We start from the raw sequence: 57531 nt of genomic DNA, 5'->3' as shown, positions 1-57531 counted from the left end.
CCGATGATATTCTGCCGGGAGTGGCTACGTTCTTCTCGCAGGTTCGCAAGGCGGGTCTGAAAACCGCCCTTGGCTCCGTGAGTAAAAATGCACCCATGATTCTGGAGCGAATCGGCATGAGTGACGCCTTTGATGCCATCATTGACGGAACGAAAATAAGCAAAGGCAAGCCAGACCCGGAAGTATTTACCAAAGGAGCAGACGAACTTGGCGTTAATCCAGCGGAATGCGTTGTGTTTGAAGATGCTGTTGCGGGTGTAGAAGCGGGCAAACGGGGCGGTATGTTTGTGGTGGGCCTGGGTTCACCGGATGTGCTTACGCTGGCCGATCTGGTTGCTCCTTCACTCGAAGCCTTAACGGTGGACGAGGTTCTGGAAAAGGCGTCGGTGTAGGCTAACCCGTTTTTCTGTACGTGATTCAAAAGGAGCCTATCCAGCTCCTTTTTCTTTTTCATCTGATTCACGTAAGGCCTAACTTTAAGGCAATGAAGCAGTATAGTCAATCCTATGTCTATGTAAAGTCTCTAGGCTGTATGTTGGCCTTACTCATATACACGCCTATAGACCTGTTGGCACAGAAGCAGCCCTTGAGCACGGCTAGTACTACCCTATCCAACTCAATTTCAGCTGAGCTTTCGTTGAGTATTACCATTCTGTACTTTGATCAAAGTAGTCACGAACTACGGCCTGGAGTTAAAACGGCCCTGGATTCGATAGCCCGGTTATTGGTAAGACAACCCACGTTAATGGCAACGGTAACGGCTTATACCGATAATATAGGTAAGCGAGAGTTGAATATATCGTTATCGAAACACCGGGCGAGAACGGTTGAAAATTATCTTAAGCAGCATGGTGTATTGGCTGATCAGATTACAGCTTCCTGGGAAGGTCCTGACACAAAAGCATCGACGGATACCCCGGAAGCCGTGAAAACAATAAGCCGACGAGTCGTTGTTCAGCTTTTACCTAGATGAAGGCTTGGAAAGTAGGGCAGCTATGTATTATTTGCCGCTAAAGTCCAGATCATAGTTAACGTTCAGCCGGATTCCGCTATCGAAATCAAAAATGGACTTTTGGGTTAGTGGATCTGGCTCAGCGTGCTGTAAAATACGGCTGAAGTAGTTAAGCTCCAGTTTGAAATTATCCCGTATCTGGTATCCAAGTCCTCCCGAAATTCGGTTCTGGTTAAAAACGTTTCGCTCTACGTTCCGGCCAAAACTAATGAACAGTTCATCGAAGGCATTGAGGTAAAACTCGCCGTCGTCAATCGTTGGCCCAGTGAGTGGGAACGTTGCCGATACCTGATAGCGAATCCGGTTCTGATACTCCCAGCTAGCCATTTTACGCGGATTTGTATCGGAAGGTTGCCCAAGCCAACGCTGCTCAAGGCGCAATCGCTGTTCCAATTTTAACCGACCAAGCTGATCGTCAAGTTGAATATCTTCGTAGATACGGTGTTCAGGAACAGGTACGCCCGCATCGGCAGATGGGTAATTGCCATAGGGATACGTGACAAACAGCGTATAGCCACCCGACACCTTTACGCGATCCGTGAGTTTGTAATTCAATCCCAGTCTCGCCAACGACTGCTGCCATGCCCGAATAAGCTCAACCCGACGCCATTGGTATTCAGTATGCAGTTCCCATCGGTTTGCCAGTTTATGATCACCAGTATAGGTGTACCAACCAACCGTATTGTGATCAACGAGCCGGTTCTCCTGGCTAAATCCTCTGGTTATCAATAGGCTAAAAAAGACCAGCCCTATAACTTTCTTCATCCGTAGTGCGGCTCAACCGGTAAAGGGCGTAAGTACCTGAAGGAAGAAGCTTTGTTGGAATAAAATGTTTCGTAATCTTACTAAAACGCCAGCCAACCAGAGAATTTGATGGCAAAGGGGGTAACGGGCACACCGGTACGGCCGATAGTATCGCGGTAGGTTAACCGATGAATGGCATCTACGCGGAGCACCTTAAAGATATTGTCTATACCATAACCCACTTCGATGTAAGGCGTTTGGGTAAGCGAACTGAAACCCTCCACTGCCTGTCCTGCTGCATTGGTTGCGGGAATCATGGCTAAATTAGACGCAGAAACACTACCGACTAATACCTTCGCGGTGATCAATTCGCGCCATTTAAGCCGACGCAACAAAGGCAACCGATTGACTAACAAGCCATTGAAATTATGTTCAAACTGTACCGTAGCCCAGCGGTCGGAAACGAACTCGAAGTAGTTCATTAAGTTAAAAGCATTTCCTACATAGAACGACGACTCGTTACCCAAAGGCATATACAACAGTGGATAGGGAACCGTAGAGGGGATAATACCAACACCAAGTGTATAATAGGTTCTTCCCAAAACACCCATCCGAAAGGAATGCTTCATACCTAAGGCAATCCGGTGATACGTAAAATCACCATCGAGCACATTTCGTAACCCGAGCGTGTAACGCAGGGTAAAAATAGGCTTGCGAATTGCTCCGGTACTCACCCTTACATTGTCATTCTGGAGGATTACTTCATCTGGAGCAAAACGGGTTTCCGAAATCAACTCCGTTGTTTGATAGGTGCTCCGGATGGTTTGATCGTCATCGTGCATCTGGGGCTGGAAAGCAAATGGGAACAGCGGTTCAAAACTACGGTTTCTGAGGGCCAGCGTCTGCGTAAAACCCCGGCCCATTTCGCGCCGGAAGTAAACCAGATTTTCCTCCTGGAAATAGGGTCGCCGGATGGTGCCGAAGCGAGAGTAAGCCGCAAACAGGGAATTATTGCCAATATTATCGGTCGATACGCCAACCCGCTCCAAATCGTAACTGCGCTTCACGCCAATGACCGTCCAGGGTTTTCGACTCAGAATGTATTCGATATTGGCACTGTATTTTAGCTGTTCATCCGTCGTGCCATAGGCTACGTAGCCGCTCAGGAGCCATTTTTTGCTAAAGCCTGTATTGGTTCGTAAACCGAGTCTAAACCGGTGACCCTCTACCGTGTTACTGGCATAGGAATCCAAAATTGGCCCCAGATCAACGTTCCATTTACCCAATGGCTTATACCCAATTACGCCCAGCTTAATGATTTCGCCAGCTACTTTTATAAATGGCACATTGCGTACCGAATCCACAACATGCATGGCCCGTAATTCATCCGGAGAGAGTGAATTGGGTCGTACACTCTGCCAGAAAGCCGTGTCCGTTTCCTTATAATCATCGGCCAGTTCAATGGCTGGGTCGTAGAAATTGAGTTCTTTCGGTCTGTTCTCGATGATATTACTAGAGAAGGTAAAAAACCGAATTAAGGCACCGGGTGCGCGTGGAGCAGGCTCGTCGGTATCAATTGTCACCTGTGTCTGGATCGGAAACCGAAGACCTGATGCCGTTGTTTCCCAATCCTGCTCAATGTGCAGTTCATCCACGAAATTGATATTGGCGCGTTTATCAACCCGAGCATCAATATGAGCCAGCGCTCTATGAAGCGTATCAATTAGAACCGTTCCGGTGAATGCTAAATCAGAAGCCCGTTTCGGGGTAAATTCAATGGCAAAACAAATGGCATTATTGAGGGCAACGGTATCTTTTAACCGGAAGGTATAGACCGTTTCCCACTGGCTACCCAGGGGCGACGGAATGTCTTTCTGAAGAATGTAAAGAGAATTTCGGTAAAAATTGTACTGCTGAAATGATGCGCCCGTTAATTGGGCAATCAGCCCACCATCCGAAACCCCTACCCCCGTCACGTGCGATTTCAGAACGGCTTCTTTGGTTTTCTCGGGACTGGTGCGAGCGTAAAAATTAGAGAATGTTTCTGAAATAAATACGGGCACCGCGGGCTTTCCATTCTCATCAATAATTGCCGGAAGTTTGCCCAATAACCGCCCGATTGGACCAGGACCTTTATTGTTTTTACGTTTCTGGGCGAAATTGTTGATGTACGCTTCAATCTTCGTATAGCTATCGTATTGATAGGCTACGAGTTGTGCGGGGTTATACTGATCTCGCTTACGAACAACTTCACGCATGACCCGATAGGTTGGATCGCCCCCTTTTGCATACACCTTAACTTCCTGGAGTTTCGTGGCTGCAGCTATTAACTGTGCATCAATTGTTTGTGTTGCCTGGGACTGAATTGGGTATGAACCTGTTCGATAGCCTAAACTAAGTACCACTAACGAATCGGACAATTGCCTGACCTGGAGCGAGTAGTGTCCATCAACATCAGATGTTGTACCCGACGTTTTACCTTTCAGAGCTATACTAGCGAACGGAATACCTTCCCCAGTGGATTTATCGGTTACCCGACCACGAATGGTATAGACTTTTTGCTGGGCAGTTGCCAACAAAGACCACCCAGCCAGCAAAAAACTAAACAGAAAAACAGTTCGTAGTAATCGAGTCATTAAAGCAACGTATAAATTCCTGCCATACTAGTAGGTAAGCAAAAAATAGTCAATAGAGTTTACTATATAGGTAAAAATAGAAGCTCTTTTTACAAAAACTGACAAACGGGCTAATGTCTTGTAAAATAGAAAGATATAATAGTATTAAGGCAACCGAGAAGCCTGCCCTCTGATAATCAGTACGTAAGCTAAATCATTTCCGTTGCAGTATGTCTACTAATTTTAAAAAAAATAGGAACGTAGTATGTATACGTTCCTACCTCATTCCGAATGACAAATCCAGAATCCATCTATCGTATTATTGTACAGTTGGATAGGCTCCCTGAGCAGCTACAATTTGCCATTTCCTGTCTTGTTCTTTCAACACATGCATGTAAACAGTTGGCGAGGTTGCAGTGGTATTTGTTGAGGTACCTCGCACAATAATTAAATGATCATCAAGTGCTTCGGCTTTATCAACTTTAGTTTTAACTACTTCAGCCGCCGTCTTTTTAAGCAGATTCTGCTGAACATCCGACCCACTCAGGAGCGTACCCGCCTGCGTTAGTGTTGTTGTTTTGGTCGGCATAACAACCGCTAATGCCGCAGTGTCGCCTTTACTATAGGCGCTGGCAAAGGCTGTTTCAACGGCATTCGCTATCGAATCAACTTTAGCTTGTGGCATCGATTCTGGCCGGGGCTTGTTACCCCGAAACAGGCTTTTACCTGCATTAGCCAGTTTGTCAAAAACGGGGACATCAAACCCAATGCCGGCTGCAAAAACAACCGCTATAATGGCTGGCAAAAAGAACTCTTTCTGGATACTACCGGTCCGACGGTTTTTGGTATAACCTACCAGCGACGCCCAGTTATTAACAATATGAAATACAGCCGCGACAAAGAACAGTATACCAAACCAGGCATGGGTATGGTCAACGATGTGCGACCCCTGGCCGAAATAAATCAACAGACCAGTGGTAGCCAAAACAAGAAAAATTGCTGCAACAAAAAGGCTAACTAAATTTTTAGATTTCATAGGAGAAAAAGAGTGAGTGATTTAGCAAATGTAAAGAGCGGAAACGTCTGGTAAAAAGAAACTCTTACATCAAGCAAACAGGCCCAGCGAACGACAGTACTAATCACCAATTTGATCGTCTAAAAAAAGACGTTGGCTCACTTCTGGGCCAACGTCTTTTAAATACTGCATAAAATAATTCAGCAACAATTATGGACGTCCACGACCACCACCTGGACGGCCTCCACCCGCTGCAGGTGTCGTTGTCTGCTGCTGCGGACCAGCGTTGTCGCCACCATTGTCGCCACTTTTAACATCGTCGTTTTCAACTGATTTACGGCGCTTTTGTGGAGAATCGAAGCTCATTTTACCAAGTTTATAGCTAAACGTTAGGCGAACACCAGCGTTGTAGTAACTCGTTTGGGTTGTCTGAGTCAGGATAGGCGAAGCGAGCTCAGAATGCTGATTGAACGGATGATTAAAGATGTTCTCAGCAGCTAGTCCTAAACTGGCTTTCTTGTTATTAAATTCTTTGCGCATCCCCAGGCTGTAGAAATACATAGCACTCTGTTGACCCTGCAATTGTACCTGATTGCCCCGGCCACCGCCGAAGAGCTGGAATCCCCAACCGTTGCTTAGTGACAGGCTGCTCATAATCCGACCACCAAGAACCCAACCTGAGTTAGAGGCTGTATAAATTGGATTCGCATTGTTATTGGTCAGGTTAACATGGTAGATATCCAGACCACCACCAAGCTGTAGTTTCCCAAACAGGGTTCCGTTACCGAACAGGTTCAGACCATAAGCGTCCTGATGGCCAACGTTCAGGTAGTTGGTACGAATCACTTGCTGTAAAGCACCATTGATTAAAGATTGCTGTACATCGCGAACTGCCGTAATTTCATTGTTTGTTCGGCGAGCAAATACGGTTGCATTCAAATACAACCCTTTAACACTTGCACTGGTACCAAATTCGATGTTGTCCGTTAATTCGGGCGACAGATACGGGTTACCAATGGTAATGTTGGTTGGGTTAGCCGTGTTAACGTTCGGGTTCAGGAATTGAATACCAGGGCGTTGAATCCGACGGTTATAGGCAAGTTTGATAATTTTACCGCCTTTAAGGCTTTTCGAGATGTTAATGCTCGGTACCAGGTTGCCATAGTCAGGAATGGTGTTTGCCGCACCTGCTGATTCATTGCTGAATTTGGCGTTGATGAATGTGTATTCGTAACGCGCTCCTGCTTTAATCGTAAACTTACTTTTCGTTGTCAATGTGTAAGACAAGTAGGTTGCTGCGATGTTCTGATTGTAGTCAAGTCCATTTCCCAGGCGGGTGGTATCAATTACATAAGGGGCATCGCTACCATTGGCAACATAATATTGGTAATCGCTATTGACTTGCCGAAAAATACCCTTACCACCAAACTCAAGAAGCTGATTGGTTTTGATAGGTGTCTGGTAATCGACCTGGAGTGTTGACTCTTGGTTGTAGCTCGGGTTATCATTCTTTTGGCGCGAGGTGATCGTCTGAAAATCAGTACCACCCATGATATCAGCGACAAAGCTATTGGTCCGGTTATTTCGGCTATAGAGTGCCAGAATACTGAACTCCTGCTGAGGTTTATAAATTTTGGTGTATGTCACGTTAGCATCTACCGTACCCGACAGGTCTTTGGTATCTACATTACGATTACTCACAATAGGGAAGTAACTATTTGGGCTGGTTATCGTTGTCAGCAAATTATTCTGGGTGCTCAAGCCATTTCTGGCTCCATACCGGATATTGGCTGTCAGCGAAGTCCGTTTGTCGATATCGTAATCCCAGCCTAACTGGTAGTTACCAAAAATACGCTGATTCAGTGTGTTCGCCGTTTGCACCGTTCGTGTAGTGGCCGAATACGTATTAGAAGCTAGGTCATAGCTCCGGGTTGTCTGATCGTTCAGGAATGAACCTTTGACATTATATTCTGCACGTCCAAAGCCTCCGAGCGAAAAGCCCATTTTACCAGTGCGGTAGTTACCATTTATACCCAGATTGGCTCCCCGGTTGCCTGCGCCCCCGTTAATATCGAGCGTCATACCCTGTAAGGTCGTTTTCTTGGTCACGATATTGATGATACCGGCTGAACCTTCTGCATCATATTTAGCGGATGGTGAGGTAATTACCTCTACCGTCTTAATCATGTCTGCCGGAATCTGCTTTAAGGCATCAGCAACGCTACTAGCAACAATAGTAGAAGGTTTATTATTGATTAACACCCGAACGTTACTACTTCCACGCAGACTAACATTCCCATCCAGATCGACAGAGAGCATGGGGACTTTACGTAGAATATCACCAGCATCTCCTCCTTTTGCGGTAAGGTCCTTATCGGCATTGTAAACCATCCGGTCTACTTTTTCTTCAATCATGGCAGCCTGCCCAACCACATTTACTTCATTAAGCGTTCGAACATCGGCTGCGAGTTTAATTGTACCAAGGTTTACAACACTGCCTTTATCAATGGTAATCAGGTTGCTTCGCTTGTCTTTATAACCGATGAACGAATACAGAAGCCGGTACTTACCAGGAGCTAAACGGCCAATGGTAAATTGCCCTTTTGCATCGGCAGTGGTACCGTCAATGGGTTTGTTGGTAGCTATATTTAACAGGGCGATGGTCGCAAATTCAACGGGTTTGTTGGTTGTTGAGTCCATCAGTACGCCACTTACTTTACCATTACCACGGGCAATTGGATCTGCTTCCGACGGGGTAGCCCCTGCTTGAGGGGGTATACCCGTTGGTCCATTGATCATACTGGGTCTAGAGCCAGCCGGAGCGGTGAACGTATCGGGAGTCGTACTGGCAGGTTTAGTCGTTTCAAAGGGGTCTGGTACTGTTGTGGCAGGAACAGTTAAACTGCTGGGTGGAGTGCTCGGTTGTGTCGTTGCCGTTGTGCTGCCAGGAGGAGCAGTAGATGGCGTAGCCACTTGGGCAAACGAGGTTGTTGCACTAACGATGAGTAAAGAAAGTAACAGCGTTTTCATGTGATTCGTGATTGATGCGCCAAAGGTGCAGTTACCTGGTTGCTTCAGAAAATCAATCTGGCGGAATGCCCGTTTTTAGGTGTTGAATACAAAAATTAGACCTGCGAAGAAAAGCTCTGCTGGTTACCACTAGAACTCCTCACAGTCAAAAACGTTTATAGGACAGGCTACTAAGCCTACCTGCGCCAGAAGGTAAAGGCGCAAATGAAAGGCGCGTCATTTCAATCAACAACAGGAATTACCTAATTTCGGATAGTACTAACCACTCGTTTGACAGCTGATTTATATGTCTAATAACTGAGCAAACGGTCAATAAAAAGGCTTTCCTGAGCGTGGTGACTAGTTCGTAAACCAGTACATTTGTCGATTAATCCGTAACTTGATTTAAGTCGGTAAGGAGTTTTATGACACGATTTCGTTTATTCTTAGTTTTATTCTGCCCTATTTTTTTTCTTTTTGCCTACAATTCTGGCTATGGGTATGATGCCTATGAATACTTAATTCTTGCTCGTACTCTGAACGAAGGCTATAATTTATACGACTTTATTCCCTCCAAATCATACCTCCTCTATTCTTCCACAAACGTTTTGCTGAATCTGCTTGGTGGCTATAACCACGTTAGCGTTTCAGCGCTGATAACCTTATTGGCTACAGGTGTACTAGTCTCCTCCTGGCGGGCAGCCCGACTGTTTGGCGAACGAGCGGCTTTCCTGACCGTTGCCCTGACAGCCACCTGCTGTTTTTTCATGGAAATGAATTTCCTGGAGCCTGAAAGCTGGATTGCCATTTTTGGTTTGAATGCGTTTACACTAGCAGTTGGGAATAATGGCAAACCGAACTGGCGTTGGTTTGGCGCGGGCATTTTGCTGGGAATAGCCATGTGTTTCAAAAGCGTAGCCGCTTTCTATGTGGTAGGATTTGGCGCGTTCATCCTGCTTTTATGGCTGACGGGCCGATTAACCTTCTGGCCTATGGTTGGCCGTGGCATGCTGGTACTGGCAGGATTTGTAGCCCCATTGCTCTTGTCGATGTTCTATTTCTACACGACGAATCGGTTAGATGCTCACCTGGAGTGGACCTATATTTATCCCTTCGGCGGCTATCCGTCTCATACATTGTTTCTGACTAAGTTTTTAATCAAACTGAGTTGGTTGTTACTCCTGCTCTTGGTGTCGTTTTTTGTTGTGTTTCAACAGCCTTATCGAACCATCTATCAGCAGACACCGGCTTTATGGCTGGCGTTATTAGTAGCGAGCTTTTCCTGCGTCACTATGTTAAAAACACAGGCTAGCCATTACTTTTTTCAGGCTGCCGTTTTTTTTGTGATCCACCTTGGCTTCCTTGCCGATCAATGGCTGGCTCAATATGAGGCTCGTCATCAGAAGGTTTCTTACCGGATGGCGCTTTGGGGTGCAGGTGTAGTTGCTCTGCTTCTACTCGTCAGTATATTGTTGTATCGACCTGCTACTGTCCAGCGTTTTTTTACGATCAAGAACTATCAGGACGAAGAGCAAGCTGGTGCTTTTATTCGGGAGCAAGTTGGCCAAACGGGCCATGTTCTGTTTTTTGACAATGCATTGGCTTTATATTATCTATCTGATCGTGAGCCGAATGTGCCGTTTATTTTTACGGAAATGCAGACAACGCACTACATAAAATCACATCCCGATACATACGGCCGGGCGTTAGCGGATACTAGTCTTAAGCTTGTTATTTTCGGAAATCGGTCCAGCCTGATCGACGACAGTACCGCGCTTCAAGAACCCGCCAACGCATATGCCATCCAACAATTGCGTGCGGGCCTGGAAAAACACTTTGTTAAAGTTCAAAACCCCCACTTCCCATTGCCCTACTGGCGGAGAAAGTAAACCCGTCGTTTTCGCTTATATTTGCTTTATGCTGCTATCTGTTCTGATTCCTGCTTACAATGAGATTAACAATATTGATACCCTCATCGAGAAAGTTCAAGCTGTTCCGTTAACGAAAGAAATAATCATTGTTGACGATGGGTCAACGGATGGCACCCGCGAGCGATTGGCCACCTATAAATCCACGCCAAATATTCAGGTTATTTTACACGAGCACAATCAGGGGAAAGGAGCCGCCATTCGCACAGCCATTCAGCACATGAAGGGCGATATCGCCATTGTTCAGGATGCCGATTTAGAGTATGAACCACAGGATTATCTGGAGTTAGTCAAGCCTATTGTTGAAGGCAAGGAGAAAGTTGTGTACGGATCGCGCTTCCTGAGACCCGAAAATCGCCATTCGTATTATAGTTTCTACGTAGGTGGGCAGGTCGTTACCTTATTGACCAATATTCTTTTCAATCAACGGCTTACCGATGAGCCAACCTGCTATAAAGTATTTGATGCCCATTTTCTGCGGTCTATTCCCCTTGACTGTACCCGCTTTGAGTTTTGCCCCGAAGTAACGGCTAAAGTAGCTAAGCGGGGTATCCGGATTAAAGAACTCCCCATAAGTTATTATCCCCGATCCATTGCCGAAGGCAAAAAGATTTCCTGGATGGATGGCATAGAAGCAATTTGGGTATTGCTCAAATATCGTATTGTGAAGTAATGAATAAGGGTTAAAACACAGAGAAACGAAGGCTAGAACAGAGAAAACAAAGGACAAAATACGTGGAGATGCACCATTCGTTTTCTAAAATTAACGTTCTATTCTCTGTGGTTAAACCCTTTTTATTCCTCATTCCTTTCCTTCAATGCACTCAGAAATATTTTCGGCACGGGCGCATCGAATCGCATGGATTCTCCCGTGATTGGGTGTTCAAATGCAAGCACTTCGGCATGCAGACCTAGTCGCCCGATTGGGTTCGTTGTCGCTCCATACTTGGCGTCGCCAACAACTGGATGGCCAATGTCCTGCATGTGCACCCGAATCTGGTTCTTGCGGCCCGTTTCCAGCTCAAGCTCTACCAAGGCGAAACCATTATTCGCTTTAATCACGTTGTAATTTGTGATCGACAGTTGTCCGTTATCCGGGTTTTGGCTCGAATACACAATCAGGGCCTTGCTTTCGCGTAGAAAAGAGGTTATCGTTCCTGTTGGCGGTTCCGGTATCCCTTCAACCAGCGCGACATACGTCCGCTCCTTGGTGGTAGCATTCCAGGACTCCTGCATCAGGCGCTGAACCTTCTCACTCTTGGCGAACATCATTACACCCGATGTCTCACGGTCGAGTCGGTGAATGATAAATATTTTGTTAGTGGGATTCTCTTTCTTAAGGTAGTCGCTCAGAATACCATACGCTGTCCGATCCCGCTCTTTATTGGTAGCCATAGAAAGCAGACCAGCCTGCTTGTTAATGACAATAATACTTGGGTCTTCGTAGAGAATGGTCAGTCCCCGATATTGAGTTGTTTGGGGTGCCCGGTTGGCGGCAACCGTTACAACCTGCCCCTCCCGAAGCGGGTGATTAAACTGTGTATATACTTTACCGTCAATCAGAATCTGCTTGTTACTTAGTAGCGACTTGATATTATTCCGGTTTTTGTGGGGAAGTTGTTCAATCAAAAACGCCATCAGTTGGGCGGGCTCCGATACAGTGAATTTACTATCGGTACGTTGACCGCGTTGTCGGCGAGGCTTTTCGGTATTATCCATCTGACAAAGGTACGGCTTATGGGTCGAACTACTTTACTTCCCCAGCCACTTAACTTGTTGGGCCGTAAACTGTCCGTTGGGGCCTGCACCTTAACTAGTACATTTTCAGTATTCTTAACACGCTTGGAGTAAGATTTTGCGCTGGTGTGCAACCAATTCATCTCTCGTTGCATCTTCACGAAAAAAGACCATGAAGACTCTTTCAAACTTATCCCGGCTCATTTTTCTGGCTATTTTATTTTTGTCAGCTACAGGTCCAGATTTATGCGCTCAGAGTGGAATTAATGGCGGGAAGCCACTTATTACCTTTAATACCACAGGCCCTATCTCCATTAAAACGCAGTCTCCACCTTCTTTCCCAGGTGGGGAAGATAAATTAAATGCATTTGTCCTTACTCAGCTAGAAGAAGCCGAAAGCTCCATTAAAATAGGTCGGAAGACTTGGCTAACGGCTACCCTTGATGGAACGGGTAAAGTCATTGAGCTAATCCCAACCTATGACGCTGATCCAACGTTGAAAAAAGAAGTGGCACGGGTGGGCGCTTCAATGCCCCGGTGGACTCCAGGAACGATTAATGATCAAGGCGTAGAGACAAAATTTCAATTTCTACTTCGGCGCTGAATAATACGTTACAACCTGCAAGAGGTAAGTTCACGATGTTGACTTTCTGCTTGTAATCCCTAGCCAAAATCTGAGCTAGACAACACGTTGGAATTTTATCACTTATCCCACTAGAAATACATTAACTTGTTTTAATTTATTCAAATGGGTATTAAAAATCTATAGGTATGTCTGACAATAATGAACTAGAAGAAACAAGACGGGCAGAACAGAAAGATCTTGAACAGCAGCAGCAAGACCTTTTCCGTGAACTCTCACGAGAGCAAACCGAAGCAGAGAAAGCGCTTGACAGAGAGCAGGAACAGCCAACAAAAGGAAAGCCGCAAGATGAGAGTGACGATTAACAAGTACACGAAAGATAATGGCGATATGTTGTATCGCCATTATCTTTCGTCAAGCCCTGTATGGGGCCGCTTGCATCCGGCAGCGGCAGGTAAAGGTTCAGTAAGAGTATAGTTCCAGGGAAAGGGTTATTTTTTATAAAACACTGCCAAACAGCCACATAGCTCATTTCAGTCCGTATCTAAGCAGGCGTTTGATACATTAGAAATCGATTTGCTTATTTGCTGGCCGGGCTAGCTTCCTCAAAAAGACGCATCGCCAGCAGGCCAGTTCCCACCGCTCCGCCCGCCCGGAGCGCGGCTGCGATAAAGACCGTTTCGGCAATCTCTTCTCTCGTAGCACCCGCCTGTACGGCATTGTTGATGTGGGATTCAATACAATAGGCACACTGGGTCGTTAAGGCTACAGCCACCGACATTAACTCCCGATACTTAATGGGAATGACCCCATCGGTTCGTTCGGCGGTATGTTTAAGGTTCATGAAGGCAGCTGCCTCTTTGGGAGCCGCATTCAGTAAGGTGTTCGTATACGCACGATCTTTGGGTGTTTGATATTCGGTCATGAGGGTTGATAAAAACGGTTGAACAATAAGTAGCAAAAGAGATAAGAGCCCAAATCCAGCTAGGTGGAGCAGATAAATTTTGCAGTATTTAAGTTGTCGAATGACTGTCCGCCAAACTGAGTATGAAGAATATTATTCTGTCAAATGGCTACTGTATCTGCCGAATAACGAACCGTGTAACAGTCAGCTAATGATTTTGTACTAGTTGAGACACGCAGATCGAATCAACGAACGGTATCCCTACGACTTATTTCTGCTTGGATGCTCTTCAGGTTTTTTGAATATCTGGAGCCCATCAGAGTAGCAAAAATCAGTAAACCAATAGTCAGGAAAAATCCACCTTTATGTGTCGCCGACCAAACAGCAATACCAACTATAAGACCGATAAACACAGCAAATGGAATTTTTTGTGATTGCATTTTCTTCTCTTCTGACACTAATTCGTCATGTGTCATTTTAGAGTAGTTTTTACTTGAAAACATACTAATGATTACGGTAAGAAAAATCTAAAACTTTGGGTGCGTTTCTCGCACTCCAATTTGGCCTGTCGCCCGACAATCTACCTATCAAAGGTGAACTGCCTGCTGAAAATCCGGCCGCTTTCGTAATCGCTGCCAGCGAGTATCTGTCTGATACGCCTTCGCTGATACCGCTTCTGATTTTTGCGGGGATTTTAACGCCTTTACCAGACTTACAACGGCCAATGAATCTTTGCCCTGTATGCTGTATAATTCAGCCAGTGAGTCCCAATAGTCGCCAACATGGCCCGCCTGAGAAACGGCTTTGTGCAGGGCTTCTTCTGCTTTCTTATACTTCTTCTGACTCATGTAAGCATACGCCAGGGCGTTGTTCAGGGGTGCATTCAGCGTCTGTTCCATATGGGTTCGCTCTACGAGGCCGGAAAAAGATTTTAAATCATTTTCCCGGGCATAGAACCCAAGTAAATACTGATTGGCTGTCTGAGCCAGATTGTCAGTCTGGTCGGATAGGCCCGGCTCGCTGACTTTACGCATATTCTCGACGAATAACCGTTTGTAGGTTCGGGTGGTCGCGGAATCGGCTTTGGCGTTGTAAATCCGGGTCATATAGATTTCGGCCTGGATGTAATATGTTAATTTATCATTCGGAAACTTCTTTGCCGCACTATCCGACCAGGCCATTGCTTCCTCATAATCCAGGCTATTTAAGGCAACGGCAGCCGAGGTCATGTAGAAATAATAATCGTCCATCAACCCTCGGCGTTTTTTCAGATAACTGTATACCTTATTCACCATGTCGGTATCTTTCTTTACCATATAATAGTAAATCAAGGCTTTTGGCGATCGCACCTTCATAATTTCCATAGCAGCTTTATGAATTAGGTATTGGGCTGGTTCATTTCGTTTGATGGACAATTGCTGTGTAATCTCGTTTGTAACCTGGATCGCTACAGTTTGGGTAGAGTCACTGAGCGTGACGTAGCCACCGATGCTTTTATCTTTCTTGCCTAAGAGGGCCAGAATAGATTTGGTGACAGCTCTGAGATTAAACCCCTCAACGGTAAGCTCATTTAACAATTCGGTGTTGTCCTCATTACTGCCACTCATTGAGTTACCACTGGCATACACACCATTCATAATGGTGTCAATCTCATCCAGAATGGCTTGTTTAACAACCTCTCCGCTGTACCCCTGCTCTATCCAGGCGGGAGGCACTTTAAAATCCTGTACGTAGAAAATATTTCTCCTGTACTCTCTTTTGAGGTAAACGCTAAACGCGATAAAGAGGGTAATCCACAACAATTTTACACCAACACCAAACCACTTTTCGAATAATTCGAACCAGGCTAACTGCTGAAGGCGCTTTAAAAAGGCCCCAACTCGCCCGGAGGGCAATTTAATAGTCGTATTTCTCTCCACGGCTTAAATCAGAAAATAATCTTGTGATGAGAAGAATGCTTATAGGCTCAAGTAAACATGAGAGAGCAAGTTGTCGAAAATGACTAACAAAACCTTATTATCTCAAGTGATCTATCTGTAACTTTTATCCAAACCGGCTTTATTGAAGGGCTCTCAATGAACTGATTTTAGTAGAATTTCAAAGGAGTTCTTATTACCATGCACCTTTTGAATGTAAGGCCCAAAGCTGCCTAACCAGGAGGTTCAAACTGTCCCCTAAACGCTGACATGCAAGCACTGGCTATTGGTTGCACCCAACATCCACAAGGGATGATGGTGGGCACAGGAGCCTTTACACATATGGAAGGTTGGGCTGTCGAATCTTGACTTCGGGACGAGCGTCCTGTCTCCGGAGAGCTGATTTACGCAGATTCAGGGCCGTATTGATGTTTGTACTTAGGACGGTAAAAAGTGATGCCCTCCACAAAATCGAAATCTTTTTTGTTAAAGGTGAACAATTCAACCGGATAGGTTAACGCGGTTGCTGCGATAATCATGTCGGCTATGCCCGGTCGTTTAATGCTCCCAAGTCAGATTGAGTAGTCGACGCGAGATTTCAGCGTCCAAACCAATCACGTTAAACTTGTTGATAGTTTCGACCGTTTTACGTTTTTCGCTACGTTTCATACCCACATACATTTCCGCTTCTGAAATTACACTCAGAAACAGACGGTCAAAACCAAGCTCATCCAATTCCTGAACCATCAAGGGAACTCCTCGGAAATAGTCAAATAATACGTTAGAATCGCACAGGATTATCTTCTTTTTGGCTATGCTTTCGCCCGGATTGATGCCATAGTACGTTCATCACTAGCCCAAATACCACCGAAAGCGGCAGGAGTCTCGCCAGATTTAGCGTTACTCTTGCGCAGAAGTGGAATCATAACTTCGGGTTCTGGCTCAGTTTGAATGCCGTTTTCAATCAACAGCTTTAGAGCTTTGGCGTAGTCCTTATCGTTGACAGTCAGTGTTTTCATTCTATTGTAGCGTATAACACAATATTACAACAACCTTGGCATTAATTTAGCCCTCTATTGTAGCTTTTACCCAAGCTTAAATGCTGGGGCGGTTGGCCTGTCGACCGCAACCCACCTACGCTTGCCAAAGTTGACTAACTCAGGCTTTATGCTTGTCAACCGCAACCCGGCCAACGAGCCTAAAGCTCACATGTTGAGCCGTGAACCCTGTCGCCGATAACCCGCCTTTGACTCCCATCATGTTTGGTTCACCCAACATGCTATTATACGCAACATAGCGGAACTATAACTGGCAGGTTATCAGCCATTTTTAGTTTTGCATTATCGTTCACGCAATGAGTGATTTTCTCTAAGTGGCAAGAGCCAACAAGGTCTCTAGTTGGCCTGTCGGCAGTTAGCTCCAGAAGGTATTTTGCAGGAAATTGCTCACCTCAACTATTGTAAATATAAAATACGGGTTAAGATTTACAGTATTTGAGCGGGTCAAAAAATTCATCTACTTCCCCAGCCATTCTTTGAACTCGGTCATACGGTCGCCACTAACGAAGACTTCCTGGCGTGATTTGGGTTGCAAATCCAGCTTAAGTTTACCGGCCGAGAAGGTGTGAATGGTTTGGATGGCGGGCAGTGATATCAAAAACTGGCGGCTGATTCGGAAAAATTGACGGGGATTTAATAGTTGGGTTAGCTTATCTAAACTGTAATCAACAGGTAAGGTCAACCCGTCTTTGGTTACCAAAAAAACGACCTTTTCTTCCAGATAAAAGTAAGCGACATCAGTGGTTTCGATGCTACGAATTTTTGTGCCGACTGTAATCATAAATCGGTCTTTATAATCCGTCTGCTTCGATTTGCCAATCAGGTTAAGCAGGGTTTCAATGTCGTGCGATGAGGATGTATTCTGCCCGAACTGCTTCTTAAGCGCTTTGAATTTTTTGATAGCCGCCACTAACTCATCGTAATTGATAGGTTTCAGCAGATAGTCGATACTATTGACCTTAAACGCCTGAATCATGTACTCGTCATAGGCTGTAGTAAAGATTACTGGCGTAGTAACCTGCGTTTGCTCGAAAATGCGGAAGCCCAGATCATCTTCCAGGTGAATGTCCATAAAGATCAGATCAACAGGCTGGTCTGATTCACTAAACCACGTCACCGCTTCGGCTACTGATGGAATCCGGGCCAGTACTGTAATGGTCGGATCATATTTATGAAGTAAACTTTCGAGCCGTTTGGCCGTCAGGTTTTCGTCTTCGATAATGACTACGTTCATATTCTTAGTAAACTAAGTAAAGTGGGTGGAGTAAGTTAATTCGTGAAGTAAACCGGGTTATATAGCTGATCTTACTACACTTAGTTCACTCAGTCTACTCACGACACTAATAATGGAATCTTCACGACAAAAAGGCCATCGCTTTCGCCAACCCATACAGGCTGATCGGTAAGGAGCGCATACCGTGTAATGATATTTTCCAATCCCACGCCAGTTGAGTTCTCTGACTTAGGGCGAGTTTGCAGATTGTTCTCAACAACCAGACAGTCGGCATCGAGTTTAATATGAACCTTCAGGGGTTCTTTTGCCGACATTCGGTTGTGTTTCACCGCATTTTCCACCAAAAGTTGTAAGGTTAGTGGTGCAATACTGTACCGGGTCTGGTCGGCCTCAGGCACATTAATTAGTACGTCGAACTTATTTTCGAAGCGAATATTCAATAAAAAGCGATACGCCTGAATAAACTCAAGTTCGGTTTTAAGCAAGACTCGCTCATTATCTTTCTGCTCCAGAATATAGCGGTACGCCCTCGATAGCTGGTCGATGAATTTTTCGGATAAGTCAGCATCAGCATGAACCAGTGACGACAATATACTCAGGCTATTAAACAGAAAATGCGGGTTTACCTGGCTTTTGAGGGCCGCAAACTGGGCCTGCACGTTCTCTTTTTCCAATCGTTCAGCGCGTACCTGTACATCCTCCAGCCTTCGGTTGGCCCGTCGGTTGGCAGCCAGATAAAAGGCCGATATCATGGACATCACTGTCAGACCGTTGTTGACCCGTCTGCGCTGTTCGCGACTTCTACGCCGATCTTCGGCTGAGCGGGGTGGTCCCTGAGGCCGTGGTTGCCGGGTTTCCTGTTCCTGATAAAATCCTAATCGTTGGGCCAGCACATCGTCTAAACCATGCCATAGCATGGTAAATCCCATGTTAAACACGAGCGCTAGTGCACTGGCAATCAATAAGGTAGCAATTTGAGCAGGAATCTTGAATTCAATAAAAAAACCATCTCCGAATCGGCTAACGAACCGCTGTTGCAGCCATTCCGTTACGATAATCCAGACGTATAAAAACAGGATTATCAGGATAATTTCGAAGACCCAGAACGGGACGTTACGCCCTGAAAACAGCCATTCAAAGGTCGCACCGTTGACGTACAATCGGATGGGCCAGTAAATAACGAACACGCTCAGGGCGAGTTGCCATTTTTGCGAAGTCGTTAGGTTATAGGACATAGCACGGTACATTAGGTTTACAAACAAAACTACTGATTCCCACTAAGCGACAAAAAAGAAACCGGCGGAATGCCGGTTTAGAGAGCGCGAGTGACGCAATTCGATTTATGAATAGAAGGCTACAATTTTTTAATACGTAGCTCGCCCACCCGATAAATCGAAGATAAAGCCAGTGGTAAAACTAGCCTCTTCCGATACAATCCAGGCAGCCATGGCGGCTACTTCCTCTACGGTACCCAACCGTTTCATGGGTATCTTGGCCGTCATATAGGCTAACTGTTCGGGTGCAGTATTCTCGTTCATAGCCGTTTTAATTACCGCGGGTGCCAAACCGTTCACGGTGATTCCTGTTTCGGCATACTCTTTTCCAATGCCTTTCACAAGTCCAATGACGCCCGCTTTCATTGATGAATAGCCTGTCATAAATGGATTCCCTTCTTTCCCGGCAATAGAGGCTAAATGCAGAATACGGCCATAATTGCTCTTTTCCATAACCTTAATCCCATACTTTGACATCAAGAAAGCGCCCCGCAAATTAGTATGGTATACCCGGTCATAATCGGCCACCGAATAGTCTGTGATTTTAGTACTGGTTGGCCCCACAATACCCGCCGAATTGACAATAACGTCTAACCGTCCCAAGGTGTCAACTACGGTTTGAATAGCTTGTTCAACCGAACTTTCATGCGAAATATCGACAACGTGGCCCGTTACCGCGAATCCCTGTTTGGTGAAATCAGCCACAGTCCGCTCGAGTTGAACATGGTTTATATCGAATAAAGCAACTGTAGCTCCTTCAGATGCAATTCGTTTCGCAATTGCTCTACCAATACCTTCAGCACCGCCTGTTACTATAGCTACCTGATTCGCAAATCGATTTAACATGGTCCCAACCTATTTTACGTTAATACAAACTACTGATTATCAACCCATCATACGTACCGAAGCCAGCCTATTTCGGGGTGTTCGGCTTTATAACGGCCATACCACTTACACGCTGGGTATAACAGAAGCACCAGACCAAACCAAACAGCATACACGCCACCCAGTGAGATGCCTGCTCCCTCGGGACGGCCAAAATTCAGTGGTCCAGAGGGTATATCGGCAAATGAATAGCCTTGCAGGAAACTCATGACGAGCATGGATATATGCACCAGGTACCAGTGCAAAATATAGTAGAACATAGGCACTTTGCCATATACCGTCATCCATCGGGTGAAGGTGTTGCTTACTCCATCTATTACTGAAAAAAATACCAGCATCAACCCAAGCGTCGCCAAGTCATACAGCAGTGATGGTGGGTATTTGGTCACGTTCATGAAGGACAGAAAGGTAAACAAGCCATCTTTCTGGGCAGCCCAAGGGGCCGGGTCACCGTAGAGGTTCAGGAAGCGCAGGAGCACAAACAAAACCAATGCCCCCAAACCGATGCGGAATAAGAGTGGTTTTCGATCGTCAATAGGTTGCTCCATCAATGACCCGCAGGCAAAGCCAACGAGCATAATACCCAGCCAGGGAATCAATGGATAGCCCACCAAAAGGGCAAACGAAGGGCCAACTGAAAAAAAATCAGTTCGGAAAAATAACGCCCAACCCAAACGAGTGGCTGGGTCGGCAAATGTTGGCACGAGTTGCAGAATATTATGCCCAAACACAATGACCAATCCGATAATCGCGATCCATTTAACAGGCAATTTGGCTACCCACGAGAGGATGATCAACCCGCCCCCAATGGCGTAGATAACCTGTAGCATGAGGGAATGAAAATGAATATCGAACCAAAAAGCGAAATTGATAATCGTAAGTTCGAGTAGCAGTAACACCAGTCCTCGCTTCCGTAAAAACTGCCGGGCCGATCCATCATTCCGTTTTCTGAGTGACAGATAGGCTGAGGTACCCGACAAAAACACAAAGGTCGGTGCGCACAAATGCGTAATCCATCGGGTCAGAAAAATAGCTGGCGTCGTGGTTGCTAGATCAGTAGGGTTTTGGGTTAGTGCGGACGTATGGAGCAGATCTCGAACATGGTCCAGGGCCATGATCACCATCACCAAACCGCGTGTTACGTCAATGGCGGTTACTCGCTTCATTCAAGGTTGTCGTTTAATTTTTTCGTAGATAGACACCATATTTTTTTTCATTTACTGCTTCTTATACCTACACTGTGTATTATCTGATTTTACAAAGTACGACTTATAATTCAGCGCCTTAGGATCAGTGCAACCTTTTAAATCAAGCACTTCTACCTTCTTAAAATCAATAGCATGGCTCTCGGCCTGCAAGGCAATATAACCCTCGCCAAGGGGTGTATTGGCCCGACTAATCCAATAGTCGGCGTTATCGATGTGGGCTATTTTCCAATCGTGTCCTTCATTTACGAAGCCCCCTCCTACTTCAGGTCGCTCGTAAGTGAGTACGGTATCTCCCTCCACGATATGATGAACAATAGAATCGCCTAATACAATGGCTTCGGCGGTTACCCATTGGTCACCATCGTAGGTTTTAGAGTCTGAATCAATGCAATGTTCGGGCTTGAGTTTACCACTCATGTATACCTGAGTACCGGGCGTGCACAGGTTCCCCGTATGACGCGGCCCTTTGCCTAGCCCACCCAGCAATTGCAGTTCAAGCGAAACAGGAAATGTCTGCCCAATTGAACAACTTGCCGCCGATTGCGAGTGCACCATTACGCCACTATTTCGCACATTCCAGGTATCTCCACCGGGCGTTTGGTTGCCCACAAATCGATACGTAAACCGCACCCGATAATATGAATAGGGCTTGTTGTAGTACATGTGCCCGTATTTACCATCGAAGGTTTTGTACTGATCATAGGCAATGCGCAGAATCCCGTTCTCAACCCGAAAGGTGTTTTTGTAATTATCATTCAGGGGTAGACCGGCAATTTTAATGTCCCAATTCTTGAGATCTTTTCCATTGAAAAGCTGCACCCACTCCTGGTGGACTGCTGATTTTTGAGTCTGGGCTGTTGCAGCCGATTGTACGCTCAGGCAAATTAATAGTACACGTAGTAATTGTTTCATTAGGAAGTGAAATTTAAAAATTGGCACGCAGATACAGCGGCTATCGCAGTTTCAGTATCAATTATAACTGCGGCAATCCGCTGTATCTGCGTCATCGGCGTGCAATTAGCTATTTCATCACTTCAACCGTGTTCAACTCAGGGCCTCCGCCATGATTAGCTGACCCAGCCACGATATAAATTTGTCCTTTGTAGACTACTGCCTGGGTACCATGCCGCCCTTGTTTCAATGTTGGCCCTTTTGTCCACTGATTTGTTTTGGGATCAAGTGCTTCGGCTTCGTTATGTGCCAGAAGTTGTACGGTTTCTCCCCCGATAACCCAAACTTTACCCCCTTGGGTTACGGCTGTACTACCAGCCCGTTGGGTTGGAATATTGGAAGTGGCGGGCAACGTACTCCATTTCCCGGTTTTGAAATCGTAGACGTCCACTTCGGCAATGGTTGTTTCCAGCACTTTGTTGATCCGCGCCGTTGAGTTACGACCACCCGCCAGATACAATTTATCATCGACAACAGCTGCACTAATATGGTCTCGGGTGCGGGGGGCATCGGGTAATCGTTTCCAGGTATTCGTTTTCGGATCATATTCATCCAGCCAGGCCACATGCCCATCGTAATGACCGTCGATAATTCCGCAGGCCATATATATTTTGTTTTTATACACCACTACCCCTGCCGAACCTCGTAGCCGCTCTTTCGGGATTTCTGGCCCCATTCGCCAGGCCCCCTGTTTCGGGCTGTAAATGTATATGTTCGGAATTGGCGTTTCGTGCGGGTATTGCCCCCGAAATGCGCCCATCACATAAAGTTCACCATTGTAGTTGATGGCCTGAAAGTGATTCATTTCCAGCGGGGGCGTAGGTAATGTCTGCCAAAGCAGCGTTTTTAGATTAAGTGCTTCTAAGGGTTTAATACCCCGGCCGCCCACCGCATAGAGACTGTCGCCAATGAGGGCAGCCGCATTTTCATGACGGGTAGAACAGGTATTTTGAGTGGTTACGGGTTGCCAGCTTTGAGCGTGAGCAGCCAGCGTGGTACTAATCAGAATCAAACAAAACGACGATGACAAGTTCATAAAACACAGGAAGGAATAGATTGTACGTAACTGGTTAGTAAACCGCAATTTCAGCCGATACTACTCTATGGCGCAGGGAAGCGACCTAAGGCCACCGGCTTCAGCAATGGCCAGATCGGATGCACCCGCCCCGGCCATTGGCGCCAGTAAAATTGGCAACTCAATACTGAGTAACTGCTGGATACACGTATCAGGCCAGGTGTGCATTGGTTTCATTGGCTAAACATCCAATATTGAAAGTCAAAAATGGGCCATTTTTAACATAGTAGCTACACTTGTTTAGCCTTTAGGGAGCCAAACACAAGTGTTTCATGATGTTATAAAATCAATACCAGTGTACCGGCAATAATCAGAGCTGCCCCTATAGCTGCTTTCCAGGTCAGTACTTCTCCCAGTATAAGGACGGACAGAAGTATCGCGATCGCCACGCTCAGTTTATCGACCGGGGCTACCTGCGATACCTTGCCAAGTTGTAGCGCCTTAAAGTAAAAGATCCAGGACAAGCCGGTTGCTACACCCGATAGAATCAGAAAAATCCAGTTTTGTCGAGTCAAGGCTGGCAGTGATTCAATCCCTCCGCGAAAAAACACAATTCCCCAGGCCACAAACAGGATCACAACGGTACGAATGGCAGTTGCCAAATCCGTATTTACGCCTTTTATGCCAATTTTAGCCAGTATCGCTGTTAGAGCGGCAAAAAGCGCGGAAAGCAATGCATACATCCACCACATAAAATCGTGTTTTACCGCCTGATCAACCTTAGTTACGTCGTGTCAATTTCACCCAGCCTCTGCCCACGTTTGACTTACATCGGCACCACCGTCGAATTTTTTATTTCAGACATGACGAAGAAGCTACTGATATGTAAGGTACCAGGAATAACCGAAAGCTGTTCCTGATAGAAATGATTGTAGGTGTCCATATCCCGACTAACGATTTTCAGCAGATAGTCGAACGTGCCCGATACGCGATTACACTCCAGCACTTCCGGCAGTTCACGAACATCTACTTCAAAGGCGGTGAATGAATCCCGGGTTTGACGGTCGAGCGTAACCTGGCAGTATACCATCAGCAGATTGCCGAGTTTTTTCTTGTCAACTATGGTTACGTACCGATCAATGACGCCGTCTCGTTCAAGTCGTTTTATACGCTCATGAACGGGCGTTTTCGAGAGATTAATTTTCTTACCAATCTCCTGAATGGTCAGACGGGCGTTCTGCTGTAATAAGTCCAGAATTTTTCGATCTGTTGTATCAACACTCTCCATAAACGGAATTTTTACGGTATAGCCTCCTAAAAAGGGCTGTCTGTAGAACTATTTCCTACAAATAGACAAATTATGCACTTAGTTTCCTAAAAAAATAAGTAGTACTAGAAAAGAATTACACTGAATTTAACTTTGTACCACTCAAGTAACAACTCCCAAACCACGTTAAGCTTTATGGTTATTGGCGTTCCCAAAGAAATCAAAAACAACGAAAACCGCGTTGCGCTGACACCTGCCGGTGTAACCGAACTCCGCAAACATGGTCATGTTGTTTATATACAGGTTAATGCGGGTGAGGGTAGCGGTTTTGAGGACGAAGAATACATTGCAGCCGGCGCTATTATGCTCCCGACCATCGAAGAGGTGTATGGTATCGCTGAGATGATTATGAAGGTCAAGGAGCCTATCGCTTCGGAGTACGACCTGATCAAAGAAAACCAATTACTGTTTACTTATTTCCACTTTGCCTCGTCGGAAGAATTGACCCGGGCAATGCTGGCCAAAGGTGCCGTTTGCTTAGCCTACGAGACCGTTGAACGCCCCGACCGTAGTTTGCCATTGCTGGTGCCCATGTCGGAAGTTGCCGGACGGATGGCCATTCAGGAAGGCGCTAAATATCTTGAAAAACCACTGAAAGGCCGGGGCATTTTGCTCGGCGGTGTACCAGGCGTAAAACCAGCCAATGTACTCATTTTGGGTGGTGGCATTGTTGGAACACAAGCCGCTAAAATGGCTGCTGGCCTGGGTGCTCACGTAACCATTATGGATGTTAGTCTGGCCCGGCTGCGTTATTTGTCGGACATTATGCCGCCTAACGTACAGACCATGATGTCAAACGAGTATAATATTCGGGAGATGATCAAGGTTTGTGACCTGATTGTTGGTGCCGTGTTGATTCCGGGTGCCAAGGCTCCTCACCTGATCACCCGCGAAATGCTGAAGCAAATGCGGGCTGGTACTGTATTGGTTGATGTGGCTGTTGACCAGGGGGGATGTATTGAAACCTGCCATCCAACTACCCACGAAAATCCAACGTTTATCATTGATGGTGTTGTTCACTATTGTGTGGCCAACATGCCAGGTGCAGTGCCTTATACCAGCACGCTTGCCCTGACCAATGCAACCCTTCCCTACGCCTTGCAATTAGCCAACAAAGGATGGCAGCAGGCTTGCCGCGACAATACAGACCTTAAACTAGGCCTGAATGTAGTAGAAGGGAAAGTTGTTTATAAAGGTGTTGCCGATGCATTCGGTTTCGACTTAACCGATGTAAACACGATCCTGACAGAAGAAGAACTAGCTCAATAAGCGAGTAACGATATTACCAATTCATCGACAGACGCAGGTCGCACTTTTCGGAGTGCGGCCTTTTTTTTGTTCATTTTGCGTTATCTTACAATTGATTTAACTGATTCAAGAATGGAAGCTCAACCCAGAGGAACCGTGCCAACTTTGTATGAATGGGCCGGTGGTATGGAAAACTTTGAAGCCTGGACGGACTTATTTTACCAGCGCGTTCATCAGGATCCAATCCTGGAACCCGTCTTTCGGGGTATGTCCAGCGATCATGCCCGGCACGTGGCTCATTTTATCGCCGAAGTATTTCGTGGACCAACCCAATATAGCAGCGAGGAGGGTAGCCATTATGAAATGATTCACAAACACCTGGGAAAGCACTTGACTGAGGTTCAGCGCAAACGCTGGATTGAGTTAATTCTGGATACCGCGGATACTGTTGGCCTGCCCGACGATCCGGAGTTTCGCTCGGCTCTGGTTGGCTATCTGGAATGGGGTTCCCGATTGGCGGTCATTAATTCAAAAGAAGAATCGGTTAGTGAGCCAGTAGACGCGCCAATGCCAACCTGGGGTTGGGGAGAAACAGGTGGGCCTTATATTCCATAAGTAGTCCTTTTTTAAGGCATACACTGCTTTACGGTTTCTTCATACGCAGGCGATACATACAAATTGTACCCTTTTAGCTTGAGTACCCGGTAAGGCTGATGCATAGGCAAAGACTTACGAAGTCCCTGCATGTCATCTATAGGGATTAAAGCTATATCGGCAGGGCGATAGTGTTTACCCGTTGGCCAAATTTCATACTGGCGATGAAAGTAGGGTACCAGAAAATCGAAGACGAACACGTTAGCGTCGTGGGGCAGTTTATCAGCCAGACACTGAACAACCGTTATATCGCTGGGCTGAAGGTAAATCGGATTTTTATCACTTGAATAGTACCCTCGGAAGGTACGCACCCAGTCTGTTACCGATGGAAAGTCAGGGCGAGTTAGGTACAGTATAGGGACCTGAACGATAAATAAACCCGCTCCTATCAGCCAACTCGTTGCTGGTTGAATTGGCAAAATCTGATCGGCAAACAAACTGGTGAGTATGGTAAGAAAGGCTACCGAAAATGCCCACAGCAACACAAATCGGGGTGGCCATGTAAGGGATACCAGATAAAATAGGGGCTGATCGTAATAGTGAACACTTTGCACGAAATTAAGCATCGTAAGAACTAGTACCCCAATGCCCCACAACAAAAATAAGCGACCCGTAAAACGATCTCTCAATCGGCTCACCAGCAGCCCCAGCAGTCCAACAATCGGCGATACCAATAGTACAGACTGTCCAAGTAGTACTAGCATCTGACGCCAGAACGCCCTCTCTCCGATATTCCTGCTCAGCAAACTAAGGGCAATTTGCAAACGGGGTTCAGCAAAATTGTTTTTATAGCCTACCCAAATCATACCGACTAAAAAGATAACTACCCAACCGACAGCAATCAACCAAAATCGTCCCTGTAGCAACCAATTCCATAAAGATGCGCCAGGTCGTTTCCGTATCAATTGCAGGCCTTCGTAGGCCAGATGAATCAAAGCCGCTAGTACCGCTCCATCTTCTTTCACCAGTACAATGGCTAGTCCGGCAATAACAGCCCAAAGCTTCCTTTTGCCCAGTAACGCCAGCGCAAACAGTAAGGCAAATGGCAAATAAGTCAATTCGGTATGCCAGCCAATAGTAGGGTGATCATTAAGCCAGAATGAGACTGGGCCTAACAAGATCACTAGGACAACTACATAACGTATCCAGGGAGTTACCTGACGTCGATAAAGATGTTCAGTGACCCCTATATAGCTGATCAGTAACAGACTTACCTGAACAGCAAATAAACCGTATGCACCAAATGCCCGGCATAGCGGCCCCCAAAGTAATACCGTATAATAATTATGGATTTTGTGATGGTAGCCCCAAATATTCTCGTACATGAACGGTCGGCCATCCATCCAGCTACGCGACATCTGCACAAAGGCATACATATCATTAAATGTGTAGCCAAGCGTCTGAAAACGTACTACTTTAAGAAAGAAAAATCCAATTAGGATAGCCCCAACTATATACGTTAAACGATACATATACTCCTACAAGACAACTTAAAATATATGCTACTCCTATTCACACCATAAGTAGCAGCAAAATCCCAATTAAACATACATTAAAATAACTGGTTTTAAATAAATTTACGATTCAGTGCCTCTAACAGGAATCGTCCTCAGCCAACTATTACTGCATAGTAACTTATGAATGGCCCTCAACGCGTACGATGGATTCAACGAAACCAATATTATTATACATGTCTGCTCGATTTTCTACATCACACAATTCCACAGCAAAGCTCAGTACTGGAGATTGGTTGTGGCACGGGCTATGTCCTTGATAAGCTATTACCCTCTCGGGGTGTTGGAATTGATATTAATCCAGAATTGATTGACTACGCCCAACAAGCCTATCCACAGTATACATTTCATACCCTGGATGCCAAACAGCTCGACACACTCGAGGATACATTCGATTATATCGTCCTTAGCGATACGATTGGCTCATTCGACGATGTACAACATGTATTTGGCAAATTACATACGGTTTGTCATCCAGGCACACGAATCGTTATTACCTATAAGAATTTCCTCTGGACACCGGCCTTAAATCTAGCTGAAAAGGTAGGACTCAAAATGCCTGAACAGCGCCAGAACTGGCTGGATAAAAGCGACATTACTAATCTATTAGACATAGCTTCTTTAGACGTTGTACGAACGGGTCGAAAAGTACTTATGCCCCGCTATGTTCCACTCTTCTCCTGGTTGATGAACCGCTATGTGGTAAATTTGCCTTTATTTAATCAACTAGGCCTATTTACGTTTATAGTTGCCCGGAGCATGCACAATTTAAAACCTGCGTCAGAGTATAGTGTAAGCGTGATTGTACCAGCCCGGAACGAAAAAGGGAATATTGAGGATATCGTTCGTCGAACACCATACATGGGACGACATACCGAACTTATTTTTGTAGAAGGCAACTCAACCGACGATACTTGGTCTGAAATCCAGAGAATTACCCAAAAATACGCTCAGGAACGAAATATAAAATGTGTACAACAGGAAGGGAAGGGCAAAGGGGATGCCGTCAGAAAGGGATTTGGCATAGCCACCGGAGACATACTTATGATCCTGGATGCGGATATGACCGTACCCCCAGAAGACCTGCCTAAATTCTTTGAGGCCGTTGCTAACGGGAAGGGCGAATATATTAATGGCACGCGACTGGTGTACCCCATGGAGAAAGAAGCCATGCGAACCCTTAATCTGATTGGCAATAAGTTTTTTTCGATTGCCTTTTCCTGGATACTAAACCAACGTATCAAAGATACACTTTGTGGTACCAAAGTGTTAACAAAAGAGAATTATGAGCGACTTATTGCTAACCGGTCATATTTCGGTGATTTTGATCCCTTCGGCGACTTCGACCTTATTTTTGGGTCCGCAAAGCTTAATCTTAAGTTCGTTGAAATTCCGATTCGTTATCGCGCCCGCACCTACGGAGAAACCAATATTTCCCGTTTTAAACACGGATGGTTACTCATAAAAATGACGTTTTTTGCGCTGAATAAAATCAAATTTATTTGAGCGTATACACAGTGACGGAAGCTACATATTCTGCTCCACTAATGTGGTCCACTCGTCGGCCAGGGACCCATCGAAAAACGGACTACCTGCCCGACGATACCAGTAGTTGGCATTGAAACGATCACCTTCTTTACGATGGAGGTACGCATGAAGCCGATCATAGGCCTGTGTACCTTCCCGGCTTTGAGCAATGGTGTGAGCAGCCTCCCAATCATCCTTGGCATCATACCAAAGTCCCTGTAAAACCGGGTGTAAATTGGCCGGTGGCTGTGGCTGCGAGAGCGAAGCCATAAACTGATCGACAGTCATTTTTAGTAGGATTTATCGACTAGTGAATCGGGTAATCAGAATTCAATGAGCGGGGAAACAGTTGCTCTCCCCTACTTGGCCACCTGCTTCAGAGCCAATCATCGCGAAGTATACCATTGAGTTTTTCGTACGGAACAGTTACCTGAATTGGTCCAACGGCATAAGCCGCAATTTCGTAGGGATTATAATAGAAAACCAAGCCATCGCGGCTTGTTCCAACATTGGCAGGCAAAAAGAAATGGCCATCGCGCAAAAAATAGCCCTGTTCTTCTAAATTAGCCTTTGGTAATAAATTTTGCTGCTGCCGAAATTCCTTTTCGAGTACCCCTAGCAAAGCCGTCGTATCGGCAATCATATCATTTAGGGTTAACATCCGGCCTGTTTCCCGGTCGAATGTATAAAAGGACAAGCTGGAATTTGGGTGAGCACCGCCGGTATAGGCATAGGTCTCGATTTTAACCGTGAGTGCTTTGGGACTCGCATGAACCGTATCAGCTTTGGTTTCAAGTTCCCAGCAACCACCCAAACTCCCCATCTCTTTCCGCACAGCTTCATAATCAGTAGCAAACAAAGAAGCCGCTGTAGCCAGATCTGTACGGGCACCCGGATGGCTACCCACTGTAGCACTATCAAGCCAGCCAACTACGCTGTTAACAGCCAATAGACGCAGACTATCGTTAATTTTCCGAGCGCCTTCTGTATCATCTTTCAGCAATACGTAGGATACGTCTACATCAACGCCGGTATTACTCGTCGTATCACAACGGGTTGAACCAGCAAAGGTGTAATGCTGCCATTCTAAAGCCGGTGGTTCCGAATTCGTTGAGTTACAGGCAGAAAAAAAACCAATTATTCCGAAAAGTAATGTTGCAACAAGGTACTTCATGAAGAGTAAATATGGCAATTACAGGAAATGGGTAGTTAACCAGTTAATGGACAGATTAATAACCATTTACATCGAATTACCGCTACTACAAACTTAGCAAATCTTTAAACCGAATTGCCTGTCGGCGGCTAATTTCAATTTTATCTCCTCCGCGTAAGGTTACGAGCAAGCCCCCGCTAAACCAGGGTTCAATTTTCTCGATCCATTGCAGGTTGATGATGTGTTTTCGGTTAGCCCGGAAAAATGTAGCTGGGTTGAGCCGATCCTCAAGCGCGTTTAGCGACTTAAGTACCAACGGTTTCTGATCATCGAAATAGAGCCGGACATAGTTTCCCATCGACTCAAACAGTCGCACTTTCCCTAATTTCACAAACCAGCATTTTTCACCGTCTTTCACGAACACCTGATCGTTTTCGCCCAGAATTTTTGACGATAGTCCTCCCGATGTACCCGACGCTTCAGGTACGTGCTGTTCTTCTTCTACCCGATGAATAGCCTCTGATAATCGAGCGAGTTCAACCGGTTTGAGTAGATAATCGAGCGCATTGAATTCGAATGCCTTAATAGCATACTCATCAAAAGCTGTTGTAAAGATAACCTCAGGCGTTTTGCCTTCGATAGACTGCAGTAACTCAAATCCATTTTTGCCCGGCATCTGAATATCCAGAAACAGAAGCTCCGGTTCCAGCTCTTCAATCATGGGTAAAGCCTCATCCGCATTGGCGGCTTCACCTATAATCTGAATTTTTGGAAAGTTTTCGAGCAGCCTACGCAGTTCATTACGGGCTAAACGTTCATCGTCAATAATCAGGGTTTTCATATAAGCTTGAAAAGTAAGTACAGTGCAAGGGAGTAAACTAAAGAGGCTTTTTACTAGTCAATAGTACCCTTCATCGCTCCGGCGACTCGGTCTTAACTTTTTCCCGTCGGAACATACCCTCCGATTGAGCAGGAATGGTTATTTCGGCACACACAGTGGGGCCGTCGTCAGGCGATCCCAGGCTATGGTTTTCATCTTCCTGAAAAATATGAAACTGAGCCTCGGCTCCGTAAAGCAATTCGAGTCGTTGGGCTGTGTTGGCCAGTCCAAACCCGCCCGATGCTTTTTTATCGCCTAGTACACCCGTATTCCGAATAATGATATGCAATTTATCCGGTCCATCGTCACGACTTAGAATACTGGAGCGAACCTCAACAAATCCACCTCCTACAGCGGTTGAAACCCCATGCTTAATCGCATTTTCAACCAGCGTTTGCAGCATCATGGGCGGCACCTGCCAGAAAAGAGTTCGACCATCAAGGTCAATATGCGACCGGAGCCGGTCTTCGTAGCGTACTTTTTCAAGGGCTAAATAATCTTCTACCGTTTTGATTTCTTCGCGTAATTCAACCGTTTTTCGTCGATCGGCGAGTAATGAATTCCGAAGCAGGTTCGAGAGCTGGGTGATGCCCTGCTGCGCTTTTGTCGGATTTTCATACACCAATGCCCGGATACTATTCAGAGCATTGAATACAAAGTGTGGGTTCAACTGCGAGCGTAATACTTTAGCCTCTGTTTCGCGGATATTCGTTTTGAGCAGGATCTTCTCTATTTCGGCATTCCGGTTTTCCTCAAAGTAATGATAGGCCGTATAACTCAGCACCCAGGTAAGCATAATTTTACCAAAGTTCATGATGTAGCCGATCACTAACCAGGGTTCATCGACCATATGCTCCGGAACCAGGATTCTATCAACTGGCAGGTTTAACATGGTCATAATCACGGCCATGACAAAAACTGAAAGCAACACCCGAGGGGCCAGACGAAAAAATGGTAAACGCACCCAATTCCAGCGTCGAATCATGAGCCGATACAGGTGCGTTAGGGTTATACCCAGAAATATATTCGTAATGGCTAAGTACAGCGTATCCGGGTCAAAGCCATCCTCCAACAAATAAGCCGTATACTCTACGGCAATGAAGAGCGACCAGCCAAATAGCTGACAAATCCAATATACTTTCTGCTTCGACATTCCCATTTCATTACTCACCTATTACAAGGCAATTAGCGAATATACGATCTTGGGGTCGCAGTTATCGAGTCGCAGTTATCAGTGGATATATACATGGATTATCGGCCGATGTCGGCTGTTAACTGGTAACTGATAAAATCAATGTTCACTGCATAAGCGCCAACGTTAGTAGGTGCGCCGTATCATTAGCCAGCTCAATTGTGAATTGAGCCGACGAGTAGTCATACGAAAGCTTATAAAGGCATAGATTACTGTGTTCAAACTGGTCCATTTTTGCAAGCGGCAAATTCGTGATCCAGCAGAGAAGAATCCGCATAGCCCGTCCATGCATAGCCACCAACACAAGTTCTTCCTCTGGATGTGAGAGAATGGTATCCATAGCCAGTTTCTGCCGATCAGCAACCTGCTCAGGGCTTTCGCCTTTATCGGTGGCCTGATCCGTATGGCCTGACTCCCAGGATTCAATTAAGGCCCGGTAATATTCATTATCTAAATTACCAGGTGCTTTCCCTTCCATAGTGCCCCAGCTAATTTCGTTCAGGCCAGTAAGCTTTTCATAAGGCAAGCCCAGTTCGATAAATGGTTCAACGGTTTGGTAGGTGCGTTTTAGCCCTGAAATATATATTTTAGTGAACGGCACGTGTTGATAGGCCTGGAAAAATGCCTGTGCTTGCGCCTGTCCCATCTCGTTGAGGTCCGAATCGACCCCACTACCTTGTACTATTCCCCGCCGGTTATAGTCGGTTTCGCCGTGGCGAATCAGATAAATTGTTTTTTGTGCCAAGCCTATTCCCCTTGCCAAACGGCATTTTTTCCCAAATTTGAGCCACAAAATTACATAAAACACGGCATTTAGTTAGTTCAAGTTTTAAGTTTCAGGCATACTATTTCATATTGTCGATGATAAATTTGAACCTTTGACCGTTAACCCCAACAGACATGAAAACTGGCTTTGACCTGAATGCGCTTGACTTTATTCATACAGATTCGCTTGGCAAGCATCTAGGCATTGAGTTTACAGAAGCAGGGGAAGGCTATTTGATGGCCCGGATGCCGGTCGACAAACGCACCCAACAGCCCTTTGGCATTTTGCATGGGGGGGCGTCAGTCGTATTGGCAGAAACTCTGGGCAGCGTTGCCTCCTGGATGCTGTTAGATGACCCGAACACCCAGCGGGCCGTCGGCCTTGAAATTAATGCGAATCATTTACGCGCCGTACGGGAAGGCTGGGTGTATGGCCGGTGTACGCCGATCCACACAGGCCGCACCACCCACGTATGGGATATCCGCATCACCGACGAGCAGGGCAAGCTTGTATGCGTAAGCCGACTCACGGTTGCTGTGATTAAGGGGTAGCTAACCAGCCACTTTTAGTAATTGCTACTAAAAAAAGAGTGATAAATACACCGAGTTCATGATCCAATCTGGATAGGGGCATGCTCTGGCCTTTTTGGCGTACAAAATGAATGAACTAGCTTTTGAAATCAGGTGAAGTAAATCCTGAAAAATCCGTTTCTTATTTAGTACACCTTGCAAAGACGGCTTAATTTAAACCGTTTTCCCGGCCCTTTCCGTACCTTCGCGCTCCCAACGAACTGTCCTCAATAACGTAACCAGTATGCAACAGAAAATCCGGCGCGAAGATGCCCTTGATTACCATTCCAAAGGTCGTCCGGGAAAACTCGAAGTTATTCCTACCAAAGAATACAGCACTCAACGCGATCTTTCTTTAGCCTATTCACCGGGCGTAGCGGAGCCTTGTCTGGCCATCGAAGCCAACCCCGACGATGCGTTTAAGTACACCGCCAAAGGAAATCTCGTGGCGGTTATCAGCAACGGAACTGCTGTACTGGGGCTAGGTAATATTGGCCCCGCAGCCAGTAAGCCCGTTATGGAAGGCAAAGGGCTCCTGTTTAAAATTTATTCCGATATCGATGTATTTGACCTTGAGTTAAACACGACCAATATCGACGAGTTTGTTCGTACGGTCAAGATTCTGGAACCCACTTTTGGCGGAGTTAATCTGGAAGACATTAAAGCCCCGGAATGTTTCGAAATTGAGGAACGGCTCAAGCGGGAAATGAACATTCCGGTCATGCACGACGACCAGCACGGTACAGCTATCGTCAGTGGAGCCGCCTTACTGAATGCCCTCGAACTGGTCAGTAAGTCGATCGAGACCGCTAAGTTCGTCATTCTGGGTGCCGGAGCAGCGGCCATTTCGTGTGCCCGGCAATATGTTGCATTAGGCGCCAAGCACGAGAACATGGTAATGTTTGATGTGAATGGCCCCCTGCGCGCCGACCGAACAGACCTGAGCGATCTGATGCGTCCCTTTGCCACTACCCGCGATATCAATTCACTGGACGATGCCTTTGTCGACGCCGATGTATTCGTCGGCTTATCGAAGGGAAACATTGTGAGCCAGGACATGATTCGGCTGATGGCCCCGCATGCCATTGTGTTTGCCATGGCCAATCCGACACCCGAAATCAGCTACGATGACGCTATGGCCGCCCGGCCGGACATTATCATGGCCACTGGACGCTCTGATTACCCGAATCAGGTTAATAACGTACTCGGCTTCCCCTACATTTTCCGGGGCGCATTGGATGTGCGGGCTACCGAAATCAACGAAGCGATGAAGTTGGCTGCCACCTATGCACTAGCCGACTTAGCGAAAAAACCCGTACCAGATCTGGTCAATCTGGCGTATGGCGAATCGAATATGATTTTTGGACGAACGTACATTCTTCCAAAACCCGTTGACCCACGGTTGCTATCAACAGTAGCTCCAGCAGTTGCCAAAGCAGCTATGGAATCCGGTGTAGCCCGGCAGCCAATTTCCGACTGGGATGCCTACGAACAGCAACTTGCCCGGCGACTGGGGCAGGACAATCAGATTTCACGGGTTATTCTGACAAAAGCCAAGGCTAATCCAAAACGGGTAGTATTTGCCGATGCGGAGAACCTGAAAGTATTAAAAGCGGCACAACAGGTTCGGGATGAGGGTATAGCGTTCCCAATTCTACTGGGCGAACGAGCAAAAATCGAACAGCTTATTGAAGAAAACAGTCTTGATCTAGCCAATACCCCCATTATTGATCCACGCTCACCCGAGCAGGAGGCATTGGTTCAACGCTTTGGCGACCAGTATTTCGAGAAGCGGAAACGCAAAGGTGTCAATGCGACCGAAGCCCGGAAAATGATGTTTATCCGCAACTACTTCGGTGCGATGATGGTGGAGACCGGTGAAGCCGATGCCTTAATTTCGGGCTTAACCCGCTCCTATCCTGACACAATTCGTCCCGCTCTGCAGATTATTGGCAAAGAACCCGGCGTAAAAAAAGTAGCAGGGATGTATATTCTGCTCACCAAACGTGGCCCCCTATTTTTCTCGGACACCACGGTTAACTTCAACCCGACTGCCGAAGAGATTGTCGAGATAACTGAGTTGACAGCGCAGACCGTTGAGCGATTCAACATTAAGCCACGCATTGCCCTTGTCACCTACTCGAACTTCGGGAGCGCCAAAGGCGATGATGCGGAGAAAATGAACCGCGCCGTTGAAATTCTGCAAAAACGAAATCCAGATCTGATTGTGGACGGCGAAATTCAAGCCCACTTAGCGTTTAATACGGAACTGTTGCAACAAAACCACCCCTTTAGCAAATTAGTTGGTGAAGGGGCAAATACACTCATTTTCCCGAATTTATCTGCCGCTAATATAGCCTATAACCTGATGACAGAAGCCGCTGGGTTCGATGCTATTGGCCCCATTCTGCTTGGCATTCGCAAGCCAGTGTATGTATTGCAGTTAGGTTCATCAGAACGTGAAATCGTTAATATGGTAGCCATCGCAGTGGTGGAAGCACAGGGAAAATAACTACAAAAAGGAGGAAAGGGAGAAGGGGGAGAAAAGGGACGAGAAGAATAATACCTTTTCTCCTTCCTCCCTTTCCTTCCCTCCTCCCCCAATATTATGTCACGAATCTTAACAGGTATCCAATCCAGCGGGCGACCGCATTTAGGCAACATCCTGGGGGCTATTAAACCCGCCATTGAGTTATCAAAACATCCTGATAACGAATCGTTTCTGTTCATTGCCGACCTCCATTCGCTCACCACTATTAAAGACGGCCCCATGCGCCGTGAGTTCACAAAGGCCGTGGCCGCTACCTGGCTGGCGTTTGGACTAGATACCCAGAAAAATACGTTCTGGCGGCAATCACGTGTGGCTGAGCACACGGAACTCGCCTGGCATCTGAGTTGCTTCACGCCCTTTCCGATGCTGAACAACGCCACCTCGTTTAAAGAGAAATCGGATCGGTCCTCTTCGGTTGTCAATGCAGGCTTATTTGTCTATCCCGTGTTGCAGGCGGCTGATATTCTGCTCTACGATGCGGAGATCATCCCGGTTGGGAAAGACCAGCGTCAACATATTGAAATGACCCGCGACATCGCCAGCACCTTCAATCACCAATACAACGACGAGGTGTTTGTACTGCCCGAAGCCCGCATTGATGACCGTCTGATGACCATTCCGGGTATTGATGGCGCGAAAATGAGCAAGTCGTATAATAACTACATCGACATTTTCCTGCCTGAAAATGAGCTATGGAAAGTCATTAAGAAAATCAAATCGGATTCAACCCCCCTCGAAGAGCCTAAGAATCCTGATACAGACATTACGTTTCAGTTGTATTCATTACTAGCATCTGACGAGCAAACGGCTGAGATGCGCCAGTTATACGAAGCCGGTAATTACGGCTATGGTATGGCTAAAAAAGCGTTCTACGAACTCATTCTCCAGCAGTTTGCTACCGAGCGCGAACGCTTCAACTATTATACCATCGAAAACCCGGACGCCCTCGAAGCTGAACTTCGGGCTGGCGAGGAAAAAGCGCGGGCTATAGCAGGCAAAACCATTGCGCGAGTACGGGAGAAATTAGGTTTTAACTAACTGGTAGCCAGAAAACTACCGTTAACTCATTTGATTTGGAATGTGCGCGTGATTTTATTTACTTTCAAAAAGTTAGCTAACTAACCCGTTAACTTTCATCACGCCATAGAATGAACAATCTGCCCCCTATCCGTAACCTGAATTCCGTTCAGTTGAAACCTCGTGAACGCCATTTTCTTGAATTAGCCTGTTCTGATCTTACCTACGTCCAAATCGCCGATCAGATGTGCGTCAGTCCCCGCACTGTAGATGGTTACCGGGAAGCTTTATTTGAACGCTTCCATGTAAAAAGCCGCGTTGGGCTGGCCATTTATGCCATACGGGGTGGACTTGTGGCTTTATAGGGGAAAATTGTTGTTGGCAATGAGCTTCTTCACTGCCAACAACAGGCTTAATTTTTATAATAAAAGCTGCTTGGAAAGCCCTTTTGTAGTTGTAAATCTAATTCTAATCTAGTGCCTAAATTATCGCAGAGAGCAGCCACAGTAAAGGCCTCATAAGCAACAACCGTGACAGTGGCTTTATTATTTATAGGTATAAGATAGATTTCAGGTTCAGGATATGTTTTGTCAAGTAACACAATCACCGTTTGGATTAGTGGAGAATCTGAGGAAGTAGAAGCAACCTCAATCGTTACGTCAAAATACCCTGAGTATTTTGCTGATGGCAGAACGCTAGCACGAAGTGCGCGATTATTTAAACTCGCTAATCCACCCCACCGACCTTTCTGGGTATCATCATCGTGTATAACAGGAGTGTCAACTAGTACTGCAGCGACTTTTTTCTTCAAGTCATTTAATGACGATTCGCCGAATAACAATTCCGATTTATTTTCAGTTGTCGTAGATTGCCCTTGGTTTGCAGTCGCTACTGACCGATTTAGATACCTATCTAAATTTTCAGTAGCACTAGATTGTCCACTATTTGCGGCAACAACTTGTTTCTGTATTTTATTTCGTTCTTCTATACGCCCATCTATTAAAATTAATACAAATTGTGTTCGTGTCCAAAAATAACCAGCAAAAAAGCCCAAACCAAGATAAAAAATAAGTAAGGCATAAGAGAAGACGACCATCGAAGGAAATAATGGCATTTCAGGAAATGATCCTGAAATATTTTTTATTACGGGGATGTATCTCCATTCAGAAAATACACCAGAAATATTGATTGCAGCAATATCTAACAAGCGCTGAATCTCACGAAACTCAACTAACGTTAAGCCAATTATTATTTTTGTTAGCCAATCCGATATTTCTTCTAAATTAGTGTTATCATCGAACAATCTTTTTTCCTCTTTTGGATCGTCACCCGACGAGTTAGGCTTATTAAACTTTACGCTACGTGGGATACCAAATAAAAAACCTAAGAGGTAGCCAAATATATAAGCCGCTCCTGCTATAATCAGTAATATACCTAATATATATCCTAATTTTTCAATAGAGTAAAATGCAGAAAATATAATCAGGAATAATATAGAGATAAAAAGTACCAAGCGAATAGTACGAGTTACACGTTTAGTATCGTCGGAGGTCTTTGAGTCTGAATCAGCTATTCTCAATCCAAGCAATTCATAAATAAAGCTCATAATTTTCAGATTATCGCAGTAATTTTTAACTCCACAAATACAAGGTTTTCAATACAACTGAAAAATATTTAAAAGTAAAAATCAGTGAATCATGGCTTAATCAGAAGCTCCCGATGCTGGGTCATGTTCTCCTGCAAATATTTCAATGAGTCGATTTTGCACCCGTTGAATAAAATCATTCTTTTGCACATTTTTACCAGGGCAATTGTGTGTGGTTAGCTTGTCTTCTTTATGTAATCTTAGGTTTTGAGGATCAAGGCCTAATCGAGCATGAAGCGTGGCAACCGCTTCGACAGCATTATCACGTACTTTCTCTCCCATACCTGTTGTAAAAGACTCTGTACTGTAATCTCCCACCATTTCGACACCCCAGGAAATTTTGTTCCACGAGGGCGAGTGTACTCCTGATGTTGTTAGGGGAGTAAAAACCCAAATCAAATCATCAGCGACAAATAGATGCGGCCCAGCAGACCATCCTTTTTTATCTCGGTAAAAAACTTCCAGGTTTCTCATTCGTTGCTTGCCAGGCGTAGTATGCCATTGAGCAATACGTGGGATTTCCGTATTATGAAGTACTACAAACTGAGGCCTCCAGGCACCAAATGTGAGTTTATCTACGTAATGCTCAAATTCTTCTACAGTGAAACCCTCACCCACTATACCTTTCCACGCCATAGTACATTATATTTAAATTCTATGACCCAACTTTACTCACAAATTTCTTCGCTAAATAAGCCCCTTGGCCCAGCCCAAAAGTTGCCAGAATAGTCGTATCTACATCTGGAAGCGTTATGGTTTTGTGAAGCTCAATTGAGCCTAAAAATCCAAAAACTTGAACTATGTAGGTAATTACTGCTAGCAGAGTAATAATTATCATTTGAAAATCTGCCATATCGATATTACCTGCATCATCGGTAAAGAGATCTAAGGGAAATTTTGGACCTGTAGATGAGATGGGCTTCGGATCCTCAATACCAGCTTTTTTAGCTTCCTCTACTTTATTTTCAGTAATACCTTTTGCAGTTGCAAATGTTAAAGCGCTTAGTCCAGATAATAATAGTAGATTTGATGGAATATTAACTCCGCCCACAAAATCAATACTTATCCAACTTCTGAATAAAGTTGTAGTAATATAAGCGACCATTAATGTAAAAAACCATAGCACAATTTGAAACTTAGAATTACTATACCGGTTATCAAGGCCTAAAATAAGATTAGAGAGATTTCTTCTAAGTAACAACCAGAATAAAAATAAAAACCCTGCCGCAACGCTTATAAGTGTCCATATACGCGACGAGGCTGAGCTAGCCTGAGTTTGTACGGAAATAGTCTTCAACTCTTTTGCATCTTTATTCTGGGTATAAGTTATATCTACCCTATCATCTTCAACATATTTCCTTAAAACCGACTTAAGTTCAGGAGTTTTTACAGAAAATGTCCATGTAGTTCCATTCTGAACAACTTCCAAAGACGAAGCATCTGCATTTATGCTTTTAATTTTAGCATTTACTAGGGTATCTACTTTAAGAGAATTCCGAATATCTGTACTACTGCTATTTAAAGTAGAACTGCTCCCTTTACCGACAAATGCTGAATCTTCGGTATTTTGGGCTTTGGCCTGCGTAAGAGACCAAAAAATAAATGCAAGAAAATACACTTTTAAATAGCGCATAAAATATAAGGGTTACAACATTAATTACAGCCACTGATTAATATTTGACTTTTAATAAATTTATGCCAATTTATATATCGGGATCGGCCCACAGTAGAAGTAATATCACCTTTCGAAGCTTCTTTTTCTTGGGTAGACAAATGCTTTTCAATTAATTCTATGCTATTTTTATATTTACTGCATTTATCATCTTTACTTTCATTTATGTTTAATGAAATTTCCCACAAATAAAAAATAGAAGCTGTAATTGCTAGATAAATAGCACCTTCATCTATATCAGAAGAGGTTACATTGTTGAATTCTTTGGAATTTAAACGATTAACAATATTATCAGCAGCAGTTTTTAATTTATCACGATCTGCCCCAGATGCGTTATCCCCAGAACTCTCTGCATTTAATTGTGTCTCAATTTCTTTCCAACCGGCTAGTAAATCTTTAAACGATTTAGCAAAAAGCTGATCACGGATAAAACCATCTTTTTTTGACTTGAGTGCATCAATATTACTAGGGTCAGTTACACTATTCATTACAGATTTGGCCATTCCTATTTCGCCAGACTGTAAGTATATCATACCCTGTAATACATTTAAGTGAGCATTTAAGTCTGTCTTGCTTGGGTATTTTGCCTGGAAATCACGTATGCTTTTTAATGTTTTTGTAAATATAAACTGACCTTGAATTGCTTTCGGAAGGCTTGCTTGATTTTGTGGCTGACCAATAGATAGTTGAATAGCAGATTGAAATTCATCTCGATATGTTTCATGAACCTGCTTCAGTGCAGTTGTTTTAGGATTAATGACACGACAACCATTTAGCCCAATAAAAAGCAGCAATAGTAAAAAAACAGGTTTTATTGCTTTTTTACTTGTAGAAAAAATTTGAATTGACCCCTTCATAATCAATAGTTAGTTTAATTGTCCAATTCAGCTAAAACACTAGCCACTAAAGTTTTAAAATTTGCGGCTGTGACCGTAGTGAGATTAAACGGGGCCTTTATAAAAGCAATAACAACTCTCTCCAGGAAAGCGGGGAGGTTTTCACCATCAATACTTTTGCCAATTTCCTGATTAGCTTGAGTCAAAGCTAACGTCAGAAGTTTCTCAATATCTCCTACTTGAACTGTTTGACTAACCAATTGCTGCCCACGACGCACGGCTGCCAGTAAAATTCGGCTGAAGGACTCAGTCAGCAATGAACCTGAAAGTAGCTTAGCCGGATCAGTGGCAAGTCCTTTAAGTATGGCCTGCACTAACGGTTGAACTAAAGTACTTGCTTGCAATTGTCCCCAAACGACTGGATTAGCTGCTACAGCTTGTAGTGTATTCAACAAAATTGTCTTCCTTCCTTGTGTATTGGTCAATTTTTGCAAACCACTTGCAGCAATGGCATCGCCAATAGAAGTAATTGCACCTGCCAATTGCGTATTTAGATTAAGGAGTGCAACATTATCGGCTGTTGCTTTAATAGCTACTGTAGCAATATCAATAAGGTCATCTTTGGACACGCCGTCTGCTATTGCAGTACTGCCCGCTTTAAAAACAGCTTCAAGGATTTTAGTAGCGAATTGATTATTATTGGTTAGAAACTGGGCGTCAGTTGATAAAACAGTAAGACTTTCTGATGCAATTAATTTAAGGGTATCAGGAGTAAACAAATCAGTAACTGCCTTCTGCGAAAGAGCATTGGCTAACCCTTTAATCAAATCAGAAATAAACTGTTGTGTAGCTACCTGTTGCGTAAATTTGGGTGGATTAGCGGCAACTGCCTGGAGTGTCAGTTTATATATATCCGAAACAACTTGACCATTAGCAATACTGGCAAACAGATTATTTTGCAGACCGAGCGTTGAGACTTCCTGAACTACTCCTGAAAGAACAGCTGCCAATAGCGGTTCGCCATTTACTTTACCTTCTAATATCTTCGGAACATTGGCGGCAGCAGCCCCAATACCTACTTCAAGTACGCCCAGTAATGCTTTTGGATCATCAACGATTTGTGGAAAGGACTTCCCAATCTTGGTAAGTACTGCTTTCAGAACATCCTGAGCTACATCACCTTTTGACAGGAATGATGGATCTTTAGCTGCTTCCGTAGCATAGGCGGCAATGAGTTGTTCGAAACCATCAACCGAAATTATTTTAGCGACAAAGTCATTTCCCAAGTCATCGCGAACATCCCCTAATGCAGCAAAAAGAGCTTTGAGTGCGGGTTTATTTGCTAACTCTCCTGGATTATTTGCAAAAGCAAGTATTGTTGACCCAAGTAATGATTTGAATATGTCTTCAATACCATCGTCATCGAAATTCCGCTTTCCTGCAAACTCCTCAATAAGGCTTTCAACTAAGCTGCTTGTCTGAGGATTACTGATAAAGGTGTGTGCATTTTCCCCAAAAAATTCAAGTAGCGTATCAGCACTCACTAACAATACTCGAGTCAGCACTGGATTTTTTGATAATCGTTGCGACTCAACCGTATAATAAGCCAGTCGCATTTCGGGAGTACTAATGCCTAAAATTCCTTTGTCTATCGGGTCAGCAGGAGAAGGACCAAGAAATGTTGGTTGGACACCAGCGGCTTCGTAATAATTAACAAAAAGCCGACCTCTAGCACCATTGGCAGCAGGTGTAGTAGAAGTTGGGTTTGGCAATATCAAAGCCAAATCAATTTGTAAGCCAGGTTTTAATTGAAGAATTAGGCTTCCTTGGTCTGACTTATAAAATGCTAGCATATCGTTCAAATGAGGAGCATCATTTCTAGGTATAGGAGGTAGAGCAAATGGCAGTCCAGCAGTTGCTTCATTGACTGACAAAACTGTATCGATTTGTCCCCTAAACCGGAGCAGTGCTTTTACACCAGAAATTATTAGAGGAATAGCTACCAGAAGTGGCATAGTTGTTTGAGTTTGGAGTATTACTAAAGATGTCTCCTTAGTTTATAAGGAATTGAATTCACTTAAATGCTTGGCCTTTATAGAGAGATGCCAAGTTCGGTTGCTGTTTGAGGCCCAACTTCTCCATCCACAACTAGCCCTTCAACTTGTTGAAAGGCAGCAACCGCAGCAGCTGTTTTATCGCCATAGATTCCATCAACAGGGCCAGGATCAAACCCTTGTTCAAATAAGGCTTGCTGAATATTTATGACAATAGTTGGATCCAGATTGCTCCCACCGATAAAGTATATTGTGGAAGGCTGTTTTATAGCCAATGGAGCAACAGTACTATCATAGAAAATACCCGGAATTAAGACACCCGTATCCCATCGTCTATTATGCACTGTATCCGCTACAACACCAAACTTTACTCCTTTTGCTTCAACCGTTCCTCCTTTTCCATCACAGATAACGATATGTCCCATTGCTCCCGGATTCGGAGGAAATCGAAGTAAAATACCGCCAACGGTTGCTGCTGCTTGCTCAACAGGAATACGAATACCTTTTCTCAAAGAGTCTTGTTGCCAGGCACCAGTGTAAGCATCAGCAAAAGCTGGGTTATCATGATCGTTAAGACAGCCATATAAAATTCCAGCATCTTGAAATACAAGCCATGACATGAATTCAGCACAATCCCAGGGCCCATGCCAATTTGGATTGTTCTTAGGGACAACCACATTAATATACTGTTCCCCTATATGTTTTTTAGCTAGCTTAAGCATTCCATTTCCCGTTGACATGGTGCAGGTTTTCTAATGGTTTTGGTTTGTTATAATTAGAGATACAAGTGACTTATTTATTAAAAATCTGCTTCTCAACAACTACAATCTTTCTCATTGCACGGCGTATCAAACAAATATCTCCTTGATTAAGGCACTACACAACGGGAAAAACACCCTTTTCCCATCAGAAAAATACCCTCACCTTTGCGCCCCGAAATACAAATCATTAGCTCCATCATCGTCTCTTCTTCAATACCTAAACCCCTCAACCCAACCTTTTTCCCTCTTCCAAACTGATCTATACAAATACAACTCCCTACCTTTGGCGCATTATTACCAATACTCGCCTATAACCCTAACCATGAACGCAACCCTAATCCACGAGATCGCCAAGCTAATTGACCACGCGCTGCTTCACCCAACCTTAACCGACGCCGAACTGCGCGAAGGATGTGAACTGGCCTTACATTACGACGTAGCATCAGTTTGCATAAAGCCCTATGCCGTTCGTATGGCTACCGAATTGCTGGCGGGTTCCGATGTGCTGGTTGGTACAGTGATTGGGTTTCCGCATGGTGCGAGTACCACGAGCCTCAAAGTTGCTGAAACAGAGCAGGCTTGCCAGGATGGAGCGGTTGAAATTGATATGGTTGTTAATATCGGCAAAGTGCTGGGCGAAGACTGGGACTATGTTGCCGACGAAATCGGTGTGGTTCATAAAACCTGCCAGGTGCACGGCGCTATTCTGAAAGTGATCTTCGAGAATGATTTCCTGCCCGATGATGCGCATAAAATAAAACTCTGCCAGATCTGTACCGAAGTCGGTGCTGAGTTTGTCAAGACATCTACTGGCTTTGGTTTCGTAAAAGGCAGCGATGGCAACTACAACTACGAAGGGGCTACAGAACACGATCTTCAGCTGATGCTCGATCATGTTGGCCCGAATGTTCGGGTAAAAGCATCCGGCGGTATTCGTACGCTTGATGGACTTCTACACGTCAAAGAAATGGGCGTTTCGCGACTGGGCACTTCGGCTACGGCAGCCATTATGGAAGAGGCTTACCGGCGGTTTGGCGCAGTTAATGCCAATTCGCCTATAACCCCAATTGCCGAAACTAAAGGGTATTGATCAACGTCAGGGATTGTTGGGCAGTTGTCAGTATCTGTCCTGATTTTGTTTATTTTGCAGACTCGAATCAACCCTAAACGTATGCTCAACCTCGGCTTTGTTTCGGCTATTTTGGCTGATTATGACCTGAATGGCGTGTTAAAATTTGCGTCAGAACACAATTTCAAATGCGTCGAATTGATGTGCTGGCCATCCGGCAATGCCGATGTCCGCAGGTATGCAGGCGTCACCCACGTGGATGTCGACAACCTGAATGTAGATCAAATTCATACGCTGACCAAGCTCTATCATATTTCCATTTCGGGCCTAGGCTATTACCCAAATCCACTTGACCCTAACCCGGAGCAGGCCGAATTCTATCGGGAGCATATCAAGAAAATCATACGAGCCGCAGCCAAACTGGGGGTGCCTGTAGTCAATACGTTCATTGGTCGGAATCCATCACTGAGCATTACGGATAACCTGAAATTGTATGCCGATCATTGGCCGGCCATTGTGAAAGTAGCTGAGGAATGTAATGTAAAAATCGGCATCGAAAACTGCCCGATGTGGTTTACAGACGATGAATGGCCAGGGGGCAAAAACCTGGCAACCACGCCCGCCATCTGGGATCGGATGTTCGAGATTATTCCCTCCAGGGCGCTGGGACTCAATTACGATCCCAGTCACCTGATTTGGCAAATGATGGACGAAGTAAAGCCTATTTACAACTATCGCGACCGGCTTCATCATATTCACCTGAAAGATGTGAAACTCTACCCTGATAAACTAAATCGGGTGGGGATCATGGCCAATCCGCTGGAATATCACTCCCCTAAACTACCTGGCCTGGGCAATGTACGTTGGCGTGATTTCTTCGCGGCCCTGACCGATGTTCGCTATCGCGGGCCTGTCTGCATCGAAGTTGAAGATAAAGCTTATGAGGCCCACCCAGATGATGTTCAGACGGCTATTCTGACCGCCCGGAATTACCTGAGTCAGTTTCTGGTGCTATAACATGATTGATACACTTAATCAGCTCGACATCGAGCTCTTCCTTTGGCTCAATGGTCGTTACATGCCCTGGCTGGACCCGATCATGATTTGGATAACGGAGCGGAACAGCTGGTTTCCGCTCTATGCTCTACTCATTGGCTGGCTGATTTATAAGTACCGAAAACAAGCAATCGGATTCTTACTTACAATTATCGCAGCCGTTGCCATTGGTGATCAGATAGCGTCATCGGTGCTTAAGCCCCTCACCCATCGGTTGCGGCCCTGCCATGAACTTGCAGTGCAAAAACTAATGCATCCAGTAATGGAATGTGGTGGTTTATATGGATTTGTGTCTTCACACGCGGCAACCACATTCGCGTTGGCAACTACACTCTGGCTGTTACTGGGCAAGCGGCACCCCTGGTTGTTATGGGGCTTTTTATGGGCCGCCATCGTTTCGTATAGTCGAATTTATGTGGCCGCCCACTATCCACTCGATGTACTGGCAGGCACCGGTGTCGGCGTTTTGTCAGCCCAGTTAGCTGTCTTTATTTTCCGTTGGTGGCTACAGCGTTCTGAGCGCTCTGCTGTTGAGAAAAAGTCATTTGTCGACTAATAATCGCAATGAGTTGCATAAAATAATTTAACAGTTTAGTTTGCGTAAGTTACATACCCATCCGCAACTATCTGTTAGTCATGTTCAAACGGCTACAATCTCTCATTCGTGATTATTTTGGATTTTCCCATAAGGAGGCTAGAGGCTTCAGCGTTTTGATCTTTCTGACGCTCCTTTGCCTACTAATTCCATTCGTTTATCGATTCGTTGCTGACCGAAAACCAATTGATACCTCCCTTGCCGATGCGCGTAAACTCGACAGTCTGGTAGTACTCATGCAGGCCGAAGAGGCTAACCAGCCACAGTTCGGTAGTCGGACGGATAAAGACAAAACCACTGCCGAGCACTTCAGCGAGCCCAAACTCTTCCAATTCGACCCTAACACGATCAGTGTAGCTGGATGGCAGCAATTAGGACTACCGCGCTGGTTAGCTGATCGCATCGATAAGTACCGCGCTAAAGGCGGGCAGTTTCGTAAGAAAGAAGATTTGCTCCGCATATACGACTTCCCACCCGACCTCTATGATCAACTAGAGCCTTATATCACATTAAAAGAAGCAACACATTCAGAACGGCCGAGTAACGAGCCCAGTAAATCTTATAGCAATGAGCCTTACAAACCGGCCGAACGGCCAGCTTATACAGAGCGGCCGACCTTTGCAGAACGGCCTGCCAAGCCCATTCCACAACCTTTCGACATTAACACAGCCGATACCTCCCAGTTAATTGCGCTGAAAGGCATTGGCGCTACCCTGGCCGGGCGCATCGTCAAGTTTCGGGATGCACTCGGCGGCTTCGTTTCGACGGAGCAGTTTCGGGATATCTATGGCCTTGACTCCCTTGCACTCGACGAACTGGTGAAATTCGGCAAAATCCGGTCGACGGTTCACAAACTACCAATTAACACCGCTACGGCTGAGGAGCTGGATCGGCATCCGTTTTTGTCGCGTCGCCAGGCGCAAATCATTGTCAATTATCGTGAGCAACACGGTGCCTATACCTCGGCAGAGTCGCTTAAACCCATTCGGATACTAGATGCTAAAACCATCGAGAAGATTGCCCCGTATCTGGAATTTTGATGTTAGTGAAGTGAGTGGAGTAAGTATAGTAGGTAAAGTAAGGCCACTCGTTTCTCCCTACTACACTTATTCCACTTACTTCACTTACTCCACCCTCTTTTCCTCAAGAGTACTACATTCTCTACGTGATGCGTATGCGGAAACATATCGACCGGTTGTACATTGGCTACCGAATAGCCTTCGTCCAGAATACCCAGATCACGGGCCTGAGTAGCCGTGTTGCAACTTACATACACGATTCGATCGGGAGCGGCTTTCAGCAATTGGCGGGTTACGGCCTCGTCCATTCCGGCACGAGGTGGATCCGTAATGACCACCTCTGGTCGACCATGCTGGTCAAAGAAGCTATCGGTCAGAATGTCGCGCATATCGCCTGCTACGAAAGTTGCATTTGTAATTCCGTTTACCTGGGCATTGACACGCGCATCTGCCACTGAAGCTTCCACATATTCAACTCCAATTACCTGCCGCGCCCGACGCGCCACAAACAGGGCAATTGTACCCGTACCGGTATACAAGTCATACACTCGTTCGTGGCCCGTTAGTCCGGCCCATTCACGGGTGATTTTATACAGGTTGTGGGCCTGCTGCGCATTGGTTTGGTAAAACGATTTGGGGCCAATACGGAACGTGAGTGGCGGCCCATCGGCCTCCCCCATCTGCTCCTCGATGTAGGGTTTTCCAGACCAGTTCATGACTTCCTGATCCTGGTAGCTATCGTTTTTCTTGGTATTCAGAATATAGTTTAGCGACGTAATCTGCGGAAAGTTAGCTTGTAAGTGACCGAGCAAGCCGTTTAACCACTCCGGGTTGTCCTGAGCAACCTGCAACGTTACCATAACCTGCTGCGTAGTATCGGCAGTGCGGATGATGAGCGTTCGTAAATAGCCCGTATGCGTTTTCAGATTATACAACGTCATATCATGCTGAAAAACATAGTCCGAAACCGCCTGCCGGATAGCGTTAGACGGATCGGGCTGGAGGTAGCAATGATGAATAGGCAGCACTTTATCGAACCGACCAGGCACGTGGAAACCCACGGCTCGCTGATCAATCGACTCGCGGGTGCTTACCTCGCGCTGGGTCAGCCATCGGCCTTCGGCGCACGTAAACTCAAGCTTATTGCGATAGTATTGCGTAGGATGAGCAGGCAAAATTGGCCGTATTTCAGGCAACTCTACTTTACCAATGCGCGTCAGATGATCAACCACTTGCTGATGCTTGAAACCCAGTTGCTCACTGTACTGAATATGCTGCCACTTGCAGCCGCCACAGGTACCAAAATGTTCGCAAAATGGCTCAACCCGCACCGGCGACCACTCGTGAACACGTTCGGCAACAGCTTCGCGATACTGCTTTTTGGTATTGGTGATGCGCAGGTCCACAACATCGCCGGGAGCCACACCCGGACCACCGGTCGGGTTTTCAACGAAAATAACGCCCTCGTCGGTACGCACAATGCACTTTCCCTCGGCTGCCACGGCATCAATTCGGACGCTTGCCAACCGTTCGGGGGTTTTATGAGTCTTCCTACGCATAAATTAGTCCTAAAAAACTGCTAATTTAAGCAGCCGTTTTGGGACGGTCTCAATACCGAATCGATTCTACGTATGTTGAAACTGTACCGCACGTTATGGATACCCTTATTTTTAACCAGTTTACTCCTGGTTATGAGCCACTTTGCCCAGGCAACCCATATTGTTGGGGGCGAGTTAGAGCTGCGTTATTTGGGTACGCAGGGATTTTATACCCATCGCATTAACCTGAACTTGTATTTCGATGCCATCAACGGAAATCCCGGTGCCAATGATGCAGTCGTTACCGTTGGCGTTTTTGCGAAACGAACGAACCGATTTATTGGCTATGTTCCACTTACTCGTATCAGTAGCGAGCCCGTAGCTTATACAAGACTTACCTGTGCAGTTGCTAACCTGAGTACGTTGCTGATCCGGTATAGTACAGACCTAACCCTTGATCCCAACATTTTTAATGACCCAGGCGGCTATTATATGTCCTGGGAACGCTGTTGCCGAAACGGGACTATCGTTAATATTACAAACCCGGGCGCAGCCGGCTCCGTATTTTACCTGGAATTCCCGGCCATTTCCAGTGGGCAAACAAACTCATCACCGGTATTTACCGTCCCTAAAGGTGATTACGCCTGTATTGGACAGCCTTTTACACTTGATTTCAGTGCCAAGGATGCCGATGGTGATAGCCTGACTTACACGCTGGTCACGCCCTATAATGGCTTTAGTACAGCAGCTGTGCCTGATCCGGGCGCGTTAAATCAGGCACAACAGCCTGTTTTCTACTCGGGTCCTTATACGTCGATCCAATGGTCTAATGGCATCTCTACCGCGAATGAAATTCCGGGAACCGCCCCTCTGCGTGTCGATTCGCGCTCAGGACTGCTCAGTGTAACCCCTGATCGGGCCGGGCTATTTGTCTTCTCGGTCGAAGTGGGTGAGTATCGGAATAAAAAATTAATTGGCGTTGTTCGGCGTGATTTTCAGGTGCTGGTAGTGGATTGCCCGAAAAATAATCCACCCAAACTGTTGTTCCGCCCCGATGGCCAAAAAACCTTTTATACACAGGGAAGTGTAATTACCATTGCGGAAAAAGACACGAACTGCCTGAGCTTATACATAACTGATATTGACCCTAACCAGCGGATTAGCATTACCAACATGAGCGGATCGCTACCTGGGCTTTTCCTTACCCCAAGCGTTCTGTTTACCCGCTCAACCCGCGATACGTTACAAGCTAACTTTTGTTTCGGGCGATGCGTTGGGGCCGATGGCAAGCCTTTTACGCTGATTATCCGGGCAACAGATGACGGCTGTCCGCAAGGTCTGAGTGATACCATTAGTATTCGCCTGAACATAATTCCCTCCCTGAATCACAAACCTGTTGCCGGCACTGATCTGCTGAATAATCAAGGAAAAGTTACGGTTGGCTCATCGCTTACGTTCAATGCCTTTGGCAACGACATCGACAATGACAACGTCACTATTCAGGCCGTTGGCCGCGGATTCACGCTGGCCCAGGCAGGTATGAGTTTTGGTTCAGCATCGGGTTTGGGCAAAGTATCCCAGCCTTTTTCGTGGAAGCCCACCTGTGCTCAGGCTACCCAGACCGATTATGTGGTCGACTTTATTGTGACAGACACCCGATGCAACCAGAATTTACGTGATACGGTTACGGTTAGGCTGGCGGCAATAGGCATCCCAAGCCAGCCACCGAGTGTACGAACCACACTGGCTCAACCCGTAGTTGAGTTGACCGTTAGTACCGCCGACTCGATTGGCCGAACAATTTTCGATGTGTTGGGAAATGATCCCGACCGGGATACCATCCGACTAACCGGTACAGGACGGGGTTTCGACGTAAAAGCAGCGGGTATGAATTTTACGGATAAGTCAGGTCTGCCAACCCTTCAATCAGCCTTTACCTGGAAGCCAACCTGCGAGTTGATGGCTGGGAAATCGGAAGCTACGTTTATTGTTGATTTTGTCGTTGATGACCGCTCCTGCCAGCCAAACCATACGGATGTAACTACGGTTACGTTTCATGTCAAAAACCCATCGGTGAACGCCGACGTAAAAGTTCCGAATATATTTACTCCAAACGGCGACGGGTATAATGATTATTTTGCCGTGAAAGATCTGCCTGAAAACTCCTGTGAAGAACAATTCAAACGAATAGACATTACGAACCGCTGGGGGGCAACGATCTTCTCATCAACCGATCCAAAATTCCGATGGTACGGCAACGACTCCCCAGTTGGTACTTACTACTACCTTCTCCTAACAACCAAACGAACCTTTAAGGGAACAGTAACGCTGGTGAGGTAGTGGAGTAGGTGGAGTGAGTGAAGTAGTCATGTAAAATGCGAAAATCCTATAACTACCGCCTTTACTTACTGCACTTACTCAAACTACTTCTCTACTTCACCTACTCCACCAATCTCCGAATCACGTACCTTTGTTCTTCCATATGAAAGATAAAATTGTACTCATTACCGGTGCCTCATCGGGCATTGGCCGAGCATTAGCGTTTGCATTCGGGCGCGAAGGAGCCAACATAGTGATCTGTGGCCGTACGGCACAAGCCCTTCAAACCGTTAGCGATGAACTTCGCCAGGCAGGAATTAATCTACTTTCGGTAACAGCTGATGTAAGCAGTGAAGCTGATGTCAAGCAACTCATCGAACAGACTATTTCGCACTTCGGTCGGTTAGATATACTCATCAATAATGCGGGTATTAGTATGCGTTCCATGCTGATTGACACCGATCCGGCTGTTATTCAGAAAGTGATGGATATCAACTTTATGGGAACGGTATATGCCACCCGCTACGCCCTACCTTACATTCAGGCAACCAAGGGCTCTATTGTTGGCATTTCATCAATTGCCGGGTACCGGGGTTTACCCGTTCGGAGTGGTTATTCAGCCTCCAAGTTTGCTATGAACGGGTTTCTGGAAGCAGTTCGGACTGAATTGCTGCATACTGGTGTTCATGTACTGACTGCCTGCCCTGGTTTTACGGCCTCCAACATTCGTGTATCGGCCCTTGATGCACATGGTCAGGCAAAAGGTGAAACCATGCGTGATGAAACAAGTATGATGAGTGCCGAGGAATGCGCCGACCACATACTCAGAGCCGTAAAAAATCGAAAGCGAGAACTCGTCCTGACAACACAGGGAAAATTTACCGTCTTCATGAATAAATGGCTGCCTGGCCTGATGGACAAACTGGTTTACAATACATTGGCCAAGGAGAAGGACTCACCATTAAAAAAATAGTGAATAAGTACAGTAGTGGGTGTGGTGGTTACAGGGTTTTCACATTTACACTACTCACTTCACCCATTCCACCTACTCCACTTACTAAATTATCCACACGTTATCCCGACGAATAAAGTACAGTTCGTTGTGCCAGAGGACGCGTAAATAGATATCTTTTGTACCCAGAATATTGACTTTGTGCCCTCTTCCTATCACGTCAACAATGGGGGCTGCTGCGGATGGATCGGTGCGTAACAAGACACGGTCGTGACTAGTAATACCCGATTGCACTCCTTCGGGTAGGTTCGTGAAGATCAATAGTAACAGCAGATAGACGAATATAATCCATTTTTGCCGTCCTGGAATTGCCTCTTTCTGAAGTACTTTAAGCATTAGTACGCTAAAAACATAACCCGCAGGAATCAGGAGGAAAAGCAGGAAATAGATACCGTATTTGCGATAGAAGAGGTAAAAATAATTTAGATCATCCGTTTCATAACCGCTCAGATTATTCGCCCGGGCAATGTCGCTCATTCGACGCAATACGGCATCGTCAGGATGTCTGTCAAAATAAACATCCAGGTAATAAAGTAGCCGGGGCACATCATTTTGCTGTTCGTAGGCGCTGGCTAACTTCAATAACATAGGATCTGTAGCCGAATGTCCTTCGGCTAAGGCCATCTCATATAAATGCGCTGCATTTGCCTGATCGCCAGAGGCAAACAGGGAATCGGCTCGTCGGAGCGAGTCAGATGAGATCGTCTGCGCCAGCGCGCCCACCGAACAAAAACAAAAAAATAGGCTTATTTTAAGGGGAATGGCTTGCAATGAACGAAATAAGGCCATAATTTTGCACCACAATTAAGAACAGCCCCTCTCATGAGGGTTCACAGTTCAACCGATTTGGTAGCTCAGCTGGTAGAGCAATACACTTTTAATGTATGGGTCCTGGGTTCGAATCCCAGCCGAATCACAAAGAAGGTGTAACAAGTAAAATGAGTGTAGCGGGTTTACCTACTACACTCATTTTACTTGTTACACCTTCTTTTCATTAGAAGGGCAAATCATTACTTTCTTCATCAAAGGCTGCATTAAACGACATAGCAGCCGGTTGACTCTGCGGAGCTGGCCGTGACTGCGGTTGTTGAGTCGCAGCAGGGCGAGCGGGTGCCGAGCCAGCATCTCCTTCAGCTAGTTCAATACGGAAGGCTCGCAATTCAGTATACCAACGATCATTATATTCGCGGGACTCAGCACTAAATGTAGCTTTTAATGTGTCGCCAGTAGCATACTGTTTTAGGTCTGCTACTTTATCACCCCAAGCCGTCAGGCATACTTTTTTTGGGTATGATGCATCAAGTGTTTCGATAACGAATTCCTGCTTACTCCAAGGGCCTTTCTGGCTTTGCCCCGATACTTCAGGCAGAACTTTTATGAGTTTTCCGACTAATTCCAGTGCCATAAAAATTGGACTTTTAAACGTGATTTAGAAGGATAAAAGTACGAAATTTTGGCCACTTATGAGCCACTTTCCGCTAAAAAAGGAAAAGTTTCATAGTTCTGTTTGGCAAAAGAAAACAAGAATCTTATCTTTGCACCCGCATCGCAGAAATGGCCACGTGGTGAAACTGGTAGACACGCCATCTTGAGGGGGTGGTGCTGCAAGGCATGGGAGTTCGAGTCTCCCCGTGGTCACAAGGTAAAAACAACAATGCACTGAACTTCAATAAGTTACAGTGCATTTTTTGTTCCTCCACTGAAACATGACTGAAACCCACCTGCCTCACTCATGCAAAATCCCGAATCTCAAGCCATTAACAAACGATTTTTCCAGGCGATCGACGAACTGGTCAGTCGGCGTGTGCTTCGCGGAAAAATCAGCTTTGCCACCCGGTACGAGCTAAACCCCGGCAATTTCTACCAGCTGCGCAAGAAACCGGTGAACGAGTTTCAGTTGTGCTATCTGACGTGGCTCGTTCGGGACTTTGGGGTTAGCTCCCAGTGGCTGCTGACGGGGGAAGGGGAAATGTTCTCGAAGCGGTTTAGATAAAAAAACAGCAACCTCATCCGGGCTGCTGTTAATAAACTATCCTCTTTCTACCGAACCCTTCGGAGCTCCGAGGGCTTCCCGGTATAGACTCAAGTATCTACGGCTCCGGATCGATATTGGATGTAGTGAGGTTCATAAGTTTAGTCAGCAAATCGCGTTGCCGTTTCGTACCGGTCCATCTGCCGGAAAATCTGTTATTTGAAACAGTCGGCCTAACTAAAATACTACTCCGCTGACAAGCTGTAATTTGTACGTTCTCCAGAGCGGTTTTATAACTGATTTTATGTAAAGAAATTATTCGTAGAATTTAGGCTAACCGGAGAAGTATTCCGTTCTCGAAATAACAGCAAATTCATCAATTCCATGAAGCTACGCTCTCTTGTTCTATCAGTCGGTATTTTCTTGTGGAGTTTTATCGTAAACGCTCAAAAAGTATGCTTTGAGGATTTTCAAGACAAAATCGGAAAGCCCTTACAGAAAGCGATCGATCAAGCTAAGAACGATAAAGAAATTGACTCTTTATATAACCTGTCTGACGTGGCGCTCAAAGACTTAGAGGGATGCCGAATGCCTGACTTTGAAGCGAGGACACTTACAGGTAAACTACTTAGCAGAAAGTCATTAAAAGGTAAAATTGTCGTAATGAACTTTTGGTTTATTGGTTGCAAGCCTTGTGTAGCTGAGATGCCAGCCTTAAACAAGCTAGTTCAACACTATAAGGCAAAAAACGTCGTGTTCATTGCATTCGGCAATAGCAGTCGAGAACTAACAGTTAAGAAATTCTTACCAAAGAATAGATTCAATTATCAGATAGTAACTGATAGCAAAGTTTACGCAGATAAGTTCAACACTCCTTCTTGGCCAATGAACATGGTTTTCGATCAGGATGGTATTTTAAAGCATGTCAGCCATGGGGGCTATATTGATGAGCGAGCAAAAACCGCCATTTATAACAAGCTTACTCCTTTGATCGACGAGTTACTTTCTAAACAGTGAAATCTGTTGTATAAGTGCCTATATATTAACCTACGGCCGCCTGTAACCTAATCTTAACCCTTTGTGAGCTGGTTTGGCTACTCCTTCGTAAGTGATCCTTATAGGCTGCTGTGATGTCAGGGCATCTTCGTCCAAAACTCGGATGAGATTGGCATTCGGAACGAACACGTAATCCTCATCGACTTGGAGCACTCGATCCCCCGAACTGAGCCGAACGGTCGTTTGATTTACACCGAGGGGTAAACGGATTTCATTACCTGATCGACTTTTGGATGGATAGAAAAATACAGTCGCCCACTGCTGTTGATTTGAGCTAGTATCCGAAGCGAGCTTAACGTGAAATCGTTGTTGAGTGGGAACAGAATCTGGCTTATTACTAAAGGCAGTTGAACGACCGAATGCCGACAAACCTGAAATGGTGATTAAGAACACTAAGGTTAAAATAATTTTCATATCAAGATTTAGAGCTATCAATTTTGGTGAATAACGTGAAGCGTAAGTTTTTCTGTTGTATATTCTACAATATGTTTACTAAAAGCCTACAACCGACCGCAACGGCGGACCGCTCAGGCAGCCCTGCGTAAAATATAACCCAAGTTACGGTATTTACGGGTCGTTTTGCCGCACGAAACGACAAGGCGGTCCAAATGCCTGACTTCTATTACTTTATACTGTTTTTAAGGGCAAATAAATAATTCTCTTTGCTTGATGATTCAAAAGACAGTAGGTTAATTTGTAAAGCTCAGGATTTTCAAGGAATACATAAGCTTAAACTCAATCCTATATGATCCTTAAATACACGATTCTATCCGCTACACTCGCTTTAGGCCTACCTCTTTTGTCCTGTCAGGATCACCGAGATCTATCCGTTACCCTGAAAGCTACGCTCGATGGCAAATCGGTAAAGCCATTACCGACCACTTCGACGGCGACTGGTTTGTTTACGGCTAACCTTGATTTGACAACCAGGGAGTTAGCCTACACCCTTTCCTTTTCAGATTTGTCTACGCCATCCGTAGTGGCTCACCTGCATAAAGCTACGGGCGTAACCGGTACGGGTCTGGTTGATATTATTATTCCAACGCCGAATAACACATCGGGTAGTGTTAATAGAACCACATTTCCGCTGAGTCAGAATCAGGTTGACAGTCTGGTAGCAGGCTTTTACTATGTTGATGTGCACACGCTATCTTATCCAGCTGGCGAAATTCGCGGAGAGGTCAAAAAGCAATAAGCTGTTATTCGTATCAAGAAGACTTGAATCATCTGGTAGTACGACTATGCCCTTCGTATTAGGTAGCGTTGGTGCCTATTAGTGGTTTTGTAAAAAAACGCTGGCCACATAGCGACCAGCGTTTCCGAACCTTCCTCTTTTTTAATCGCACCGGCGATCCGGCAATAATTAACTACTAAGGTTACTAACTGATGTTACGCATATAGAGCAAGTAGTGTAGAGGCTTGTTTGTAGTCCTGCCACTGC

57 protein-coding genes and 2 tRNA genes (1 of these 59 only partly in view) are annotated in these 57531 nt (G+C 45.5%); 24 read left to right on the top strand and 35 right to left on the bottom strand.

Annotated elements, in window-relative coordinates; all coding sequences use genetic code 11:
* Both pgmB and ACYVGO_RS24275 read left to right on the top strand, forming a co-directional pair.
* Nucleotides 1-392: the 3' portion of a beta-phosphoglucomutase gene (pgmB, locus tag ACYVGO_RS24280; protein WP_142773770.1), read on the top strand. The gene continues 265 nt to the left of window position 1, outside the view; the window shows 392 of its 657 coding nt (coding positions 266-657); its start codon lies off the left edge, out of view; its stop codon occupies nt 390-392.
* A 92-nt stretch (nt 393-484) separates the two neighbouring features.
* The gene (locus tag ACYVGO_RS24275; protein ID WP_460971488.1) at nt 485-973 is read left to right on the top strand and encodes an OmpA family protein; all 489 of its coding nucleotides are present in this window, start codon (nt 485-487) and stop codon (nt 971-973) included.
* Nucleotides 974-1000: 27 nt separating this feature from the next.
* On the opposite strand, the gene ACYVGO_RS24270 is transcribed toward ACYVGO_RS24275, so the two are convergent.
* The 4 genes from ACYVGO_RS24270 to ACYVGO_RS24255 form a co-directional block, all read right to left on the bottom strand.
* Complete coding sequence (locus ACYVGO_RS24270; protein WP_460971487.1) at nt 1001-1777, bottom strand: DUF2490 domain-containing protein; 777 nt, start codon at nt 1775-1777, stop codon at nt 1001-1003.
* 80 nt (nt 1778-1857) lie between these two features.
* Entirely contained in the window at nt 1858-4392 is a 2535-nt protein-coding gene (locus ACYVGO_RS24265; RefSeq protein WP_460971486.1) for a DUF5686 and carboxypeptidase-like regulatory domain-containing protein, read from the bottom strand.
* A 298-nt stretch (nt 4393-4690) separates the two neighbouring features.
* Entirely contained in the window at nt 4691-5407 is a 717-nt protein-coding gene (locus ACYVGO_RS24260) for a DUF4405 domain-containing protein (RefSeq protein ID WP_142773774.1), read from the bottom strand.
* A 189-nt stretch (nt 5408-5596) separates the two neighbouring features.
* Nucleotides 5597-8416 (bottom strand): TonB-dependent receptor, encoded by a 2820-nt coding sequence (locus ACYVGO_RS24255; RefSeq protein ID WP_460971485.1) that lies wholly within the window; start codon nt 8414-8416, stop codon nt 5597-5599.
* A gap of 404 nt (nt 8417-8820) precedes the next feature.
* On the opposite strand from ACYVGO_RS24255, the gene ACYVGO_RS24250 reads away from it, so the two are divergent.
* On the top strand, nt 8821-10284 hold the full coding sequence (locus tag ACYVGO_RS24250) for an ArnT family glycosyltransferase (RefSeq protein ID WP_460971484.1): 1464 nt from the start codon (nt 8821-8823) through the stop codon (nt 10282-10284).
* A gap of 28 nt (nt 10285-10312) precedes the next feature.
* Nucleotides 10313-10996, top strand: coding sequence for a glycosyltransferase family 2 protein (locus ACYVGO_RS24245; protein ID WP_142773777.1), 684 nt, complete (start codon nt 10313-10315; stop codon nt 10994-10996).
* A gap of 122 nt (nt 10997-11118) precedes the next feature.
* Here ACYVGO_RS24245 and ACYVGO_RS24240 read toward each other — a convergent pair whose 3' ends face one another.
* A complete protein-coding gene (locus tag ACYVGO_RS24240) occupies nt 11119-12042 on the bottom strand; it encodes an RluA family pseudouridine synthase (RefSeq protein ID WP_460971483.1) in 924 nt (307 codons plus the stop codon).
* Between the two features lie 190 nt (nt 12043-12232).
* On the opposite strand from ACYVGO_RS24240, the gene ACYVGO_RS24235 reads away from it, so the two are divergent.
* Nucleotides 12233-12664 (top strand): hypothetical protein, encoded by a 432-nt coding sequence (locus tag ACYVGO_RS24235; protein ID WP_460971482.1) that lies wholly within the window; start codon nt 12233-12235, stop codon nt 12662-12664.
* Between the two features lie 167 nt (nt 12665-12831).
* Nucleotides 12832-13008: a hypothetical protein gene (locus ACYVGO_RS24230; RefSeq protein ID WP_460971481.1), complete on the top strand. Its 177-nt coding sequence runs from the start codon at nt 12832-12834 to the stop codon at nt 13006-13008.
* Nucleotides 13009-13223: 215 nt separating this feature from the next.
* Here ACYVGO_RS24230 and ACYVGO_RS24225 read toward each other — a convergent pair whose 3' ends face one another.
* From ACYVGO_RS24225 to ACYVGO_RS24160, 14 genes are all read right to left on the bottom strand, one after another.
* On the bottom strand, nt 13224-13568 hold the full coding sequence (locus ACYVGO_RS24225) for a carboxymuconolactone decarboxylase family protein (RefSeq protein WP_142773780.1): 345 nt from the start codon (nt 13566-13568) through the stop codon (nt 13224-13226).
* A gap of 224 nt (nt 13569-13792) precedes the next feature.
* Nucleotides 13793-14023 (bottom strand): hypothetical protein, encoded by a 231-nt coding sequence (locus ACYVGO_RS24220; RefSeq protein ID WP_460971480.1) that lies wholly within the window; start codon nt 14021-14023, stop codon nt 13793-13795.
* A gap of 111 nt (nt 14024-14134) precedes the next feature.
* A complete protein-coding gene (locus ACYVGO_RS24215; protein ID WP_460971479.1) occupies nt 14135-15466 on the bottom strand; it encodes a tetratricopeptide repeat protein in 1332 nt (443 codons plus the stop codon).
* Nucleotides 15467-16021: 555 nt separating this feature from the next.
* The gene (locus ACYVGO_RS24210; protein ID WP_460971515.1) at nt 16022-16258 is read right to left on the bottom strand and encodes a PIN domain-containing protein; all 237 of its coding nucleotides are present in this window, start codon (nt 16256-16258) and stop codon (nt 16022-16024) included.
* 17 nt (nt 16259-16275) lie between these two features.
* Nucleotides 16276-16482 (bottom strand): hypothetical protein, encoded by a 207-nt coding sequence (locus ACYVGO_RS24205; RefSeq protein ID WP_460971478.1) that lies wholly within the window; start codon nt 16480-16482, stop codon nt 16276-16278.
* Between the two features lie 496 nt (nt 16483-16978).
* The gene (locus ACYVGO_RS24200; RefSeq protein WP_460971477.1) at nt 16979-17755 is read right to left on the bottom strand and encodes a LytR/AlgR family response regulator transcription factor; all 777 of its coding nucleotides are present in this window, start codon (nt 17753-17755) and stop codon (nt 16979-16981) included.
* A gap of 98 nt (nt 17756-17853) precedes the next feature.
* On the bottom strand, nt 17854-18990 hold the full coding sequence (locus ACYVGO_RS24195) for a sensor histidine kinase (protein ID WP_460971476.1): 1137 nt from the start codon (nt 18988-18990) through the stop codon (nt 17854-17856).
* Between the two features lie 129 nt (nt 18991-19119).
* Complete coding sequence (locus tag ACYVGO_RS24190) at nt 19120-19875, bottom strand: SDR family NAD(P)-dependent oxidoreductase (protein ID WP_460971475.1); 756 nt, start codon at nt 19873-19875, stop codon at nt 19120-19122.
* 47 nt (nt 19876-19922) lie between these two features.
* Nucleotides 19923-21080: a DUF1624 domain-containing protein gene (locus ACYVGO_RS24185; protein ID WP_460971474.1), complete on the bottom strand. Its 1158-nt coding sequence runs from the start codon at nt 21078-21080 to the stop codon at nt 19923-19925.
* A gap of 51 nt (nt 21081-21131) precedes the next feature.
* Nucleotides 21132-22034, bottom strand: a complete 903-nt coding sequence (locus tag ACYVGO_RS24180; RefSeq protein WP_460971473.1) for a 3-keto-disaccharide hydrolase — start codon at nt 22032-22034, stop codon at nt 21132-21134.
* Between the two features lie 109 nt (nt 22035-22143).
* On the bottom strand, nt 22144-23109 hold the full coding sequence (locus ACYVGO_RS24175; RefSeq protein ID WP_142773790.1) for a Kelch repeat-containing protein: 966 nt from the start codon (nt 23107-23109) through the stop codon (nt 22144-22146).
* A 60-nt stretch (nt 23110-23169) separates the two neighbouring features.
* Nucleotides 23170-23316 (bottom strand): hypothetical protein, encoded by a 147-nt coding sequence (locus ACYVGO_RS24170; RefSeq protein ID WP_460971472.1) that lies wholly within the window; start codon nt 23314-23316, stop codon nt 23170-23172.
* A gap of 110 nt (nt 23317-23426) precedes the next feature.
* Entirely contained in the window at nt 23427-23840 is a 414-nt protein-coding gene (locus ACYVGO_RS24165; protein ID WP_142773791.1) for an EamA family transporter, read from the bottom strand.
* A 74-nt stretch (nt 23841-23914) separates the two neighbouring features.
* On the bottom strand, nt 23915-24376 hold the full coding sequence (locus ACYVGO_RS24160; protein WP_142773792.1) for an Lrp/AsnC family transcriptional regulator: 462 nt from the start codon (nt 24374-24376) through the stop codon (nt 23915-23917).
* Nucleotides 24377-24550: 174 nt separating this feature from the next.
* Between ACYVGO_RS24160 and ald the strand changes: the two genes are divergently transcribed.
* Together ald and ACYVGO_RS24150 are read left to right on the top strand one after the other, a co-directional pair.
* The gene (ald, locus tag ACYVGO_RS24155) at nt 24551-25684 is read left to right on the top strand and encodes an alanine dehydrogenase (protein ID WP_142773793.1); all 1134 of its coding nucleotides are present in this window, start codon (nt 24551-24553) and stop codon (nt 25682-25684) included.
* A 111-nt stretch (nt 25685-25795) separates the two neighbouring features.
* A complete protein-coding gene (locus ACYVGO_RS24150; RefSeq protein ID WP_142773794.1) occupies nt 25796-26278 on the top strand; it encodes a group II truncated hemoglobin in 483 nt (160 codons plus the stop codon).
* 11 nt (nt 26279-26289) lie between these two features.
* Here ACYVGO_RS24150 and ACYVGO_RS24145 read toward each other — a convergent pair whose 3' ends face one another.
* A complete protein-coding gene (locus ACYVGO_RS24145; protein ID WP_460971471.1) occupies nt 26290-27789 on the bottom strand; it encodes a glycosyltransferase family protein in 1500 nt (499 codons plus the stop codon).
* 165 nt (nt 27790-27954) lie between these two features.
* Between ACYVGO_RS24145 and ACYVGO_RS24140 the strand changes: the two genes are divergently transcribed.
* Complete coding sequence (locus ACYVGO_RS24140; RefSeq protein ID WP_460971470.1) at nt 27955-29337, top strand: glycosyltransferase; 1383 nt, start codon at nt 27955-27957, stop codon at nt 29335-29337.
* Between the two features lie 21 nt (nt 29338-29358).
* Here ACYVGO_RS24140 and ACYVGO_RS24135 read toward each other — a convergent pair whose 3' ends face one another.
* The 5 genes from ACYVGO_RS24135 to ACYVGO_RS24115 form a co-directional block, all read right to left on the bottom strand.
* Complete coding sequence (locus tag ACYVGO_RS24135; RefSeq protein ID WP_460971469.1) at nt 29359-29646, bottom strand: hypothetical protein; 288 nt, start codon at nt 29644-29646, stop codon at nt 29359-29361.
* A gap of 88 nt (nt 29647-29734) precedes the next feature.
* A complete protein-coding gene (locus ACYVGO_RS24130) occupies nt 29735-30532 on the bottom strand; it encodes a DUF3298 and DUF4163 domain-containing protein (protein ID WP_460971468.1) in 798 nt (265 codons plus the stop codon).
* A gap of 85 nt (nt 30533-30617) precedes the next feature.
* Nucleotides 30618-31352 (bottom strand): LytR/AlgR family response regulator transcription factor, encoded by a 735-nt coding sequence (locus tag ACYVGO_RS24125; RefSeq protein ID WP_142773799.1) that lies wholly within the window; start codon nt 31350-31352, stop codon nt 30618-30620.
* 70 nt (nt 31353-31422) lie between these two features.
* A complete protein-coding gene (locus tag ACYVGO_RS24120; protein ID WP_142773800.1) occupies nt 31423-32544 on the bottom strand; it encodes a sensor histidine kinase in 1122 nt (373 codons plus the stop codon).
* Between the two features lie 145 nt (nt 32545-32689).
* Nucleotides 32690-33328, bottom strand: coding sequence for a histidine phosphatase family protein (locus ACYVGO_RS24115; RefSeq protein WP_460971467.1), 639 nt, complete (start codon nt 33326-33328; stop codon nt 32690-32692).
* A 155-nt stretch (nt 33329-33483) separates the two neighbouring features.
* Between ACYVGO_RS24115 and ACYVGO_RS24110 the strand changes: the two genes are divergently transcribed.
* The 4 genes from ACYVGO_RS24110 (at nt 33484) to ACYVGO_RS24095 (ending at nt 37851) form a co-directional block, all read left to right on the top strand.
* Entirely contained in the window at nt 33484-33900 is a 417-nt protein-coding gene (locus tag ACYVGO_RS24110) for a hotdog fold thioesterase (protein WP_460971466.1), read from the top strand.
* 262 nt (nt 33901-34162) lie between these two features.
* Nucleotides 34163-36430, top strand: a complete 2268-nt coding sequence (locus ACYVGO_RS24105; protein ID WP_460971465.1) for an NADP-dependent malic enzyme — start codon at nt 34163-34165, stop codon at nt 36428-36430.
* A gap of 96 nt (nt 36431-36526) precedes the next feature.
* A complete protein-coding gene (gene trpS / locus ACYVGO_RS24100; RefSeq protein WP_460971464.1) occupies nt 36527-37507 on the top strand; it encodes a tryptophan--tRNA ligase in 981 nt (326 codons plus the stop codon).
* Nucleotides 37508-37617: 110 nt separating this feature from the next.
* Nucleotides 37618-37851 (top strand): response regulator transcription factor, encoded by a 234-nt coding sequence (locus ACYVGO_RS24095; protein WP_142773805.1) that lies wholly within the window; start codon nt 37618-37620, stop codon nt 37849-37851.
* Between the two features lie 47 nt (nt 37852-37898).
* Here the strand turns inward: ACYVGO_RS24095 and ACYVGO_RS24090 are convergent, their stop codons facing one another.
* The 6 genes from ACYVGO_RS24090 to ACYVGO_RS24065 form a co-directional block, all read right to left on the bottom strand.
* Nucleotides 37899-39092 carry a pYEATS domain-containing protein gene (locus ACYVGO_RS24090; RefSeq protein ID WP_460971463.1) on the bottom strand — a complete coding sequence of 398 codons (1194 nt, stop codon included), beginning with the start codon at nt 39090-39092 and terminating at the stop codon, nt 37899-37901.
* Nucleotides 39093-39188: 96 nt separating this feature from the next.
* Complete coding sequence (locus tag ACYVGO_RS24085) at nt 39189-39767, bottom strand: N-acetylmuramoyl-L-alanine amidase (RefSeq protein ID WP_460971462.1); 579 nt, start codon at nt 39765-39767, stop codon at nt 39189-39191.
* Nucleotides 39768-39786: 19 nt separating this feature from the next.
* Nucleotides 39787-40764, bottom strand: a complete 978-nt coding sequence (locus ACYVGO_RS24080; protein WP_460971461.1) for a hypothetical protein — start codon at nt 40762-40764, stop codon at nt 39787-39789.
* A gap of 20 nt (nt 40765-40784) precedes the next feature.
* Complete coding sequence (locus tag ACYVGO_RS24075; RefSeq protein WP_460971460.1) at nt 40785-41660, bottom strand: hypothetical protein; 876 nt, start codon at nt 41658-41660, stop codon at nt 40785-40787.
* Nucleotides 41661-41674: 14 nt separating this feature from the next.
* Nucleotides 41675-43654, bottom strand: a complete 1980-nt coding sequence (locus ACYVGO_RS24070; protein ID WP_460971459.1) for a hypothetical protein — start codon at nt 43652-43654, stop codon at nt 41675-41677.
* Nucleotides 43655-43731: 77 nt separating this feature from the next.
* Entirely contained in the window at nt 43732-44433 is a 702-nt protein-coding gene (locus ACYVGO_RS24065) for a peptidoglycan-binding domain-containing protein (RefSeq protein WP_460971458.1), read from the bottom strand.
* Between the two features lie 343 nt (nt 44434-44776).
* Here ACYVGO_RS24065 and deoC point away from each other — a divergent pair, with 343 nt between their 5' ends.
* From deoC to ACYVGO_RS24045, 4 genes are all read left to right on the top strand, one after another.
* On the top strand, nt 44777-45544 hold the full coding sequence (gene deoC, locus ACYVGO_RS24060) for a deoxyribose-phosphate aldolase (protein WP_460971457.1): 768 nt from the start codon (nt 44777-44779) through the stop codon (nt 45542-45544).
* Nucleotides 45545-45625: 81 nt separating this feature from the next.
* Nucleotides 45626-46540 (top strand): sugar phosphate isomerase/epimerase family protein, encoded by a 915-nt coding sequence (locus ACYVGO_RS24055; RefSeq protein ID WP_460971456.1) that lies wholly within the window; start codon nt 45626-45628, stop codon nt 46538-46540.
* 1 nt (nt 46541) lies between these two features.
* Complete coding sequence (locus ACYVGO_RS24050; RefSeq protein ID WP_460971455.1) at nt 46542-47135, top strand: phosphatase PAP2 family protein; 594 nt, start codon at nt 46542-46544, stop codon at nt 47133-47135.
* Nucleotides 47136-47215: 80 nt separating this feature from the next.
* Nucleotides 47216-48214 carry a helix-hairpin-helix domain-containing protein gene (locus ACYVGO_RS24045; protein WP_460971454.1) on the top strand — a complete coding sequence of 333 codons (999 nt, stop codon included), beginning with the start codon at nt 47216-47218 and terminating at the stop codon, nt 48212-48214.
* An 80-nt stretch (nt 48215-48294) separates the two neighbouring features.
* Here ACYVGO_RS24045 and rlmD read toward each other — a convergent pair whose 3' ends face one another.
* Nucleotides 48295-49752, bottom strand: a complete 1458-nt coding sequence (rlmD, locus tag ACYVGO_RS24040) for a 23S rRNA (uracil(1939)-C(5))-methyltransferase RlmD (protein ID WP_460971453.1) — start codon at nt 49750-49752, stop codon at nt 48295-48297.
* Between the two features lie 72 nt (nt 49753-49824).
* Here rlmD and ACYVGO_RS24035 point away from each other — a divergent pair, with 72 nt between their 5' ends.
* Both ACYVGO_RS24035 and ACYVGO_RS24030 read left to right on the top strand, forming a co-directional pair.
* Complete coding sequence (locus ACYVGO_RS24035; RefSeq protein ID WP_460971451.1) at nt 49825-52071, top strand: T9SS type B sorting domain-containing protein; 2247 nt, start codon at nt 49825-49827, stop codon at nt 52069-52071.
* A gap of 142 nt (nt 52072-52213) precedes the next feature.
* A complete protein-coding gene (locus tag ACYVGO_RS24030; RefSeq protein ID WP_460971450.1) occupies nt 52214-53023 on the top strand; it encodes an SDR family oxidoreductase in 810 nt (269 codons plus the stop codon).
* An 84-nt stretch (nt 53024-53107) separates the two neighbouring features.
* Here the strand turns inward: ACYVGO_RS24030 and ACYVGO_RS24025 are convergent, their stop codons facing one another.
* The gene (locus ACYVGO_RS24025) at nt 53108-53851 is read right to left on the bottom strand and encodes a hypothetical protein (protein WP_142773816.1); all 744 of its coding nucleotides are present in this window, start codon (nt 53849-53851) and stop codon (nt 53108-53110) included.
* Nucleotides 53852-53905: 54 nt separating this feature from the next.
* Between ACYVGO_RS24025 and ACYVGO_RS24020 the strand changes: the two genes are divergently transcribed.
* A tRNA-Lys gene (locus ACYVGO_RS24020) sits at nt 53906-53978 on the top strand.
* Between the two features lie 78 nt (nt 53979-54056).
* On the opposite strand, the gene ACYVGO_RS24015 is transcribed toward ACYVGO_RS24020, so the two are convergent.
* The gene (locus tag ACYVGO_RS24015) at nt 54057-54467 is read right to left on the bottom strand and encodes a DUF3127 domain-containing protein (RefSeq protein ID WP_460971449.1); all 411 of its coding nucleotides are present in this window, start codon (nt 54465-54467) and stop codon (nt 54057-54059) included.
* A 151-nt stretch (nt 54468-54618) separates the two neighbouring features.
* On the opposite strand from ACYVGO_RS24015, the gene ACYVGO_RS24010 reads away from it, so the two are divergent.
* From ACYVGO_RS24010 to ACYVGO_RS24000, 3 genes are all read left to right on the top strand, one after another.
* A tRNA-Leu gene (locus ACYVGO_RS24010) sits at nt 54619-54700 on the top strand.
* Nucleotides 54701-54794: 94 nt separating this feature from the next.
* Nucleotides 54795-55055 (top strand): hypothetical protein, encoded by a 261-nt coding sequence (locus ACYVGO_RS24005; RefSeq protein ID WP_460971448.1) that lies wholly within the window; start codon nt 54795-54797, stop codon nt 55053-55055.
* A gap of 363 nt (nt 55056-55418) precedes the next feature.
* Nucleotides 55419-56051 carry a peroxiredoxin family protein gene (locus ACYVGO_RS24000; protein ID WP_460971447.1) on the top strand — a complete coding sequence of 211 codons (633 nt, stop codon included), beginning with the start codon at nt 55419-55421 and terminating at the stop codon, nt 56049-56051.
* A 30-nt stretch (nt 56052-56081) separates the two neighbouring features.
* Here ACYVGO_RS24000 and ACYVGO_RS23995 read toward each other — a convergent pair whose 3' ends face one another.
* A complete protein-coding gene (locus tag ACYVGO_RS23995; RefSeq protein WP_460971446.1) occupies nt 56082-56504 on the bottom strand; it encodes a hypothetical protein in 423 nt (140 codons plus the stop codon).
* Nucleotides 56505-56835: 331 nt separating this feature from the next.
* On the opposite strand from ACYVGO_RS23995, the gene ACYVGO_RS23990 reads away from it, so the two are divergent.
* Nucleotides 56836-57285 (top strand): CHRD domain-containing protein, encoded by a 450-nt coding sequence (locus tag ACYVGO_RS23990; RefSeq protein WP_460971445.1) that lies wholly within the window; start codon nt 56836-56838, stop codon nt 57283-57285.
* The last annotated feature ends 246 nt before the right edge of the window (nt 57286-57531 follow it).

Source organism: Spirosoma migulaei (assembly GCF_054776855.1).
Note: the sequence above shows the minus strand (reverse complement) of the source record. Positions and strands in the feature narration are given on the sequence as shown.

Excerpts from the sequence above, each read along its gene's own strand:
- ACYVGO_RS24175 (WP_142773790.1), bottom strand. The coding sequence starts at position 23,109 with ATGAACTTGTCATCGTCGTTTTGTTTGATTCTGATTAGTACCACGCTG.
- ACYVGO_RS24260 (WP_142773774.1), bottom strand. The coding sequence starts at position 5,407 with ATGAAATCTAAAAATTTAGTTAGCCTTTTTGTTGCAGCAATTTTTCTT.
- ACYVGO_RS24160 (WP_142773792.1), bottom strand. The coding sequence starts at position 24,376 with ATGGAGAGTGTTGATACAACAGATCGAAAAATTCTGGACTTATTACAG.
- ACYVGO_RS24165 (WP_142773791.1), bottom strand. The coding sequence starts at position 23,840 with ATGTGGTGGATGTATGCATTGCTTTCCGCGCTTTTTGCCGCTCTAACA.
- ACYVGO_RS24150 (WP_142773794.1), top strand. The coding sequence starts at position 25,796 with ATGGAAGCTCAACCCAGAGGAACCGTGCCAACTTTGTATGAATGGGCC.
- ACYVGO_RS24235 (WP_460971482.1), top strand. The coding sequence starts at position 12,233 with ATGAAGACTCTTTCAAACTTATCCCGGCTCATTTTTCTGGCTATTTTA.
- ACYVGO_RS24015 (WP_460971449.1), bottom strand. The coding sequence starts at position 54,467 with ATGGCACTGGAATTAGTCGGAAAACTCATAAAAGTTCTGCCTGAAGTA.
- ACYVGO_RS23990 (WP_460971445.1), top strand. The coding sequence starts at position 56,836 with ATGATCCTTAAATACACGATTCTATCCGCTACACTCGCTTTAGGCCTA.
- ACYVGO_RS24250 (WP_460971484.1), top strand. The coding sequence starts at position 8,821 with ATGACACGATTTCGTTTATTCTTAGTTTTATTCTGCCCTATTTTTTTT.
- rlmD (WP_460971453.1), bottom strand. The coding sequence starts at position 49,752 with ATGCGTAGGAAGACTCATAAAACCCCCGAACGGTTGGCAAGCGTCCGA.
- ACYVGO_RS24245 (WP_142773777.1), top strand. The coding sequence starts at position 10,313 with ATGCTGCTATCTGTTCTGATTCCTGCTTACAATGAGATTAACAATATT.
- ACYVGO_RS24195 (WP_460971476.1), bottom strand. The coding sequence starts at position 18,990 with ATGTCCTATAACCTAACGACTTCGCAAAAATGGCAACTCGCCCTGAGC.
- ald (WP_142773793.1), top strand. The coding sequence starts at position 24,551 with ATGGTTATTGGCGTTCCCAAAGAAATCAAAAACAACGAAAACCGCGTT.
- ACYVGO_RS24140 (WP_460971470.1), top strand. The coding sequence starts at position 27,955 with ATGAATGGCCCTCAACGCGTACGATGGATTCAACGAAACCAATATTAT.
- ACYVGO_RS24125 (WP_142773799.1), bottom strand. The coding sequence starts at position 31,352 with ATGAAAACCCTGATTATTGACGATGAACGTTTAGCCCGTAATGAACTG.
- deoC (WP_460971457.1), top strand. The coding sequence starts at position 44,777 with ATGAACGCAACCCTAATCCACGAGATCGCCAAGCTAATTGACCACGCG.
- ACYVGO_RS24190 (WP_460971475.1), bottom strand. The coding sequence starts at position 19,875 with ATGTTAAATCGATTTGCGAATCAGGTAGCTATAGTAACAGGCGGTGCT.
- ACYVGO_RS24120 (WP_142773800.1), bottom strand. The coding sequence starts at position 32,544 with ATGTCGAAGCAGAAAGTATATTGGATTTGTCAGCTATTTGGCTGGTCG.
- ACYVGO_RS24105 (WP_460971465.1), top strand. The coding sequence starts at position 34,163 with ATGCAACAGAAAATCCGGCGCGAAGATGCCCTTGATTACCATTCCAAA.
- ACYVGO_RS24075 (WP_460971460.1), bottom strand. The coding sequence starts at position 41,660 with ATGAAGGGGTCAATTCAAATTTTTTCTACAAGTAAAAAAGCAATAAAA.
- ACYVGO_RS24170 (WP_460971472.1), bottom strand. The coding sequence starts at position 23,316 with ATGCACACCTGGCCTGATACGTGTATCCAGCAGTTACTCAGTATTGAG.
- ACYVGO_RS23995 (WP_460971446.1), bottom strand. The coding sequence starts at position 56,504 with ATGAAAATTATTTTAACCTTAGTGTTCTTAATCACCATTTCAGGTTTG.
- ACYVGO_RS24220 (WP_460971480.1), bottom strand. The coding sequence starts at position 14,023 with ATGACACATGACGAATTAGTGTCAGAAGAGAAGAAAATGCAATCACAA.
- ACYVGO_RS24070 (WP_460971459.1), bottom strand. The coding sequence starts at position 43,654 with ATGCCACTTCTGGTAGCTATTCCTCTAATAATTTCTGGTGTAAAAGCA.
- ACYVGO_RS24265 (WP_460971486.1), bottom strand. The coding sequence starts at position 4,392 with ATGACTCGATTACTACGAACTGTTTTTCTGTTTAGTTTTTTGCTGGCT.
- ACYVGO_RS24275 (WP_460971488.1), top strand. The coding sequence starts at position 485 with ATGAAGCAGTATAGTCAATCCTATGTCTATGTAAAGTCTCTAGGCTGT.
- ACYVGO_RS24135 (WP_460971469.1), bottom strand. The coding sequence starts at position 29,646 with ATGACTGTCGATCAGTTTATGGCTTCGCTCTCGCAGCCACAGCCACCG.
- ACYVGO_RS24230 (WP_460971481.1), top strand. The coding sequence starts at position 12,832 with ATGTCTGACAATAATGAACTAGAAGAAACAAGACGGGCAGAACAGAAA.
- ACYVGO_RS24185 (WP_460971474.1), bottom strand. The coding sequence starts at position 21,080 with ATGAAGCGAGTAACCGCCATTGACGTAACACGCGGTTTGGTGATGGTG.
- ACYVGO_RS24095 (WP_142773805.1), top strand. The coding sequence starts at position 37,618 with ATGAACAATCTGCCCCCTATCCGTAACCTGAATTCCGTTCAGTTGAAA.
- ACYVGO_RS24200 (WP_460971477.1), bottom strand. The coding sequence starts at position 17,755 with ATGAACGTAGTCATTATCGAAGACGAAAACCTGACGGCCAAACGGCTC.
- ACYVGO_RS24055 (WP_460971456.1), top strand. The coding sequence starts at position 45,626 with ATGCTCAACCTCGGCTTTGTTTCGGCTATTTTGGCTGATTATGACCTG.
- ACYVGO_RS24050 (WP_460971455.1), top strand. The coding sequence starts at position 46,542 with ATGATTGATACACTTAATCAGCTCGACATCGAGCTCTTCCTTTGGCTC.
- ACYVGO_RS24025 (WP_142773816.1), bottom strand. The coding sequence starts at position 53,851 with ATGGCCTTATTTCGTTCATTGCAAGCCATTCCCCTTAAAATAAGCCTA.
- ACYVGO_RS24005 (WP_460971448.1), top strand. The coding sequence starts at position 54,795 with ATGCAAAATCCCGAATCTCAAGCCATTAACAAACGATTTTTCCAGGCG.
- ACYVGO_RS24240 (WP_460971483.1), bottom strand. The coding sequence starts at position 12,042 with ATGGATAATACCGAAAAGCCTCGCCGACAACGCGGTCAACGTACCGAT.
- trpS (WP_460971464.1), top strand. The coding sequence starts at position 36,527 with ATGTCACGAATCTTAACAGGTATCCAATCCAGCGGGCGACCGCATTTA.
- ACYVGO_RS24255 (WP_460971485.1), bottom strand. The coding sequence starts at position 8,416 with ATGAAAACGCTGTTACTTTCTTTACTCATCGTTAGTGCAACAACCTCG.
- ACYVGO_RS24035 (WP_460971451.1), top strand. The coding sequence starts at position 49,825 with ATGTTGAAACTGTACCGCACGTTATGGATACCCTTATTTTTAACCAGT.
- ACYVGO_RS24145 (WP_460971471.1), bottom strand. The coding sequence starts at position 27,789 with ATGTATCGTTTAACGTATATAGTTGGGGCTATCCTAATTGGATTTTTC.
- ACYVGO_RS24030 (WP_460971450.1), top strand. The coding sequence starts at position 52,214 with ATGAAAGATAAAATTGTACTCATTACCGGTGCCTCATCGGGCATTGGC.
- ACYVGO_RS24270 (WP_460971487.1), bottom strand. The coding sequence starts at position 1,777 with ATGAAGAAAGTTATAGGGCTGGTCTTTTTTAGCCTATTGATAACCAGA.
- ACYVGO_RS24090 (WP_460971463.1), bottom strand. The coding sequence starts at position 39,092 with ATGAGCTTTATTTATGAATTGCTTGGATTGAGAATAGCTGATTCAGAC.
- ACYVGO_RS24000 (WP_460971447.1), top strand. The coding sequence starts at position 55,419 with ATGAAGCTACGCTCTCTTGTTCTATCAGTCGGTATTTTCTTGTGGAGT.
- ACYVGO_RS24180 (WP_460971473.1), bottom strand. The coding sequence starts at position 22,034 with ATGAAACAATTACTACGTGTACTATTAATTTGCCTGAGCGTACAATCG.
- ACYVGO_RS24065 (WP_460971458.1), bottom strand. The coding sequence starts at position 44,433 with ATGTCAACGGGAAATGGAATGCTTAAGCTAGCTAAAAAACATATAGGG.
- ACYVGO_RS24085 (WP_460971462.1), bottom strand. The coding sequence starts at position 39,767 with ATGGCGTGGAAAGGTATAGTGGGTGAGGGTTTCACTGTAGAAGAATTT.
- ACYVGO_RS24225 (WP_142773780.1), bottom strand. The coding sequence starts at position 13,568 with ATGACCGAATATCAAACACCCAAAGATCGTGCGTATACGAACACCTTA.
- ACYVGO_RS24130 (WP_460971468.1), bottom strand. The coding sequence starts at position 30,532 with ATGAAGTACCTTGTTGCAACATTACTTTTCGGAATAATTGGTTTTTTT.
- ACYVGO_RS24080 (WP_460971461.1), bottom strand. The coding sequence starts at position 40,764 with ATGCGCTATTTAAAAGTGTATTTTCTTGCATTTATTTTTTGGTCTCTT.
- ACYVGO_RS24110 (WP_460971466.1), top strand. The coding sequence starts at position 33,484 with ATGAAAACTGGCTTTGACCTGAATGCGCTTGACTTTATTCATACAGAT.
- ACYVGO_RS24045 (WP_460971454.1), top strand. The coding sequence starts at position 47,216 with ATGTTCAAACGGCTACAATCTCTCATTCGTGATTATTTTGGATTTTCC.
- ACYVGO_RS24205 (WP_460971478.1), bottom strand. The coding sequence starts at position 16,482 with ATGAAAACACTGACTGTCAACGATAAGGACTACGCCAAAGCTCTAAAG.